The sequence below is a fragment of the Novosphingopyxis iocasae genome, assembly GCF_014334095.1.
In the GTDB taxonomy this organism is placed as follows: Bacteria; Pseudomonadota; Alphaproteobacteria; order Sphingomonadales; family Sphingomonadaceae; genus Novosphingopyxis; species Novosphingopyxis iocasae.
The window spans coordinates 3,051,654-3,109,324 of sequence record NZ_CP060495.1 but is presented as its reverse complement, the minus strand read 5'-3'; the positions used below and the strand labels follow the sequence as shown (position 1 = coordinate 3,109,324).

At 61.0% G+C, this 57,671-nt stretch carries 44 protein-coding genes, 1 pseudogene and 1 riboswitch (2 of these 46 cut by a window edge); of the genes and pseudogenes, 18 read left to right on the top strand and 27 right to left on the bottom strand.

All coding sequences use genetic code 11. The features are described 5' to 3' along the window. From H7X45_RS14800 to zorA, 11 genes are all read right to left on the bottom strand, one after another. Positions 1 to 385 carry the start of a type I restriction endonuclease subunit R gene (locus H7X45_RS14800; RefSeq protein WP_187335505.1) on the bottom strand. Its footprint begins 2,822 nt before the window's first position, so only the first 385 of its 3,207 coding nucleotides appear in the window; the start codon lies at positions 383 to 385; its stop codon lies beyond the left edge, outside the window. Next, entirely contained in the window at positions 385 to 2,148 is a 1,764-nt protein-coding gene (locus H7X45_RS14795) for a GmrSD restriction endonuclease domain-containing protein (RefSeq protein WP_187335504.1), read from the bottom strand. The genes H7X45_RS14800 and H7X45_RS14795 overlap by 1 nt, the downstream gene beginning before the upstream one ends. Before the next feature lie 20 nt (positions 2,149 to 2,168). Continuing rightward, positions 2,169 to 2,561 carry a hypothetical protein gene (locus H7X45_RS14790; protein ID WP_187335503.1) on the bottom strand — a complete coding sequence of 131 codons (393 nt, stop codon included), beginning with the start codon at positions 2,559 to 2,561 and terminating at the stop codon, positions 2,169 to 2,171. Beyond that, complete coding sequence (locus H7X45_RS14785; RefSeq protein WP_187335502.1) at positions 2,558 to 3,856, bottom strand: restriction endonuclease subunit S; 1,299 nt, start codon at positions 3,854 to 3,856, stop codon at positions 2,558 to 2,560. Before H7X45_RS14785 ends, H7X45_RS14790 begins: the two co-directional genes overlap by 4 nt. Then, complete coding sequence (locus H7X45_RS14780) at positions 3,856 to 5,418, bottom strand: class I SAM-dependent DNA methyltransferase (RefSeq protein ID WP_187335501.1); 1,563 nt, start codon at positions 5,416 to 5,418, stop codon at positions 3,856 to 3,858. The genes H7X45_RS14785 and H7X45_RS14780 overlap by 1 nt, the downstream gene beginning before the upstream one ends. A 63-nt stretch (positions 5,419 to 5,481) precedes the next feature. Then, entirely contained in the window at positions 5,482 to 11,439 is a 5,958-nt protein-coding gene (locus H7X45_RS14775) for a DEAD/DEAH box helicase (protein ID WP_187335500.1), read from the bottom strand. Next, positions 11,426 to 14,725 (bottom strand): STY4851/ECs_5259 family protein, encoded by a 3,300-nt coding sequence (locus H7X45_RS14770; protein WP_063511762.1) that lies wholly within the window; start codon positions 14,723 to 14,725, stop codon positions 11,426 to 11,428. The genes H7X45_RS14775 and H7X45_RS14770 overlap by 14 nt, the downstream gene beginning before the upstream one ends. A gap of 110 nt (positions 14,726 to 14,835) precedes the next feature. After that, positions 14,836 to 18,651: a DEAD/DEAH box helicase gene (locus tag H7X45_RS14765; RefSeq protein WP_187335499.1), complete on the bottom strand. Its 3,816-nt coding sequence runs from the start codon at positions 18,649 to 18,651 to the stop codon at positions 14,836 to 14,838. Next, positions 18,645 to 20,051, bottom strand: coding sequence for an EH signature domain-containing protein (locus H7X45_RS14760; protein WP_187335498.1), 1,407 nt, complete (start codon positions 20,049 to 20,051; stop codon positions 18,645 to 18,647). Before H7X45_RS14760 ends, H7X45_RS14765 begins: the two co-directional genes overlap by 7 nt. Next, positions 20,048 to 20,776 (bottom strand): OmpA/MotB family protein, encoded by a 729-nt coding sequence (locus H7X45_RS14755; protein WP_094062440.1) that lies wholly within the window; start codon positions 20,774 to 20,776, stop codon positions 20,048 to 20,050. The genes H7X45_RS14760 and H7X45_RS14755 overlap by 4 nt, the downstream gene beginning before the upstream one ends. Continuing rightward, on the bottom strand, positions 20,776 to 22,701 hold the full coding sequence (zorA, locus tag H7X45_RS14750) for an anti-phage ZorAB system protein ZorA (RefSeq protein ID WP_063512746.1): 1,926 nt from the start codon (positions 22,699 to 22,701) through the stop codon (positions 20,776 to 20,778). Before zorA ends, H7X45_RS14755 begins: the two co-directional genes overlap by 1 nt. 473 nt (positions 22,702 to 23,174) lie before the next feature. Between zorA and H7X45_RS14745 the strand changes: the two genes are divergently transcribed. Beyond that, positions 23,175 to 23,810 (top strand): S24 family peptidase, encoded by a 636-nt coding sequence (locus tag H7X45_RS14745; RefSeq protein WP_063512036.1) that lies wholly within the window; start codon positions 23,175 to 23,177, stop codon positions 23,808 to 23,810. A 10-nt stretch (positions 23,811 to 23,820) separates the two neighbouring features. Here H7X45_RS14745 and H7X45_RS14740 read toward each other — a convergent pair whose 3' ends face one another. The 5 genes from H7X45_RS14740 to H7X45_RS14720 form a co-directional block, all read right to left on the bottom strand. Beyond that, positions 23,821 to 24,729 (bottom strand): HNH endonuclease, encoded by a 909-nt coding sequence (locus H7X45_RS14740; protein WP_063512035.1) that lies wholly within the window; start codon positions 24,727 to 24,729, stop codon positions 23,821 to 23,823. Positions 24,730 to 24,801: 72 nt separating this feature from the next. Continuing rightward, complete coding sequence (mobF, locus tag H7X45_RS14735) at positions 24,802 to 27,726, bottom strand: MobF family relaxase (RefSeq protein ID WP_187335497.1); 2,925 nt, start codon at positions 27,724 to 27,726, stop codon at positions 24,802 to 24,804. Positions 27,727 to 27,785: 59 nt separating this feature from the next. Continuing rightward, positions 27,786 to 30,170 (bottom strand): type IV secretion system DNA-binding domain-containing protein, encoded by a 2,385-nt coding sequence (locus tag H7X45_RS14730; RefSeq protein WP_063512747.1) that lies wholly within the window; start codon positions 30,168 to 30,170, stop codon positions 27,786 to 27,788. Then, on the bottom strand, positions 30,160 to 30,492 hold the full coding sequence (locus tag H7X45_RS14725) for a hypothetical protein (RefSeq protein WP_063511268.1): 333 nt from the start codon (positions 30,490 to 30,492) through the stop codon (positions 30,160 to 30,162). Before H7X45_RS14725 ends, H7X45_RS14730 begins: the two co-directional genes overlap by 11 nt. A gap of 728 nt (positions 30,493 to 31,220) precedes the next feature. Further along, on the bottom strand, positions 31,221 to 31,442 hold the full coding sequence (locus tag H7X45_RS14720; protein WP_187335496.1) for a hypothetical protein: 222 nt from the start codon (positions 31,440 to 31,442) through the stop codon (positions 31,221 to 31,223). 346 nt (positions 31,443 to 31,788) lie between these two features. Here H7X45_RS14720 and H7X45_RS14715 point away from each other — a divergent pair, with 346 nt between their 5' ends. After that, on the top strand, positions 31,789 to 32,055 hold the full coding sequence (locus H7X45_RS14715; protein WP_063511267.1) for a DUF6437 family protein: 267 nt from the start codon (positions 31,789 to 31,791) through the stop codon (positions 32,053 to 32,055). Between the two features lie 67 nt (positions 32,056 to 32,122). Here the strand turns inward: H7X45_RS14715 and H7X45_RS14710 are convergent, their stop codons facing one another. The 5 genes from H7X45_RS14710 to H7X45_RS14690 all read right to left on the bottom strand — a co-directional run bounded on the left by H7X45_RS14710 (position 32,123) and on the right by H7X45_RS14690 (position 35,674). Continuing rightward, positions 32,123 to 32,521 (bottom strand): single-stranded DNA-binding protein, encoded by a 399-nt coding sequence (locus H7X45_RS14710; protein ID WP_063511266.1) that lies wholly within the window; start codon positions 32,519 to 32,521, stop codon positions 32,123 to 32,125. A 271-nt stretch (positions 32,522 to 32,792) separates the two neighbouring features. Continuing rightward, on the bottom strand, positions 32,793 to 33,062 hold the full coding sequence (locus tag H7X45_RS14705; RefSeq protein WP_187337185.1) for a hypothetical protein: 270 nt from the start codon (positions 33,060 to 33,062) through the stop codon (positions 32,793 to 32,795). Positions 33,063 to 33,132: 70 nt separating this feature from the next. Continuing rightward, on the bottom strand, positions 33,133 to 34,068 hold the full coding sequence (locus H7X45_RS14700) for a DUF2493 domain-containing protein (protein ID WP_187335495.1): 936 nt from the start codon (positions 34,066 to 34,068) through the stop codon (positions 33,133 to 33,135). Between the two features lie 224 nt (positions 34,069 to 34,292). After that, a complete protein-coding gene (locus H7X45_RS14695) occupies positions 34,293 to 34,733 on the bottom strand; it encodes a hypothetical protein (RefSeq protein ID WP_063511264.1) in 441 nt (146 codons plus the stop codon). Between the two features lie 11 nt (positions 34,734 to 34,744). Next, positions 34,745 to 35,674 carry an ArdC family protein gene (locus tag H7X45_RS14690; RefSeq protein WP_063511263.1) on the bottom strand — a complete coding sequence of 310 codons (930 nt, stop codon included), beginning with the start codon at positions 35,672 to 35,674 and terminating at the stop codon, positions 34,745 to 34,747. 184 nt (positions 35,675 to 35,858) lie between these two features. On the opposite strand from H7X45_RS14690, the gene cobT reads away from it, so the two are divergent. The 12 genes and pseudogenes from cobT (at position 35,859) to cobD (ending at position 47,110) form a co-directional block, all read left to right on the top strand. Beyond that, positions 35,859 to 36,956, top strand: a complete 1,098-nt coding sequence (gene cobT, locus H7X45_RS14685) for a nicotinate-nucleotide--dimethylbenzimidazole phosphoribosyltransferase (protein WP_246449486.1) — start codon at positions 35,859 to 35,861, stop codon at positions 36,954 to 36,956. Further along, complete coding sequence (cobS, locus tag H7X45_RS14680) at positions 36,953 to 37,705, top strand: adenosylcobinamide-GDP ribazoletransferase (protein WP_063511262.1); 753 nt, start codon at positions 36,953 to 36,955, stop codon at positions 37,703 to 37,705. Before cobT ends, cobS begins: the two co-directional genes overlap by 4 nt. Further along, a complete protein-coding gene (gene cobC, locus H7X45_RS14675) occupies positions 37,696 to 38,229 on the top strand; it encodes an alpha-ribazole phosphatase family protein (RefSeq protein ID WP_063511261.1) in 534 nt (177 codons plus the stop codon). The genes cobS and cobC overlap by 10 nt, the downstream gene beginning before the upstream one ends. Beyond that, positions 38,226 to 38,363, top strand: a pseudogene (locus H7X45_RS15365) (cob(I)yrinic acid a,c-diamide adenosyltransferase); the annotation flags it as partial. The gene cobC and the pseudogene H7X45_RS15365, both read left to right, overlap by 4 nt. Positions 38,364 to 38,422: 59 nt before the next feature. Continuing rightward, positions 38,423 to 38,836: a cob(I)yrinic acid a,c-diamide adenosyltransferase gene (locus H7X45_RS14670; protein ID WP_343061082.1), complete on the top strand. Its 414-nt coding sequence runs from the start codon at positions 38,423 to 38,425 to the stop codon at positions 38,834 to 38,836. A 32-nt stretch (positions 38,837 to 38,868) separates the two neighbouring features. Next, a riboswitch (cobalamin riboswitch) is annotated at positions 38,869 to 39,077 on the top strand. A 162-nt stretch (positions 39,078 to 39,239) separates the two neighbouring features. After that, a complete protein-coding gene (locus H7X45_RS14665; RefSeq protein WP_063511259.1) occupies positions 39,240 to 41,123 on the top strand; it encodes a TonB-dependent receptor plug domain-containing protein in 1,884 nt (627 codons plus the stop codon). Between the two features lie 3 nt (positions 41,124 to 41,126). After that, positions 41,127 to 41,957 carry an ABC transporter substrate-binding protein gene (locus H7X45_RS14660; RefSeq protein ID WP_063511258.1) on the top strand — a complete coding sequence of 277 codons (831 nt, stop codon included), beginning with the start codon at positions 41,127 to 41,129 and terminating at the stop codon, positions 41,955 to 41,957. Further along, the gene (locus tag H7X45_RS14655) at positions 41,954 to 42,931 is read left to right on the top strand and encodes a FecCD family ABC transporter permease (protein WP_063511257.1); all 978 of its coding nucleotides are present in this window, start codon (positions 41,954 to 41,956) and stop codon (positions 42,929 to 42,931) included. Before H7X45_RS14660 ends, H7X45_RS14655 begins: the two co-directional genes overlap by 4 nt. Beyond that, on the top strand, positions 42,928 to 43,701 hold the full coding sequence (locus tag H7X45_RS14650) for an ABC transporter ATP-binding protein (RefSeq protein ID WP_063511256.1): 774 nt from the start codon (positions 42,928 to 42,930) through the stop codon (positions 43,699 to 43,701). Before H7X45_RS14655 ends, H7X45_RS14650 begins: the two co-directional genes overlap by 4 nt. 6 nt (positions 43,702 to 43,707) lie before the next feature. Continuing rightward, a complete protein-coding gene (locus tag H7X45_RS14645) occupies positions 43,708 to 45,168 on the top strand; it encodes a cobyric acid synthase (RefSeq protein WP_187335494.1) in 1,461 nt (486 codons plus the stop codon). Then, positions 45,165 to 46,112, top strand: coding sequence for an adenosylcobinamide-phosphate synthase CbiB (cbiB, locus tag H7X45_RS14640; protein WP_156493975.1), 948 nt, complete (start codon positions 45,165 to 45,167; stop codon positions 46,110 to 46,112). Before H7X45_RS14645 ends, cbiB begins: the two co-directional genes overlap by 4 nt. Then, the gene (cobD, locus tag H7X45_RS14635; RefSeq protein ID WP_151884688.1) at positions 46,109 to 47,110 is read left to right on the top strand and encodes a threonine-phosphate decarboxylase CobD; all 1,002 of its coding nucleotides are present in this window, start codon (positions 46,109 to 46,111) and stop codon (positions 47,108 to 47,110) included. The genes cbiB and cobD overlap by 4 nt, the downstream gene beginning before the upstream one ends. On the opposite strand, the gene cobU is transcribed toward cobD, so the two are convergent. Next, entirely contained in the window at positions 47,100 to 47,606 is a 507-nt protein-coding gene (gene cobU / locus H7X45_RS14630; protein WP_063511967.1) for a bifunctional adenosylcobinamide kinase/adenosylcobinamide-phosphate guanylyltransferase, read from the bottom strand. The genes cobD and cobU overlap by 11 nt on opposite strands. Beyond that, positions 47,603 to 47,797 (bottom strand): DUF1289 domain-containing protein, encoded by a 195-nt coding sequence (locus H7X45_RS14625; RefSeq protein ID WP_082835507.1) that lies wholly within the window; start codon positions 47,795 to 47,797, stop codon positions 47,603 to 47,605. Before H7X45_RS14625 ends, cobU begins: the two co-directional genes overlap by 4 nt. A 62-nt stretch (positions 47,798 to 47,859) precedes the next feature. On the opposite strand from H7X45_RS14625, the gene H7X45_RS14620 reads away from it, so the two are divergent. Further along, positions 47,860 to 48,372 (top strand): hypothetical protein, encoded by a 513-nt coding sequence (locus H7X45_RS14620; RefSeq protein ID WP_063511966.1) that lies wholly within the window; start codon positions 47,860 to 47,862, stop codon positions 48,370 to 48,372. A gap of 221 nt (positions 48,373 to 48,593) precedes the next feature. Here H7X45_RS14620 and H7X45_RS14615 read toward each other — a convergent pair whose 3' ends face one another. From H7X45_RS14615 to H7X45_RS14605, 3 genes are all read right to left on the bottom strand, one after another. Then, on the bottom strand, positions 48,594 to 50,567 hold the full coding sequence (locus tag H7X45_RS14615) for a ParB/RepB/Spo0J family partition protein (RefSeq protein WP_187335493.1): 1,974 nt from the start codon (positions 50,565 to 50,567) through the stop codon (positions 48,594 to 48,596). A gap of 103 nt (positions 50,568 to 50,670) precedes the next feature. Further along, entirely contained in the window at positions 50,671 to 54,918 is a 4,248-nt protein-coding gene (locus H7X45_RS14610) for a strawberry notch family protein (protein ID WP_187335492.1), read from the bottom strand. Between the two features lie 75 nt (positions 54,919 to 54,993). Beyond that, positions 54,994 to 55,908 carry a DUF7146 domain-containing protein gene (locus tag H7X45_RS14605; RefSeq protein WP_214645508.1) on the bottom strand — a complete coding sequence of 305 codons (915 nt, stop codon included), beginning with the start codon at positions 55,906 to 55,908 and terminating at the stop codon, positions 54,994 to 54,996. Between the two features lie 138 nt (positions 55,909 to 56,046). On the opposite strand from H7X45_RS14605, the gene H7X45_RS14600 reads away from it, so the two are divergent. From H7X45_RS14600 to H7X45_RS14590, 3 genes are all read left to right on the top strand, one after another. After that, complete coding sequence (locus tag H7X45_RS14600) at positions 56,047 to 56,631, top strand: lytic transglycosylase domain-containing protein (RefSeq protein ID WP_187335491.1); 585 nt, start codon at positions 56,047 to 56,049, stop codon at positions 56,629 to 56,631. 64 nt (positions 56,632 to 56,695) lie between these two features. Beyond that, a complete protein-coding gene (locus H7X45_RS14595) occupies positions 56,696 to 57,247 on the top strand; it encodes a thermonuclease family protein (RefSeq protein WP_187335490.1) in 552 nt (183 codons plus the stop codon). Beyond that, the gene (locus H7X45_RS14590; RefSeq protein WP_050601784.1) at positions 57,238 to 57,432 is read left to right on the top strand and encodes a DUF6961 family protein; all 195 of its coding nucleotides are present in this window, start codon (positions 57,238 to 57,240) and stop codon (positions 57,430 to 57,432) included. Before H7X45_RS14595 ends, H7X45_RS14590 begins: the two co-directional genes overlap by 10 nt. A gap of 135 nt (positions 57,433 to 57,567) precedes the next feature. Here H7X45_RS14590 and H7X45_RS14585 read toward each other — a convergent pair whose 3' ends face one another. Continuing rightward, positions 57,568 to 57,671, bottom strand: partial view of a tyrosine-type recombinase/integrase gene (locus H7X45_RS14585; RefSeq protein WP_187335489.1) — the end only. The gene runs 1,120 nt beyond the window's last position; the window shows 104 of its 1,224 coding nt (coding positions 1,121-1,224); the start codon falls outside the window, past its right edge; the stop codon is at positions 57,568 to 57,570.

Genomic DNA, 57,671 nt, shown 5'->3' with positions numbered 1-57,671 from the left:
CTGCGAGCCAATCGTTCTCTCCGTCAAAGTCTTCAAACGAAAGGAGCCTAACCCTGTCGCCCCGGACACCCTCGCCATCATGGAATTCGACAGGCACGCCTTCGACGAGCAAACGATGGAGACGCCGGTTCTCCTCAACGAGTGACGGCGTTTCGCTCGCCAGGACACGGCGTAGAGCCTCGTCGCGTGCATCAGACGGCAAAGCCGGATTGAGGCGATCAATCGTCTCGCGCAACCGATCGACCAGGATTGTGTCACCAAACGACGGCCGGATCGGCTTGGCACTGTCAGGCGCTACTTCGATTCCGTAGGCAATTTGCCAGCCGATCTCGCCTAGCCATTCGAGCGCGGCTTCCTCGACATGAGATTCGGCAAGCTTGCCCATCAACCGAGCCTCTCGAAACCTTCGCGAACGATCTGCGCCATGCGCTTGCGCCGCTCACCAAGGAACTCGTCATAGGGCATGGCCTGCCATTCGTCGGGCAATGCATGCAGACGGTGCATCGTCTGCCAATCATTATCGCTAAACCGTGTCTGCAATTCCGGAACGTAGTCCGACGGCGCCTTATCGCTGATGTCGATGTTATCCGGCCATTCCACCAAGGCGTAATTAGCCATTTGATTTCGCGACCGTTGGTCTTCGACCCCTTGCTTCTCCAACCACGCTTTCGGGAAGAGATGGTGGCGTTCGAGCGCTTTCTTGGTCGCTTTCACCGTCGGATCGAGCATGTCTGCCACGGTCTTATGCGAGAACAGCACGGGTGCACCCAGCCTGTTCTGGGCAGCGAAGAACGCAAACAGTTGCGGGTTACGCGCCGAGGAATTGTCAAACTCGGAAGGCAGAGTAATCTGCCAATAATCATTTGTCAGTTCACTCGTAATCTCTCCATCCAACCAGCTCATAAAGGCGTCGCCCTTGCTAATCTCACGAATGCGCGCAAGGTCACCGTCCATGACGGTCTCCGGGGAGCTAGTGTAGCGCCCGGTCAAGGATGCAAAGAAGAACCACCGGCCAATAGCCTTCTGCAGTTGATGTTCGGCTAGTCCGAAACGCACCTTGCCGATGAGGTAGAAGGCATAGCCAAACAGGAGCGCGTTGACCGACGAAACAAGCTCTCCGCTGCGGAAACCCGCTCCCACTAGCGCTTTGAAATACTGGTGCCAGTTGTTGAGGTTCAAGACGTGGGCCTGTGCTTCGGCAAGCACATCGAACTGGTCCTGCCTGCGCTGGGGATCGTATTCGCCGGTGTCCGGATCCTTGCCGCGAAGGACCTGATAGACGCTCTTCAAGCGACCGCGGTTGAATGCGAGAGCCACGGCAACACGCAGAAGTTGGTCGGGGTCTGGCTCGAGAAAATGATTGAACGGTGACGTGTCCGAACCTTTTGCAGGCACGCGAGCTTGCCGGCAGAATGTCTCAAGGTCGGCACGCCCTTTATCCCAGAATACTGAAAGCAAAGTAAGAATGAAATCTGCCTGGTTGAGCTTCACACCCTCGCTGTTGATCCGGACGAAGATGTCAGCGACCTGCTCTTCATCTACCGACTGAGCGATTTCGAGGGCAGTGAATGGATACTTCTGCAGATCGAACAGCCGATCGAGGTTGTGAGCGATATGCTCTTCTTCCTCGTCGCTGAGTTCGGATTTCTCGGCGAGCTTGTCGATGAAACTGTTCACCAGCTTCCGGCTTGAAGCCCCCGACGACCACAACTCGGAGATATTGGGTATCCACTCTGCATCGCGGCGAATGGCAGCGTCGGCAACCTCAAATTTTCCGTCGCGGGGCCGGAATGCGATCTCGATCTGACGGAAGGCATAATTCTCGTCCAGAACCTTCTGCCCTCGAAAAACAGCGTAGAGAGAGGTAAGTCGCTGCTGGCCATCAACAATAAGACGTGCAGGCGCCTCGCGCTGCTTGTCGTCCATGCCGATCTGCTTGGCACCATTGATTGCGGTATTCTCCCAAAACAGCAGATATCCCACAGGAAAGCCGCGATACATTGAATCGAACAGATCGCGGACCTTTGCGTTCTTCCAGACGAACGGACGCTGGATATCCGGCAAGCCGATATCGCCGACGTCGATGAAGTGCAGCAGGCTGGAAAGGTCGTAGTCGACGCGTTTGAAACAGGTCTTTAATTCACTCACGCGCACCCCCCACTACGTAGTCAATAGTTTGCGAACTTGCTCAAATCGCGATCAATCGCAATACTTGGCAAGGATTTACGGACGGCCGTTGCTATGTCGCCCGGATCATTTGCGCCGTCGGCAAGCGCAATTTCCAGCAACTGGCGTTCGGACTTATCGAGTTGGTCGATGTGCCGCGCTATCATCGGATCGACGGTTTGGTCGAATGCCGCTTCCAGCATCGGATGCGGGCCTTCCTGCACCTCTCGGCAATACTCGTCCCAGACGGACTTGAACCGGTAGTCGCCTCCAAAAACGCCGCTTGCGGGCATACGCTGCATAGCGTGGATCACTTTGCGCGCCAGAGCATGGATGCGGGCATCGGAGAACCGCCACGCTGCTTTCCAAAGTGCCGAGTCCAGATCGTCGCTCATGCAGCGGAAAGCTCTTCACTCGCCACATCGCCGACGCGGATTTCGCCGGACATCAGCTTGGGCAGGAGCACGTCGCGGGTTTGGGCTAGCGTGCGGCTCTCCAGTTCGTTCGCGACAATCTTCTCGAAGAACGGTTTTACCATGCTGTCGAATTGCCGGTGCACGTGCTCATCAGCGACGATGACCGGCAACGGGCGGAAGTTCTTCTTACTGATTTCCTGAAATGTAGAGCCGTTTGCGTTTTGAAGGATCAAGTCCATATTCTGCTTCGCCCATAGGAAAGCGAAGAAATTCGAAATGCGTCCTCCGCATAGCATTGCAATATAGCCTTGGTTGACCGCTAGCGGGATCTCGCTGATGGCCAGATACCCAACAGGCGCGCGGGACGATAAAAGCACCGTTCCTCTTGGCAGCAGGCCAGAACTGATCTTGGCAAGACCTGTTGATGTGATGCGGCGGGAAGTTTCGAGCAGAATTGGCGAATTCAGGCCGGAAAGGTCTTTCGGCGTTGTCCAAGCGATGTCGCCATCCCAAAACTCAGTGTTTTTCGTGCTCGGCGTGGAGCCGCCCACCGCATCCACCTCGGTGCCAATTGTCGAGTAGGTCCACCCCTCCGGCACGCCGTCGTCGTCGAGGCGGTTAGGGAAGAGGGACCAGAGGTCCGGCGCGAGATAGGGGGCGTCGCCAGTCATCTTGGCCTTAACCGGGCCGAAATCGACGAACCAGTCGCGGAACAACGCCTGAGCCTGCGCCTCCAGCGTTTCGTTCATTCGCCGGTTCAACTCGATCTTGTCGTCGAGGGCGGAGAGCAATTCAGCAATCGCCTCTTGATCGCGCCTTGGAGGGATCGGCAATCCAAAATTCGGGACATCGGCACAGCGCAGGCTATCGAACACTGCGCCAACATTGAGAAATTTCGCTATCTGCTCCCACCATGGCGGACTTGATGCCAGCCAGCGAAGAAATGCGGGGACGACGCGTTCGCCACTCGCGCGCAATAATACGAGGTTCTGACCCAGCGCAAACGGAGTGCTATCGCGGACAGGCGCGATTACACCGGGGTTTGTTCGCCGAGAAAGCACGATGTCGTGCATCTGCGGCTTTGCTTTGACCGTCCATTTGGCGAAATCAGCATCGGATATTTTCCGAGCATCGTCAAAGTCCAACCGGCCATCCTTCATCTGGGGGATCCCGATGTAGGGATAGCCACTTTCGACGGCAGCAGGTGTAGCATGAACGCAATCTATCAGCGTGACCCCTGCCTCTCGGAGGGTCAAAATTTCCCAGTCCGCCATCAGTGTGAGACCGAGGCTAGCTTGGTTCGGATAAGGTCTGTCAGCCGATCCGCTTCATCAAACTGCCCCTCGAGTGTCGCCTGCAACTCCGCGAACTTCTCAGCGAACGGCACCCCGTCATCCTCGACATCTTCCGCGCCGACATAGCGTCCCGGCGTTAGCACATAGCCGTGCTTCGCTACCACTTCGTGGCTTGCCGAAAAGGCAAAGCCTGGCACGTCCTCGTAATCCTTACCTTCACGCCACGCATGATAGGTATCGGTGATCCGCGCAATATCCTCGTCCGAGAACTCGCGCCTTGTGCGATCGACCAAGTGCCCGAGTTTGCGGGCGTCGATGAACAGTATTTCTCCACGCCGATCGCGCAACTTGGTATCGCCGATCAGCCCGTTCGACTTGTCCTTGGCCAGGAACCACAGGCACACCGGTATCTGCGTCGAATAGAATAGTTGGCCCGGCATAGCGATCATGCAGTCGATCACGTCTCCTTCGATCATGGCTTTTCGAATTTCGCCTTCACCGCTTTGCGTGGACGACATGGAGCCGTTGGCGAGCACCACGCCCGCCGTGCCTGCCGGCGCAAGGTGATGAAGGATGTGCTGCAGCCAGGCATAATTCGCATTGCCAGCAGGCGGTGTGCCGAATTTCCAGCGAACATCTTCCTTCAGCCGGTTGCCTCCCCAATCCGACACATTGAATGGCGGATTGGCGAGGATATAATCGACCCGCAGATCGGGCAGTTCGTCGCGGTGAAAGCTGCCATCGCTGTTCCACCGAATGTCGGCGTCGATTCCGCGTACGGCCAAATTCATCATACACAGCCGCCAGGTCGTATGGTTTGATTCCTGACCGTAAACGGCGATGTCTCCGATGCGCCCGCCGTGGTTCTCGACGAACTTTTCGGACTGCACGAACATGCCACCCGACCCACAACAGGGATCGTAGACCCGTCCATCGTGCGGCTGCAGCATCTCGACCATCGTGCGCACAACCGAGCGCGGCGTGTAGAACTCACCGCCACGCTTGCCCTCAGCGCCGGCAAATTCGCCAAGGAAGTATTCGTAGACACGTCCGAGGATATCTCGGCTCTGACCATCGTCAGATTTGAAGCCAATCCCCGAGATGAGATCGATGAGCTCTCCGAGCATTACCGGATTGAGAGCGGGACGCGCATAATCTTTCGGCAAGACCCCTTTGAGCGAGGGGTTGACCTTCTCGATTTCGAGCATGGCCTCATCAATGAGTTTGCCTATCGTCGGCTGCTTGGCGTTGGCTTGCAGGTGGCTCCAGCGTGCCGGCTTGGGTACCCAGAACACATTGTCGGCGCGGTATTCGTCTTCGTCCTCGACGCCTTCAGGATAGTCCTTTTCGAGCTCAGAGCGCTTCGCCATGAAGCCATCAGAGATATGCTTCAGGAAGATGAGCCCCAGAACGACGTGCTTGTAGTCGGAAGGCTCCATGTTGGCGCGGATCTTGTCCGCAGCTTTGAATAGCTCGGCCTCGAAACCCAGATCGCCACCCTTTGCACTGGCCTTCGTTTTTTTGGTGCCGCCCTTACTCATTTCCGATCATCCGAATTCCACACTCCAAGAATATCAAACGCAGCAAGGCTGCGAGCCGGCGCATCAAACCTTCTTAACAGCAAAATAGCTTTCCCCAACGCCGGCGACCGCAGTCGATGCGCGCAAGAGCTCACTTGCCTGCGCCACAGGTGCCGAACGAAAGTCATGCCGCGGCGGGCTGCCGGCTATGCGCCAGTATCCAAAACCCTGGTCGAGCAGCACGAGCACCTTCTGACCATCGGCGTATTCAAGCTCGAGCTTGCGGCCATGGTCCGAGTTTTCCGTGACCCGCAGATCGACATCGAGGCCAAATTTTTCGCCCAATAGCTCGGCTACTTCCGCTCGGTCATCCTCATAAGTCCAATCGTGTTTGATCTGATAAGGACTACGATCATTCTTTAGTGGCTGAACCAGGATATCGACTTCAACCGAGCGATCCGCCTTCAAGTCAGTGGATAGAGCTTCGCACGTCCGCAGGAAGAGGAGCATGGTCAGCGGAGAGTTCAGATAGCGGTCGGCGTAGGTGATCCGCACAAGACTGCCAGGCCTCCAAACACCAGCCGCTTCCATCTGCTGTTTCAGTTTCGAGCCAAAGCGTTTGCCAAATTGGCCAACCGGGCATTGCCCGAAACCTTGCATCAGCTCGACCTGATCACCAGCCGCAACCTGTCGCTCAAGATCATCCGGGTTGATCGGGCTGTAGGCGGTGGGGCCGCTGAGAGTACCGGCAACGACAGCATGCGTATCACCCAGACCCCATCGCTCCCCCGGCTGCGCCGCGTTCGCATCGCGTGAGAAGAACCCTGTGGTACGATCAGACGAGATCAATTCGGCTAGGCGTTTGCTCTCGAAGGGTGCGTCTTCTCCTTTGCCCAGGGCCAAAGAGAATTCGAAACGCACCGAGGCATCGCGCAAAAAGCGCCGTTCGACCTCTTCGAGCTTATCAAAGGAACTTGGATCAAGCACGAGCGTCACCGGAACGCCGCGGGCCGAGGCGGCAGAAAAGAAGGAGCGCATCTTGGTCGAAGTCAGCTCTGCAAGATCGAACACGGTGGGCAACAGGACCGAAATGCTGTCTCCGCTTCGCGCTCTCAAAAGGAGTGTGTTTGCCGCGTCATTGATTGCCCTGGCATCGGGGACCGCACGATCTTCCTGCGGCAGTTCAGCATTTGTCTCAAGAAATGCCTGAACCGCGAGGAGAGCAGACCGCCGGTCGAGACGACCCTGCTGCTTGTATAGGTCGGCAGCCAGAACGCAGGCCGAACACCCCATCTCGCATTCCTTGGGGCAATCGAGGACACGGGCCGCTCGTTCGAAGACATGATAGATGTCATCGAGAAGTTTCGGCGCGTATCCGGCACCTCCAGATGCCTCATCGAAGATGTAGACGGACGGCACTCTGCGACCGAGCTTGCCGTCTCGAGCTGCCACGGAAATTCCAAGCTCGCGCGGCTCGATGCCAAGCCAGCGCGCAAGACTCTCGCGCACGGCTGCGCCAAGCGCCCAGGCCGCGCCGTCACTTTCCAGCCCAGGCAACTGGAGCTCTACGACATCGGTTAGAACTTCATGGCCCAGCGCAAGAGCGCTCGTGATCGCATAACCTTCGTCATTGCCCGGACAGCGGTCTATCGCCTTTCGGTCCCTCGGCGTGAGCGGCCGATGGTCTTTGAGAGCGTCTGTCCCGGCATCCCCGGCCCGTCCACACTCCAGGCAAATCTCGTAACCCTGGTCCTTGGGTCCACGCGAATGATGGTAGATGTAGCCTTCATGCGAAGCACGGATCCGGCCGGTTTCAGGCTGCAGCATGGGTTGCCACAGGGCATCACCGACACTGACCTTCGGGGACTTGGGTTCGATGTAGACAGCCTGATCGGTGTCGGCATGCGGCTGAGCATTCCAGTCAACTCGGAATCCGGCCGGTTCAAGAAACTGCTCAATGGTAATGCTTCGTTCGCCGCAATGGGCACACTGGTCAGGCATCTGGTGGTCGCTGCCCGCCCCGCCACAATGATCGCACCACCAGGCCCAACGAAGGTTCTGGGGCTCACGTTGGCCACTGTCGATCGGGCTAAGCCAGTTGAGGGTGACCCCGGCCGATTTCCAAACCAGCCCGTCAACCACGACCTCTGCCCCTGGAGCATACTCACGAATGGCGATATCGGCGTTGCGGGTCGGGCATTCATAGCGCCGATCACGTGCGCCTTCCTCTTCCGATCGGTTGCGCTCCTGCGCCTTCTGCGTCTCGGCACACAGGGTATCGAACGGGACAACTGATGTCGGAAAGCCGCTGCCAGGGATAAGAGAGCGATTGGCGAGCTCCTTCAAGAGGAACTCCTTGCACAATCGCCGCGCCTGAAACTCGATCGCCTTTTTTGCCAGCCCTTCGAGCGCGTCCGAGTCTTCCTTTAGTCGCTGCCATGTACGACGGAAGTTCGCAGCTTCCTGCCCAAACATCTCCGCCGTATGCCCCCGAATTTCGCTGTCGTATTCGAGACCTGTTCCCCTGAGGAGCCGCAGCAGACCCTCTTCGGTTGCGGATGCCGTTGTTGGTAGATCGAGCCATTCGCAAAAGGCATCCACGGGAGCGAGACCTTCGAAAGGGCGAAGGTCAGCGCGACAGCCGAAGAAATCTCCGGTCTTGGTCCGGGCAAACTCCCCCTCAACTTCGCGAAACCATTGAGCGAGAAGATAGGCGTTCGCGTGACGTTGCGCGATCCGATCTGAATCAAGCGAAACGCGCGGCGATGCGAGCTTGCGGCGCAAATAGCCCGCAGGATCGGCAAACGTCTCAAGATCGAGCGGTGTATTGCGGGCAATTGTGAGACTTGTCGAAAAGCCCTGTCCGCGGCGCCCCGCACGACCGGCCCGCTGATTGTAGTTGGCGATCGAGGGTGGAACATTGGTCATCAGCACTGCTTCGATCGAACCGATGTCGACACCCATTTCCATGGTGGTCGAGCAGGCGAGCAGGTTGATATCGCCTTCCTTGAACTGCTCCTCGAACTCCCGCAGTCGGTGCGGGGGCTGCTGGGCACTGTGTTCCTCGGCCCGCAGATAAGGCGTGGCGAGCGCGGCCTGATCGTGCCAGTTCATCCAGATGCCACCCTCGCGAAGGGCCGCGACTTCTTCGTTCGTCTGGAGCCAGGCTGCGATTTCCTTTTGGCCATCCACCGCAAGAGGCCTTGTCCTTGGGAGACGCGGAAACTCAATTTCACGCGCCGGCTTATTGGCGAACATCTTTCCAGCACTGACCAGATTGGGTGACCTGCCAAAGACCAGGCGGGGCAGGACACGCCGGGTCAAGGGGCATTGCCAAGTCTTGCCAACTGCTTCGACCTCGGCGGATTTTTCCAACCGCAGGCTGAATGTCCCACCAACACCCGACAGAAGAGGAGCGAGCTGATTCCAGGCAACATGCATGACCTGATTGATTTCATGGCGGTCGCGCTGAGACGTAAGGTCAAGGTTCAGGGCTGACGCCAAGAGAAGAATGGAGTCGGGCTGACGTCCTTTGGAATTGACCAATGGCCAGGAGACATCACGCTTGGCGCCAGGGGGCTGGTCGGGCCCGATCACATTGCGAGGCCGCGCGCGCCCAGGCATCCAACGCGCATCACCATCGTCCACTTCAAGGGCAAACTGGCCGCGAAGATAGTCGACCATATAGTAGAGGAAGCCCCGCCAATCTTCGATCGAATAGCCCTTCTGGCCAACAAGGTCGGGTAATTTATCGGGACCGATCCGCTCGATGTCCGGGAAGCGGAGCCGAGCCAGGCCAAGCGTCTCCATCGCATTGGCGTTGCGCGGACGGCGGGCAAGCTCGCGCAACAGCATAAAGCGGGCCAGGGCTTCCTTGTTATCGTGAAACCGTTCGCTGCGATCGAGGTCCCAGACCTTGGCCATCATGCCAATCGCCGGCTCAGAAGCGAGCCCGGATACGAGGTCCTTCCAGGATATTCCGGTTGCCGCGCCACCCGCGAGCTCCGCGTCAATCTTGGCGATATCATCCTTGAACGCAGGCATGTCTGCCACGAGGTTCGCTAGAGCAGCTTTCTTTTTAAGCAGCTCTTCCCTGCGCTCTTCGGTCAGGTCGGTACCCTGGGCAGCCTTCTGAACGGCATGATAGATAAAGCCGCGGACAAAGGCCCGCTCTCCGTTGGTTTCAATATTGGCGGCAAAGCGAGCTGTTCCTTGCCTGCTGTCCGAAAAGCTGATCAGCTGACGGCCATCGAACGGCAGGGCGTGCTCCGCCTGGTGTGGCGACACACCCTCAAGGAGGATCGGTGCCGCATTCTGGGTGAGGAATGGTGTACCAAAGCGAAATGGAAAGACGGCCGGTCGCCCGCGCCGCTTGTTTCCGAGACAGGCCGGGCAACGTCCTTCGTCGAGCTGGGTCAGATGAAAATGCCCCGCCTCGCCAGTGAACTCGCCACTGGATACATCGAAAGCGGTCGCCGTCGCTTCGGATTTCGGGTTGATGGCAATCAGCCGTGGATGGCCGATCCCCTCATGCTCATCTTCTTCATCGTCATCATCATGATCACGATCACGATAGCTATCTTCGCGAAACTCATCGGCATCATGATCACTCCGCCGCGGTACGATCCTGTCACCCATGTCATCGGCCGGGAGGAAGGGCTCACCACAATCGAGGCAGTTCTGAATTTCGAACACCATCGACTGGCAATGGGGGCATTGGTCCCGATGGTCGAAGAGCACAGCGCCAAATGGCCAATCCTTGGGTCGCATCTCGCCCGGGCAGTCGACATTGATGCAGGTCCAGAGCCCGGCAATTGCCCGCGTGAAGCTGTGCGCTCGCATCGGCAGGACAGGCTTCGCTTCGCTGGCATTATGGGCGGAAAGATCGAGCAGAATCCTTTCGGCGTCCGGCGAGAGCGCCTTAAGCGATGCCAGTGTCTGGGGCTCGCCTTCCAGCCTCTCGGCAACCGACGATGCTGCCGGATCATCGGACGCTGTCAGGACTTTCGAGAGATCGACCGGCTGAGGCTTTCCCACAACGACATGCGCCCGCTCAAGCGGAACGCCGGCAATGTCGGCAAGGAATCTCTGCAGGTCTTCGCGGGCTTTCTGGTCGTCAGCAGAGCCGATGGTGGCCGACGTCGCAACGAACCGGACCTGATCCGGCGTCACATCGAACGCATTCATTACCCGGCGAAGCAGGAGCGAGAGCTCCGCCGCTGCCGAGCCGATGTAACTGTGCGCCTCGTCGATAACGATCCAGCGCAGCTTGCCTTTTGATGCGTCGAGGATCGGACGATCCTCGCGCCGGATCGTCATGTATTCGAGCATCGTCTGGTTGGTAACAAGGATCGGCGGTGGGTTGGCTCGCAGGGTTTCGCGATAAAGCACCTGATGCGGTATCTCGTGCTCGGCCTTGTCGCGATTGGACTTCCGAGCCGTTCCCATCAATCCGTTGTAGAGGGCAAAGCGGACATCGCCGCGCAGCGGCTTGGTCCAGGCTGTAAGACGCTTCTCCTGGCTCGCGATAAGAGCGTTCAGAGGGTAGAGCATAAGCGCCCGAACCCCTGTCAGAGGACCTTGCTCTGTGGACTCCCGGACCAGATCATCGAGCATCGGAACCAGGAAGCATTCGGTCTTGCCCGACCCTGTGCCGCTCGAAACCAGAACCGATTGCGGCTCTTGCGTGCTGAGCAGTTCCCACGTCGCCAGCTGGTGCGCGTAAGCGGGGTAATCGAAGCGTAGATCAGTATCCGACGTTTGGGTGATCGCGTCGATTGTGTGCTGATGCAGCAGCGCTTGAAGTTGGTCGGGATTTTTTCCTGACGATACATAGCCGGGAGCAGCCTGAAAAAGCTGTTCGGAAAGGAGGCTACCGTTTGCTGGATCCGTACCGGCAAGAGTGCTCCGGAGAAAAGCGTTGAGCCCTTCGTGCCGGATGCCTGCGCGCGAGACGACCGCTTCGGCGAGGCCAGTCCTCAGCCGCTGGTGCACCTCCATCGGCGACAATCGGGATGTAGGGAAGGGATCACTGGCGGCCATTCTTGAGCTCCGAAAGGGCATAGCCAAAGGCTTTGGCAAAGTAGTCAGGGTGACGTCGTTCGACGTCCTTGATGGTGAGGACTTGCTCCTTCTCGAGAGAAGCACGTCCGGTGGCGGACAGAGCAGCGGCGAAAGGAGCATCGAAGACCCGCATCAGCGCTTCGACGAAGTTCTCTCTTGGCAGTAGCTCGCTGTAAGCAGGCCGAAAAGGGTTGAAGCCGCCGGCATCCATATTGATGCCCTCGCTTGTATGGCTCGTGAAGTGGTTGCGAAGCTCTTCCCAGCTCAACGGCGAGAAGTCCCGGCAAATAAGGGGCGCAAGCTGCGGCGCACGCGCCGCGATTTCGTTCTGACGTTCCGTGATGTTTGCCAACGCCCACTGAGGGTCATCGAGCCGGCTGACCAGATAATTGCCTTGAGCCTGAAAGGCAGCGTCCCAGGCCTTGATCGGCAAAAGAGACCAGCTTGAGCATAGGCCATCAAACAGCTCGAGGATCGTCGAGAGGTGTTGCTCCTCGCAGCGATAAAGAAGAAGCGGCGCAAGCGGACCGGCAATCTCAAACTTGCTGAAGATTTCGAACGTCTGCGGAGGCAAGCCATTGAGCGACAGCGCCAAATTCATGACTGCACGAATGGTCTGGGTCGCTTCAGGCGACATGGGCTCAGCAGCGAGTTCCTCCGCCAGCCTCACGAGGTCCTCGCGCGCTTGTAAAAGAGGCTGTGCCATTGCCCGGCCGAGCCGGTGTTGCGGAACGTCGTGAACCGGATCGCCGTCGATAAACTTTGGCCTCGTGAGGACGCGAGCACCTTCGCGCAGATAGACGAGCCATGGACCGCGCAATCGTGGCAGTTGGATCAATTGCCCTCCGAGGCCGCCAAGCAATCCGTCAAACGGACCGAAATCCACCTCTTTCTCGGGAGCACCAAGAAAGCGGCCGCCAACGCGGACATCCTCGCCGACAATGGCCGTCTTTGGACGCAGCCCTCCCGAAGGTTCCCACTCGAGAGAATTGCCGAATTCCGTGACGTACCAGTTGTCATTGCTGCCGTTGTGGAAGTCGAGCCGGACCTGGGCATCGATGCCGAGCGGCCGCATCAACGCGGCAATATCGTTCCGCAGAGCCGACAGCCCCAGTTCGACATCGACCTTCCAACTCGCCTCAAGCGACGCTTCAGCGTGATGGGCAACTTCGCCCATCAGCATCGCACGGCCCGGTGCACGGGCAACGGTGTCACGAAGATCGGCAAGGCCTAGGACAGCATCGCGCCTGAGAAGTTCACCATCCCAGGTGGTCAGCCATTCTTTCGATCGCAATGGCACATTGAGTTCGAAGGTGGAGCCATGGTCGGGGGTGAGGCGCAAGCCGAGCAGCGCGCGACGGGGCGGATCAATACGCACCCGCCAGCGATGGTCCGCAATCGGCGTTTCATCGCTGAGCACCGCTTCTCCGGTCCAACCTTCCAAAAGGATTTCCGAATGAGCCGCATTGATCCGCTGGCTGAGTGCGAATTCAACCGGCAGAACCAGTGCACTCGTCCGGTCCCGAACATGCTTGGTCGTTCCATCGAGCCAGGCGAACTCGCAGTGTCCAGGGCCCGCGTTGACAAGATCATCGCGCCAGGCGCTTTCCCCTGCAAACCGCCAGCCGACCTCTCCCCGCGTTGCAGTGCGCCGGGAAACCCCGTCTTCGACCTCTGCATGCAGCGGATGTTTGATCAACCGTTCGCCGCCGGGTGCCTGCACACCGGTCGCCTCTTGGGCGACTATGGTCAGGCGATCCTTACGATCTGCACTCTGCCCCGTCCGCACCAGAAATGCGTCGCCATTGGGCTTCTCGGCGATGATCTGGCCTGCACAGCGGTAGAGCGAACGACCAGGTGCAAAGGCAAAGTCCTCGGCTTCGATCTCTGTATTGCTGTCCTTGCCGCGAAGCATCCAATCCTGCGGAACATCGACAAAGACTGGTTCAGCGCGATAACCGCCCGACCCCTGACCGATAAGGGAAAACGCGCCTAGCTCCGTGTCTCCGGTCCGCCGCTCGAATATCCGAAGTCCATCCCCAACCGCTTTGCCGCCCGGCAGTAAAAAGCTTTGAGCGAGTCTTTCGCCGCGCGCATGGAATTCGGCGGTGACGGAGAGGTCCAAGGGGAAATCGATCGCAGCTTCGCTGCGCATAGCGCGCGCGATCCAGCAATTGCCTGATTCAACCTCCAGGTAAGCCAGCCGACTGGAGATACGGTCCGCCAAGGCACCCGAGGGCTGAAGAAACACCCGGACATATTCACCTGCGGACAGCACACGATCCTTGTCGTCCCAGCGACCTTCGAGATGGAAATCCAGACTTTCGCGCCATTCACCGTCCTGCGAACGCATCAACCGTCCGACCCGGATGCTCCCTGTTCCGGTCAGCTTTCTGGCTTCAAGGAGCGTATCGATGAGGCCCGCAGCAGCCCCGTCGAGCGTCATGGGCAGTTCATCGCGCCAGTCTTCGTAAGCGTGGTCCAGCCGGGCGGAATAGGGTCGACCGTCAGCTGGCACTTCCTTGTCGATGAATGCACGAAGCTCGACGATCTTGAGGGCAAGTTCCGCGCAGATTGCGTGCATTTCCGGGCTGCGCCAGATTGAGGGAAGCAAATATTCGTTGCGTTCGCAGATCGAGACAGCGGTAGCGATGTCCTGAATGTCTGCCCCGAGCAGCTCACCGACTGCCCGCTCTAGGAAGCGACGCGGCCAGCTCGCACCGCCTGCGATTGCTGCTGCAGGAAAGCCCCCATGCCGCGCGAGATTGGAGAGACGCTGGTTTCCGTGCGCCGTGATAAGAGGTTCAACGCCCCAGGCATCGAAACCGCGGTCTGCAAGTGCCCGCCATTCCGATTGTGGGAGTTGGAGCTTCAAAACCGCTTCGATATCGGCCCAGCGCTGCATGCCGCCCTGGTAGGAGCGCCGAAACCAGTCTGCCGCCCACATGACGAAAGCTGGAGCTAGCGACGGACGCAGCAAATCCGATGCGAGATTGGCAGCAAGCTTCGCTTCAATCAGCTGAAAAATTCCTGGTGCGAGCTTGTAGCGGTAAAGCGGGAGGCCAGTCGGTCGAGGTAAACCAAGATCCCCGCAAGTCTTGCCCAAAGGATGCGGTCCGCTATCTGCTGCCCTGGCCAGCTGGATCGCGCGGATCATCAAGATACGCGAACCGCCGCTAGCGTGAATGTCATCGGCAATCTTGCGCAGCCGAACCGGGTCGTTTTGCGCCGCGTCGATTTCAGATTTGAAATCGCGTCCTTCCATCCCCGCACTCACCCCCGGCACCTCTCGCAATCACGGATGCCAGACAACACCCTCACTTACCTCAACATCTCTGAACGTTACTTCATAATCAATGATGAAGCTCAGGTTTCTCAGTGCATTGCCCGAGAGGTAGAAATCGAGCCCTCGTAAAAAGCATTCACGACGCAAGACCAACGCGCGTTCATGACGCCGTCGATACCCCGTCCAAGATCCCAGATGACGGTATCGCCATTCTCCAGTTTAGCTCTCACGAAACGATCGTGCAGGTCGCCGCCCGACCGCCGTGACTTTTGTGCGAGGTGGAGGGGAACCGAGGCCAGCATACGGTTCCACCGATCTTCAAGGTCCGGGCGCTGGTCACGCGTGTTTTCAGGGTCACGAGTCTGCACGGAATCGGCGTCGAATGTCACGATTTGCACGGCCGCGATTTCCGAAGCGAGCTGTTCAAAGCGACCGATGAAATTGATGAGGCGCCCGCGAGCCTGCTCGTCAGCGCAACAATAGGGGTCCTGGATTTCGAGCCGTTCAATTCGTGCGTCGCGCGCGTACTGCTCGAAAATCGTCCAGTCGCGTTGTCCATATTGTTCAAACACGACCCGCTGAACGAAGGGAGCGCGCGCTTCAGCCGCCTCGACGGGAGTTCGCACGGAGAGAATGGGGCGCCGGTTCTTGCTCTCGGCATTGCTCGATGCTGTCTCGCCAGGATCAGAGTGAGGCTGCGTGCGCGCCGCTTCTTCTAATTCTGGTTCTGCCGCGTGCTCCGTAACCGGATCAAGGTTTGCGGAACTCGCTGTGTGGTCGCTCGCGGGTCCGGGGGAGCGAGCACTCTCCTCGTCTCCCGTCGGCTCTTCGATTTCCGGCTGTGCGACTGGTGGGGCAGGCGGTTCTGCTTGTCGAATACTGGCGCTGTAATCGGTGTCCTGAATATCCACGTCCGTCTGCCCGGCTGCGGCATACGCACTACTTCGATCAAGGTTCTCTGCAGAGCGCCCGTCGAGCACATCGGAAAGCAGGTCCTCTACATCGCGATCGCTCTCCGGCGGCATGAGCAGACCGCGGCTCAGCGAACGCTTCCGCTCCATGAGGGCGTCGAGACGCTGGTCGAAGCTTGAAGGTCCGATTGCTTCGTCCGGATGGACAGCCATCGGGATGTGAATGGTCACTGGCCTGGTCTGACCGATCCGGTAGGCGCGATCCGTCGCCTGATCTTCAACGGCAGGATTCCACCAGCGAGACAGATGGATGACATTGTTTGCGGCGGTGATCGTGAGCCCCACGCCGCCAGCCTTGGGAGACAGGATGAGAACGTCGAATGAAGCCGGCGAACTCTGAAAGGCAGTCACCATCTCCTGGCGCTTATGGCCCGCAACCTTCCCGCTGATACACATCGGGCGGCGCTCGAGCGCAAAACGCTCCTGAATTGCCATCGCGAGGAAGGCCTGCATCTCGAGATCTTCGCAGAATAGCAGAGCCTTTTCGCCACGCTGCTTGACCTCCTCAAGGATTTCGAAGGTCTTCTTCAGCCGTGCAGATTGCCCGATGTACTCGTCGATGTTCGAAATTCCGCGCGGCGGTGACGGGTGGAGCGATGTACCGCGCAGCATATGCAGCACTTTGAGCATCGCACCCTGTTCGCCGCTTTCCCGTAGCGCTCGCGCTCTGGCCAACACGAGGTCGTAGGCCTGCGCTTGCGCGGCCGGCATCTCGACCGGATATTTGCGGGCCTTCTTCTCCGGCAGCCCGGTCAGGATTTCGTCCTTCATCCGACGCAGCATGAAAGGCGGAAGTTCTTTGTCGCGCTCGATCAGACGGTGCTGGAGATCGCCAAGGCGCTCGAGATCGTTCGCCGGGAAACTGCTCTCGAATTCCCGACTCGAGCCAAGGAAACCGGGATAGACCGTATCGGCAATCGACCACAGGTCCTGCAGCCGGTTCTCGACCGGTGTGCCCGTCATAGCGATCTGGATTGTGCCGTTCAGCGCCTTGGCGGCGCGGGTCATCTGGCTGGCAGGATTCTTGAGCTTCTGGATTTCATCGTAGACGATTGCAGCGAACGGAATGCGCGCGAAGCTCATGTGATAATCGCGCATTGTTTCGTAGGTCGTCAGGACGATTCCGGCGTCATTCCATTCGGATACGTCGAGACGCGATGTTCCCCCTCGAATGTCGCTCCCAGCCTCGAGACGGAAATTGCGCAGGTTTGCGCCGAACGCCTCGACAACAGGCCCCATGAGCTCTGCTTCGATGTGCTGCGAAAGCTCGGCTTGCCAATTCCGCAGAAGACCTGTGGGCGCGACAATCAAAACGGGTTTCTGGTGAGGCGTTTTGCTGCGCAGCCAGAGCAGGAACATGAGCGCCTGGAAGGTCTTTCCGAGCCCCATATCGTCGGCGAGCAAGACGCCCGGCATTCGGCGCTCCCAGGCCTCGGCAAACCAGGCGAACGCCTGCACTTGGTGAGGCTTGGGTTCCGATCTCAGTCCCTTGGGGAGCTCGGGAACATCGAAATCCCGCACTTCAGCGTCGGGACGAGGCAGCCGCGCATAGTCCAGCTGCTCGAAATTCTCTCCGACCTGAAGGAAGAAGATATCGACGCTCTCGCGTTCGGTTCTGTCCGAGGCGCGTCCCTCGACCTCATCAGCGATCTCACGTTCAAGGTCTGCAATTGCTCGCGCGGCCTGCAGGGTTGCAGGCGTCGCGGGGATGCTTTCGTCGCGCCAGGCGATCGTTTCCTTGCCTGCGTCAATCGCTGTCTCGACTTCGCTTGCGATCGTTTCAGCTTCACCTGGAGCCAACTCGACATGACGCGCGTCGGGCGGATCCCCGATCCGCAATCCAAACCCTTCGGGCAGCCAGCTGTTCGGCTTGGGTTTGATCCAGGGTAGGACCGGCTTTTGCCAGACCTCGATCCCGCTGACCCGCTCGGAAAACTGCTGTGTCTCGATGAAGAGGCGATCAGCGGCCTCGTCATCGTCTGCCGCGTCTAGCTTGAGCTCTTCACGCAGGACACGTTGCGGCGAACGCAGAAATTCGCGTTTTTCCTGGGAGGTGCCCACCTGCTTTGCGCGCACGATGTCGAGGGCTTTGCCCAGCATCGGGTCGAGGAAAAGGAGCGTTCCGTCGGAAAGCAGATAGCTTCGCCGCCCGCCGTCCTGACCCCGGAACCGGCGCTGAAAATGCTGATTGTCCTGCGGGGTAAGCAGCGACGCTTCTTCTTCGTCGACCAGGTCACCCTCAGCGCTCTCGCTTACGTTTCTCGAGAAGAGGACGGGGTCGAAGTCGAAACGTCCATGGTCGGTCTTTGCGTTGAGTGAAAAATTGGCGGCATAGGCAATCCGGACACGCTCGAGAAAGCCATCCGCCTCGATGCCGGTGCCGATGTCGTCTCCGAGCGTCGAACGAAGCTCGGCAAAGGCTGCGCGGCGCTGATCAGGATCATCAGCCGCGTTGACTGCAAGTGCGGCCTGGAAGGCCGAGTAGATCGGCTCGGGAATTCGTCCGACACGCCCGCCTTCTCGCAGACGCGCGCCCGCGATGTCGGCTCGAACTGGCAGGCCACCGCGGCGGACCCACTTCGTATCGACTTTGATTGTTCCTTCAGCGAGCGAACCTCCCGAGTTGAGCTGAAGGGTCATCGACGTGGCCGGCGGAAGGCCGAGGGCGAAGGCGTCGGCCTCATCAAGCCGTGCAACGATCTGCGGTGGAAGGATAATGCCCCCCGCCTCTTCGCTGATCTGACTATCATCATCGAGAGCTCGAGCCAGCGCCAGAGCGGCCTGCCCAGCTTCGGGGGCTACTCTAGGCCACTCCGAGACCGGCACAATTTCGCTTGATGCTCGCCGGAAAAGCCCGCCTAGCTGTTCGCGGAGAAGCGCAATCGTCTCACCGCCGCCCTCGTTCTGTGTGGCAATGAACTTGGTCGTTACCATCGATCATTCCAGTTGCGGCCCCGGCCTCTCCCGAAACGGGGATGCGCGATTGATGTCCGGCGATGGATGATACCGGCGAACTTGCCTTCCCACCCAGGACTCGCAGGGACATGAGACTCATACTCGAAATCCGACCGTCCGTTGGTGGTTCGCAGCTTCCCGCCGTCGTAGACCTTTGCGTAGAGTTTCGGAGCTCCGGGATCGGTGTCACTCCAGAAGCGGCAGGATCCGTTATCGCTCCACTCTGATATGCGCAGGTCGCCTATCTGCATGATGATGGATGAAGACGAGGCAGGACCGCCCCGGATGATGCCATATTCAGGGCGTTCACCACTTTGACGAATGAGATCCTCGATCCTGTTGCGCGCCCGGATGCCCAAAGCGGGCCAGGCATCGCTGACGAGACCTTCATCGAGGTAGGCCATCCAGAATTTCTCGCGCTGTGCCCACTGATCAGGCCGATCCGTGGTCTTTGCGATGGCACGGAAGAACTCGCGCATGGCGACTTCGGTAAGCCAGCGCTTGAACACCTGAGTGACCTCGTGCGCACGTTCTTCACCGATCGACTCGGCGAGCGATCGCACGATCCTGTCCCACCGGGTACGCTGGAGACGCGGATCACCCACCTGATCGAGCAGAAACTCGGAAATTGCCTTGCGATGCTCGGGTTCGGGTTTGGTCCTAATCCAGGGCTCTAGCAGGGCGCGGACAACCAGTTCCAACTGTCCTGCCTGCGCTTCTGTATCAAACATACGCAAGATACTGCGCTGCGGGCCGACTGCTTCGGCAGGCTGAAGCTCTGCGGTTGCTTTGCAGGTCTCGGCGAAAGTTGCCTGACCAAACCCGCTCGCTGCAAGGTTTGCACCAAGGCCCGTCTCACGCATCAAAAAGGAAATGCCGTCTGCATCGCGCGTGACAAAATCGCGTGCCACTTTCGCTGGTCCTATCTGCGGCTTGAACAGATCCCACCGTGCGCCGCGCTCGTTCCACGCCCAGTCATGCCGACCGGCAGCGCGGGAGGCAGCTTCTGCTAGCATCGGCATGATCGAGCGGCCCGTCGGGAAATAGGTAAGGTAGCCATCTATCACGGCCTGATCGGAACTGCGCCGATGATCGACATCGGCCCGTTCGAGCGCCGCCACGCCCAGCTCATCGAATTCCGGGTCACACCATGCGCCGCGCAGGACCCTGTTGAGCTGAAACCGCGGTAACCCGTTTGCGCCGGTATCGGCCGCTCCTCGCAGGAAGGGCTTAAGCTCAACGACGGGCTCTGCTTCCCCCACACATGCATCGAGCTTTGCCAATTGCCGCTGTAATTCGGGCTGTGTCGTCGGAGGTTTCGCCAGTCCAGCCGATGCCAGGGCCTCCATTCTCGCGATTGCAGACCGCAGCGAACTCATTGCTCCTGCCTCAAAATGTCGCGGTCGAGGCCAGCGCTTGGCGTCGTCATCAGGAAGCGCAAGTCGATCCGACGATTGCGATTCTTGGCTTCTTCGGAATCTCCACGATCGACGGGACGGTCGGGACCGTAGCCGCTCAGACTTAGGATCGGTGCCGAGCCGTCCTCTCCCGCCGGTCTATTGAGAAAACCGCGCAGGGCCGGTTGGTTGCGCTGGAGCATGGTGAAGGTCGTCTCTGCCCGGCGCACCGAAAGTCCATAATTGTTCATGCCACCAGACATCACGTCGGAGTCCGTGTGCCCCTCGACAAAGACAGCATCGATCAAATGCGGCGAGCGTTCGCCTTCGCAAAGATCGGAGGCGGTATAACACGGCAAGACCTCGACCATGGCGCTGGCAACTTTGCTGATGGCGGCCTGCCCCCTCTCCGTCAGTTCCCATTGGCCTTTGTCGAACAGGACATCGTCGGGGAGCCTCAGAACTCCGGTCTTTGTGTCGATTTCTACCTGGAGCCCTCGGTCTTTCAAGGACTGCTGCAGATCGTTGAGGATCTCGGCGCGGGTCCTGTTTGCGCCGGTCAGCTCTTCGGTCTTGGTCTGCAGATTGAGGGCAAAGTAGGCCAACAGGATGATGAAAATAAGAAGCAGGCCGACCATCATGTCCGTCATGGACATGAAATAGCTTTCGCCCTCTTCAGGCGGCTTCCGGCGAACCACGCCTTCCATTATTCAGCGGCTTCCCTGTTCTGGTTTGCAAGAATGCCGGCAAGTTCCTCAACCGTATCCCGCAGGGTCGTGAGGGGTTCGAGTGCGCCGGCGAGCTGCGCCACACCATCGCCCAGAGCCTTATCGATCTGGCCGACACGTTCGTTGAGGTTCGACGCATGGTTGCCGGCAGCATCCGAGATCTTCTCGATTGCGTCACCAAGAGCGCGGTCCACATCCTCGAAGCGAGCACGATATTCCGACCATGCAGAGGAGGCCGCACTCGCGGTTTCGCTTAGCGCTGCCGCAAGCTGCCGCATTTCGTCACGAGCGCTCTCGGATGACTGCGCATTTCGGGAAACGATGGTCTCAACCGATTTGACTGCTTCGGCTATTGAGACTGCCGACTGGCGTACAGGCGCGGTTGCCGCCTCAACGTCGTTGGCAACCGTTCCGAACGCCGTCGCCAGATCGCTCGAGCGAGCGGCGACTTGCTCGATCGCTCGCGCGTGATCTCCAATAGCACTTTGTGCGGTCGAGAGACGGTCCGCAGACGTAGAAATGGCATCGCCCGCGTCTTTCATGCTGCCTACCAGCGGGCCGCCGGTCTGGTTGAACCGTTCGACGAACTCGGAAAATGATTTTTCCATTGCCTCCTGGCCGATCCGGGCCGCGTCATTCGCCGCGCGTGCCGAGGCTTCACCCATCTGGCTGGCCGCCGAGGCGAGGCCGGATTTCATATCGTCGAGCGTATTGCCAAGATTGCTCAGCAACTCGTCCATCCGCTGTCTGGCAAGCTCGCTTGCCTGCTCGTTTTCTTCGCGCATGCGGTCCGCTACGACGCCGAAATTGCGGTTGAGCTCGCCAAATGCTGACCGCATCTCTTCTGAAGCCTGGCCAAAGCGCCTGACAGCTTCCTCGATCTGGCGGTCAGCTTCGCCGGTCTGTTTTTCGATACGTTCGGACATCGTGGCCATCGAGACGGTCATTGCGCCAATGGCATCTGCGAGGCCCGCCATCTCTGCACCGGCACTTGAAGCGATCGCGTCGCGGACGGCTTCACCCCCGCCACCGCTGATCTTGTCGATGCCCTGTTGGATCGACCCCAGGTGCGTGATCATGGGCGCCATCTGCTTTTCCAAGGCTCCGTCGAGGGCGGCAGCAAGCTGTTCGGAAAAGGTGCGGAGTGCCGGAGTCTGCTCTTTGAGCTGTGCCAGCTGATCGCTCGCGATCCGTTGCGGCGGCAGATAGGCCATTCCATGCTCGAGTTTGTCACACAGCATGGACAGCCCATCATTGATACGCTTGCCGAAGCGGTAGTCGTAAGAGCGAAGCACGATGGAAGCCAAGATGCCCCCCACAGAGGCCCAGAACTTCGCTCCCGCTACCTTCATGAGATCATTGAGCCGCTCCTGCATCGCATCGACACCGCCGCTGAAGTCGAGTGTCGAGAGAGCTGCGATGATCCCCAGGAAGGTGATCAACAGGCCGATGGCGATGAAAATATTCGCAAACCAGTTCAGCCCGCGATGACGGTCGCCAAGATTGACGAAGAAGTGTTCAGGACGAGCGGAGTTCTGGAGAACATCGGCCGAGGGATCGACGATCGTTTCGCGATATTCCTCCCAGGTTCTGCGCAGCGGAAGCGCCTCAGCGTCATTCGCCTCCATCATCTGGGCGTCGATATCATTGAAGCGGCGCGCGAATTCGAGGCGCGCCTGATCGACATCGGCGGTGCTGCCGCCGGTTATCTCGTCGAGCAGGCGAACGCGGGCGTCGATCGCATCAGCAAGAGGGGCATGATATTGCCGCTTGTAACGGTACGCGATTGCGAATGCTGTTCCGATCAGTACGATCGCCAGAAATGCCGCCATCGCATCGCCGATGAGCGGGATTTCCGTGAAGAAGTAGATCAGCCCATGGCCAAGCCATTCGGTAATTTCCATGCAGCCCCCAGAAGCCCGTAAAGGTAACGGGCTCCTGCGAACCGGTGCGGAAGCAGGCCAAGCTTGCGAAATGCAACCGGACGGAGAAACCCTGAATGAGCCAGACGGTATCGGACCGCAGAGCTCGCGCCAAGGCAGGTTGCGACAAACCCATGAGAATTTCGTGAATTTCGAAGAACTATTGAAGCGGATTTCTTGTTTTCAGGTAGTACTCCACCTTCTCGATAGTCCTTCTACGCGGCCTGCGACCAGCTCGTAGGTCAAGCACGAAGCGCGGATCGCCAACCGCCCGACGACCGAACCGTGTCGCCGACATGTGCGATTCCTTCAAATGACGCTCAATGCGATCCAGCAATTTCATGGCCTTCCTCGACTCACTCAGCACTTGTGTTCCTGTTTTGTTCTTAGTAGGAAGGTTCCATCGAGTCTAGGAGATTTCCTTCTCTCCTCAGACCGTCAGAAGGAACGACACGATGGAACATGTCAGAGAGGAGCTTGATCGCCTGATCCAGCAGCGACGGCTCGGATATTCCTCGATCTCGCGGATGATCGGACGAAACTCGTCCTATATTCAGCAGTTCATCAAGCGCGGCTCGCCGCGCAAGCTTGACGATGATGACCGGCGCACGCTTGCCAGCTTCTTCGGGGTCGACGAGCAAGTGCTTGGCGGACCGCCCGCGCCCATGCGTGACGGGTTGATCGAGATTCCCGTGCTCAATGTCGATGCGTCGGCGGGCTTCGGAGCGATTGCCGAAAGCGAGACCGCCCATACCCGCTTCGGTTTCGACGAACGCTGGCTTGGCCGGTTGACCCGGGCAAAGAGTGCCAGCCTTTCGATTATCCACGTCCTGGGCGACTCCATGGAGCCGACACTCAGCGATGGCGACGAGGTGCTGGTCGATGCATCGGACCAGGGCTCGCGGCTACGCGACGGTATTTACGTCCTGCGCGCCGACGATGCGCTGGTGGTCAAGCGCGTGACGCTCAAGCCCGGTGGCCGCAAGATCACCATCAGCAGCGATAATTCGGCCTATCCCAGCTGGGACGATGTCGACCGGTCCGAGATCCAGGTGGTCGGTCGTGTCATCTGGTTCGGACGCGCGGTCTAATCCGACCTGATCAGAACCCGGCAAAACGGGCGCGATGCTTGGCCACAAAATCCGGACGGGGGTGATCCCTCGGATCGACCGGAAGCCTGATCTTCTGTCCTGAAGGCGGGAAGAGCTTCAACAGGTCGGACGGCACCTTGTTGTGCGATACGAGCAGGCAAAGGTTGTCGTCGAAGGTGATGAGATGCCGGTCGAATAGCCAATGGGCCGTAGCCGAGAGCGCCACGCCGTTGCGTACGACGTCGGGTCCGCCATCGGCGACGGACCAGATATGGGCCGCCTGCGCCTCCGCTTTCCCGCCACCATTGATGATCCGCAATCCCGTGACGGCGCAGGTACTGTCATAAGCGTCGAGCACCTGATTGCGGAAATTGGCGGCACGTATTTTCTTGTTCACCAGGATCTGCTCGATCCGGCGTTCGCCAAAATCATCGGCCAGCAGCGCGGCGGTCGCATCGTCGATATGTCGCTCGTCGAGCTCGAGCCTGAACCGGTTGTCCGGGTCGAGCGCCTCGCTCAACCCCTGATTGACGATGGCGACGAAATCATCGCCATCGAGCGTCCTTACCGATTTGCCGCGCAGCGTCCTCCCGGCATCGCCAGGACGGGCCATGTCGCGAAGGAAGCGCTCGGCGAAGCGTCCGTCCTTGTCGCGGTAGGACACCGCATCATCGAAGGGTGGATAGTCCCTGACGCGCGCATAGTAATGGGTTGGATCAGCCACATCGGGATCGATCCGCTCAACGAAAGCGGTCGCGATGTAGGCCATCCGACCGCCCGATACGCGGGTTTCGCGATAAAGTATCCAGTCGTTCTCGAGCTGGCGGGCCTGAGGAAGATACTGCGAGGGGAAATGATACCGCTCGGTGATGAGGTCGTCGTAGCGTGAATTGCCGCTGATCTCGAAAACACCTTTCACCGGCAACGCTCCACAATTCATTCGCACAGGCATCGTGCCTGGTAACGCTGAAATCGTCCAGACTGCCGGTGATCAAATGCCGATTTCGAAAGGCTTTACCCTTTCCTTGGTGAGTTCGGGCTTGTCACTTGCGGGCGAAGCGCTGCCAACATCCCTGTCTTGTGAAAGGCCCTTGGCCGCTGCCGCCTTGAGCCTTTGCGTTACTTCAAGGGCCGAAGCTTTCTCGCCGCTGTTGGACTTGATGGCCCGGCCGAGTTTCTCGGCATTGTCTGCAATCAGCGTAAGGCCGTCCCTAAGCCGGGTGACCGTGACCAGGAAGGTCTGCCGATTGGCGAGATTGCGTTCGCGGCTGTCCATCACCGCGATCCCGCGATCAGAGGTCAGTCCCTGCGCCATATGCGCATTGAGGGCATAGGCGAGGTCCATGCGTTTGAGCATGGGGTCGCCGCGGCTCAGGCGGAGCTCCTTGCCCGCTGATGTCTCCACCAAGACGCCCTTTGTGTCGATGGCCACGATCCTCGCCTGGCCGGCGTTGAACAGCCCGCGCTTGTGGTCGTTGTCTGTCCAACGGATCTTGTCACCCTCAATGATGGACAGCGATTTGCGTTCGAAGAGCGACAGCCGGCTATCGTCTGCGCTTGGGCGCAAGCGCGCGGGATTGAACTTGCGAAGCCGCCCCTTCCTGTCCTCAAGCACGAGCTGCTTGGCCGCATGGTCGATGGTTTTGACGGTGTAGTCGCCTTTGGAGAGTTTCTGGGTGCTGTCGCGCGAGCGAAAGTTGAGAACCATGCCCGGTTGGTATGTGCGAAGGTATCGGAGCTCCTCGTGTGTCACATTCACCCGAGAATGAACGGTCAGCCGGCCCGATCGCGGTCCGAGCTCGCCATTGGCCTTGAGTCCGCGCTGGACAGCCTCGTTGACCGCAGACCGTAAAACCCGGCCCGACGCGTAGATCGACGTCCGATCCCGATCCGCCGGGCTGAGCGAAAGCCACTTTTCGGCAGCAACAATCGCACCGTCCCCGCGAGCCTCGATTGTCGAAGGAGCAAGTGCCCGGAGCGCATCGTCGATGCGTCCCTCCTGCGCGGCGGCCTGAGCTCGCCGCAGGCCGGGATCGCGGCCGCGCAAATTCACATCCATGTTGGCGCGCGCGATCCCGGCCTGCTGGACGAGGTCGAAGGGCTTACCGGCGTCGACGGCGCCCAGCTGTCGCTTGTCGCCGACGAGAACCAGGCGATGGACTTCGGCTAGGTTTGCCAGCCGTACCAGCTTGGCCTTGTCCTCGTTCGACACCATCGAGGCCTCGTCGAGCACCAGGACATGGTCTCCGAGCGCGCTCCGAGCCTCGCCAAGCAGGGAGGCATTTCCCGGCTCGTGCAGAAGCCTGCCCCATTGCACGAGAAAGCGGGCAATGGTCATCGAACGGATGCCGGTGTCGCGCTCGAGCATCTGGACGAGCGTGTTCTGCACCGCGAGCCCCAGCACTTGCTTTCCTTCCTCGCGGAGCAGCTGGGCAACTGGCTTCATCACGCTGCTTTTGCCCGCCCCGGCTATGCCCTGGATCGCTACGATCCTGTCACGCGATGAGAGCACAAGGCCCGCCGCATCCTCCTGCCCTTCGTTGAGCGAAATTCCATGGTTGAGTGCGGCCACAGCCTGAACCCGCTGCGCGGCGTCCGGTCGATCCAGAATGGGCAACACCGCACCTCGTCCCTGGTCGACATTCGCGAGAATGGTGCTTTCAAGGTCCAGCGCCTCCCGGCTCGCCAGCCAGCCTTTGTGTTCGCCTTTGCCGGTCTCGAGTGCGCCGCTTCTGACCAATGCATTCACACGGGTTTCGACGTGGTCTACCGTTGTCGGCAGCCCAAAATCGAGCGCCGCCTTCAGCAATCCTTCGCGCGGGAAGGCTGCCTCGCGTTGCGAGAGATGACGCACCGCAGAGGCCACGGCCTGTGCGGCCGCGATGGTCGGTGCATCTTGCTTGAGAACATGAGCAGGGATTAGCGGATCAGCTGGATCGCCTTTGATCCGCTGCGCGAACTCTCTCAGCTTCGCAATTCCACGCTGAAGAAGGCTTCCTTCTTTCGTGCTGGGAATGTCCGTCGTTGCAGCCCGCATCTGCGACGCATCGATCAAACCGGCAAGGTCAATTCCGACTTCCTGGGCTTTCTGCCGCCATGCATCGAGAAGGCCGTCCCGGTCCCTGACAGGCGCCTTACTCTTTCTTGTATCGAGCACAGCGATGTCGCGGGCTTTCGGGGTGTTCTCACCCAGCTGGCGTACCGCGTCGAGGACTTCTTCGCGCCGCGTTGAAAAGGCCATGACCTGCTCGCGGGCAATGCCCGCTGCTTCGAAGTTACCATGCTTTCCAACCGGCCCAGCCTCGTAGCCCATTTTCTCGACCGCCAAGCGAAAACGCGCCATGGTCATCGAGTTGAGCAGCGTGTTGAACGACCAAAGCTTGTCGTTGCGAAGCGCGCGCCACTTCCCGTCGTTGCCTTGCGTGACATTCGCCACGACCGCGTGAAAATGCAGGTTCGGCTCCTGGTTGCGATTGGTGTCGTGCTGGAAAAGACCGATCGTGAGGTTATCTGTCGCGACTTTCCCGTAGCCAGCCTGACTGCCCATCCGGGTCTGCGCCGCGTTCTTTTCTGCCCAGCGCAAGGTCTCGGTGACGGCCTCGCGATAAGCATCGATAATCCGCTGGTCGCCGCCCACCAGCGCGAGCAGCGACCAGCTTTTCGGGAGTGAGAATGTGAGGTCGGTTCCAGGCCTGTGGGCCTGGCCCGCGTTGCCGACCTGGATACCTCCGGGAAGTTCTCCCCGCAGCAAGGCATCGAACTGCTCGGCATTGACGCGGCCCTCAAGACCAAGACGTTCTGCTCCCTTCCCGACCCAGGTTCCGGAACGATCGGCATCGGCGCCGGTGTAGTAATTGTCTGCCGCGAAATAGCTCGCGGCAGCCGAAGGCGAACGCACATTGGCGACGGAAAGCATCCAGTCTAATCCTCGTCGGGTTCCCCTCGCGGCCAGGTAATTCCTTCCCCATTTGCCTTTCACATATCGGGTTCGAACTCGCCGAAGTCCTTTTCCGGAGGATCTGCGACCGCACCTTCACGCAGGTCTTTTTCGACCGGCGTGAGCGACTGACGCCTGTTGGCCGCCGCACGGCCTCGTTGCGTCGAACCGCCCTTTCCAGCTGCATCATCGCCGGCGGTTCCTGGTTCGCACGGATGCTGTTCGGCACCCACTGCTCGCGCATCCTCACCGGTTTGCACGGCAGCGAGAGGTAGCGTTGGCCCCGCATCGAGGGGAGCATCGGAGCGGGTTGCCGCACCGAGATCATCAGCAGCGTGCCCCGCGTTCAGCTTTTCAAGCTCCGGATGAGCATCGGAACGGGTTTCGGCACCGAGATCACCAGCAGCGCGCCCTGCATTCAGCTTTTCAAGCGGCACAGGCTCCTGCCGATCTTGCGGTTCATCGGCGACACGGCGCTGCCCCTCGAGGTCGAATTTGAGCTGCTTTGAATCGACAGGCTTACCGGCACCGTCATCATTCGAAGCGGGATGCTCGTCATTCGGTTTCGAACCCGGGTTCGCTTGGGGCGTCGCTGCCGCAGGACCCTGGCCAGGCTTTATGAGCGGTTTCTCGCGGGCGATGAAACCTTCGGCAATACGACCACGCGTGCGCGGAATGAGCGAGACCGGCGCAGCGGGGAATCCGTCGGGAAACTTGATGTAGGCCGACAGCCGCGGAAGGTTCATAAACTGGTCGGGCAGAAGCAACGGCTCGATCTGCCGCCTGGGCGTCAGGCTGACTGCGTCGCGCGCATTGTTGTACCCGTAGCTGTAGCCCTCTTCCATGTCGCGCACCTGCCGGTGACCGATGAAATCGGAGCACCAGGTCGCTGTCTCTCGATCAGCCGTCGCTAGGATGAGCTTGGTGCGCGCAAGCGAGGACAGTGTCATGGCCATGTTCTCGCCGTAGACTTCCTTGAGCTTGGCAAACGCATGCACCCCGGTGACGATCGCACCGCCGAAGTTGCGCGCGGTTTGCAGCCCCTTTTCGAGCGCCGGTAGTCGGTGAAGGGCGCCGAGTTCGTCGATCAGGAACCACATCCGCAGGTCCTGCGTGCGCTCGAGCGTCATCAGCGTATTCATCGCCGTGTCGAGCCACAGCGTCAGCAACTGAGAGGAGATACTCATGTCGACATAGCGGGCAGAGAGGAACAGAATCGAGCCCGCCTGGCAGTCGCCCTTGACCCAGTCGCGGACCGAAAAGCGTGGTCCGGACGAGGGCAAAAGCTTGAGCACTTTTGCATTCGCATTGAAAACCGCGCGGATCGATTCCGCCATGCGGGCCGCTTCCGGGGCGGTCAGCGGATCGGCCATGGTGCCGCGCATCAGCTTATGCACTTCGGACAGGTCAGCGGTCATCAGCCGCCGCGCCAAAGCCTCGTTGGTTGCCGTGCCGTTACGGGCAAGGTGAAGACACATCTCGACGAACAGCATGCGTGCCGCGAGCACCCAGAACTGTTCTGAACCACCCCCGTCATGGGGCACGAGCGCTTCAGCGGCAGCATTAAACTCGGCTTCTGTCGTGCAGTCGTTGAACACGCTCCACAGCGGACACCGAACATCGATAGGATTGAGAATGATGTCGCGCGCGGGATCGTAGAAGGCCTCAATGAAAGCCCCTGTAAGGTCGAAAATGACCGCGCGCTGGCCGCGTTCACGTGCTTCGGCAACGAGTTCGGTGAGCGCCACGGTCTTGCCGGTTCCGGTCGTGCCAATGAGCATGGCGTGGCTCTGCTCGAGCCGCCACGGCCAGCTCACGCCGGCGAGATGTGCGGGCTGGTAGTGGCCCGCTTCGGCGAGCGCCGACGAGCTCGCAAGCCGCCACTTCCAGCCGAACTTGCGTCCCAGTTCCTCGGCCCGGAATGCCTTGTTGTGACGCTCGATTTCTTCTTCGAGTTCGTTGAGCGAAACAAGCATTGCGCCGCGCTCGTGCTTGCGCGCCTTCGACCGCCCGCCAAAGCGCTCGGCGAACCACCAGAAGAACACGAAGGCCGGGATCAACAGTACCGCCGAGACCAGCAAACCCTGCTTCACTGCCGAACGAAATGCCTCGACGGCCTCGCGCATCGGCGGGAACTCGCGAACGATGCCAAACGGGAGGCCGACCCTTTCGCCGTCAAGCAATTCAAGGTTGACCAGCTTGGCCGGATCGAACTCCATGAAGGCATAGAGACTGGCGTAGATATGCATCCAGACCAGGTAGATCTGGTGATCGCTTAGAGCCGACCGCACTTCCCAATAGCAGGTGCCGACGGCAACCAGGCCGGTGACAATTAAAGGGCCCTTCAGGCCGGCTGCAAACATGAAACCGAAGTGGCCGAGCAGCTGGCTCCCGCGGGTGAAGTTCAGGAGATTATGCTTCATGGGAATGGCCTCCCATGTTTGCGTTGACGGGGAGGCCAAGACGCTCGAGGCGTCGCCGGTACGCTTCGTGGGTACGGTCGCGCAAACTCGCGTCAGAATGGCTGGCTAAAAGCGCATCGAGCGCTACCGAAATGAAGATGGCCTGGCGCGCGGGATCGAGCCCAGCGGGCCGGTCCTTCGCCTCGTTATCGCGCTGCCACGCTGCGACGATGAGGTCACGAATAAAGACGCTGACACTGACGCCATGGTCCGCGGCACACTGGCGAACCCAGTTACCAACGGAGAGAGATACGAATGTCTGAAGCCGATCTTGTCGGGTCATGAAGCAGGTTCCTTGTCGGGCCGACGGAACCTGGCTCACCTTGCGGAAGGTGCCGATGAGAATAAATCGTGAACAACTCGCAGTCAATCGAAAGATTCAGACATTATTTCAGTGCGATAGAGAGATGTGAGTTGTCAGCGGATCAGCGCAACGCCGCTCTACTCGCAGACGGGTTGATTCCGCCCAAACTATATTCTTCAGCAATAACAGAGAGATAAATCCCGAAATCGCGGGGTAGGGTGTGCTCCTTTGTTCCCAAGAGCGCGAGGTGGTCCAGGCAATGAGGGGGATTGATCAAGGACGACCTTTCCCGATCTCCATGTTGGAGCGCGAGCAACTAGGCCTGGCACCTGATCGCATGCAGATAGAAAGCAGTTCAACGCCTCCAGCCAAGGACAGCACCTGCGAAAGAGGCAGCGGCCAAGGGCGCGTGGGAAGCAAGGCAAGCGGGGCATGTCGCTTGCTCAGCTTCCCGCCGCCCGACCCGGTGCCGCTTCGCAAGTGCACGCGGGGCCCAGGAGCAAATCAGGCCGCGCCCTCAGGAGCGCATCGCCAGATGCGCGGGACAGAGCGCGTCCACAGCCCCGCTCCACTTATCGGGCGCCGTCGCATCGCGGTGGGCGACCGTCAGAGCAACCGACCGAACCGGTTTCTTGTGCTTGATTGGACTACTCGGCGAACAAGAAAAAAGGCAGGAACCGTTCCCGGTTCCCGCCCTGTCGGTAGTCTCAGAATTCGTCGAGCATGCCGCCGTGGACCGTGTGGACCACCCGCGCTGCGAGATGTGCTGGCAACATGTTGTAGTCACCCTCGTCGAGGGCAAAGTACCCGAGCTCGTCATCCTCGATAACGTGCTGATCGAAGAAGCTGTGCAACGCTCTCTTCTCGGCTGTTTCCAGAGCCTCGAAATAGCTCCGTGACGGAAGGGCGCAATGCATCGAATAAGTCATGATAATCCTCCTGATTTCTGTCGTGAGACGACAGGAGGTGCGCGCGATGGTCTTGTGGGTCCCGGGTCAGGGATCGCCCAGATGGGCGACCGCGATAGCGGCGGTGGGGGTAACGATTTTGTTCGCTGCCGGATGCAATCCGGTGGCGGGCAAAATGGTGGGGCCCCGCCGTCCTTGAGGCGGGAGGCGCAAGGCCATCATGCTGGGAGAACCGTGAGCAAGAACCCACCACCTCCGTCCCAATATCGAACGCCTGCTGGGTGCGAATTGCCTTTCCTACACCCCGATGACGCGGGCATGGAAACAACCGGGGAGCAGATCCGAGGGGGACAAAAGGACAAGTAACATGCCCCGAAACAGGAGCGCGATTGCAGCCCTGCAAAAGCTCGAAGCAGACCGCGAGGCGCTCGACGCCAAGCAACGCGAACTTGAAGTGCAAGCGGCCAGAGAACTCGGTGAAATCATCCTGGGAAGCGGCCTCGAAAGCTTCTCGAAGAAGGGTCTGAGGAAGGTTGCCGAAGAACTCGGGAAACTCGGTGAGAATGCCGCGATCGAGAAGCTGACTGGGCGCGGTGCAACCCGTGCTTCGAATGCAGCGCCGCAAACCCAGTAGCCACAGAAGAAGAGGCCCTGCCGCTTGCGGCAGAGCCTCTTCGTAAAAGGGACGACCGGCATCGATGTCAGTCGATATCGGGAGCGTCGGTGTTGTCGTTGTCGTCGCCCGAACCACTGCCGCGGGAGAGGAAATCGACCTTGTCGGCGAGGATCTCGGTGCCGTAGCGCGTGACCCCGTCCTTGTCCTCCCACTGGGTGTAGTGGATGCGGCCCTGGACGCTGACCAGCTGGCCTTTGGAACAGTATTGGCCGACGGTCTTGGCGAGGCCGTTGAAGCAGGTCACCCGGTGGAACTCGCTTTCCTTGGCGGTGTAGCCGTTCTCGTCCTTGTAGGTTTTGCCATCCTTGTCGCGTGCGGGGCGATCGGTGACGACGGTAATCCCGGTGACATTGGTGCCGCCCTTGGTCTCGCGGGTATCGGGATCGCGGGCGATGCGGCCGGTGAGGATTGCGATATTGGTCATGATGTAAGTTCCTTCAGTTCCTCAAACCGGAGACCATCTCCGGTTTGCGAACATCCAGAAGAAGCAGGGCATGGGAGGACTGCACCGCAGGCCTGAAAGGCCGAAGGGAAACCTGTTCATGACGGGTGGTGCGGGCAGGCGCGCGAAGCGCGACAACACGGCCGGAAAGGAACGGGTTGCCGTCCTCAGCTGACCTGATTCAGGACTGTTCGCGAAAAAAGCCGGATGGGTATCGGGTGCGGGTCTGCAGGCTCACGTGACCCTGCCTTAATCAGGCTGCTCCATCGCCTTCCGATGCCGCCAGCAGATCCATGAAGTTGCGGGCTGCTTCCCGGTCTTCCTCGTTCTCGAACGCCACATCGAGATCGGGGGCAGACCCGAACATGTGCAGGAACGACCACAGTGCAAAGCGCTTGCCCCGGTCCTCCTCGAGCCCGAGATCGACCCGGCAGTGTTCGATGCCGGCTGCAAAGGTGTCGGGAGCAACCCCGGAGAGGTCGGTGGTGGCAAAGTAGCGCTGCAGCAGATCGTCAAGTTGCATGACCAGTCCATAGTCGGGTCGGCGCCGAATGCACATCCAGGCATTGCAGATATAGATGATCAAGGCCCCCTCAGGACCCGGGAGAGGCGCCCAAGGGGCCGCGACGATCGACCACGGTGATCCGGCGCGTCTTGGCATCGATCACCAGCCGTTCGGTCACGCCATTGCCCGGAAAGGCGACGACATAACGCGGATTGAGGGAAAGCATCTGCTCGTTGCGCTTGAACCCGGCGCGGGCACCAAGCCGACGATCGAGCGAATAAGTTAGTTGCTGGACTTCGCGGCGTTCAGCCCAACTCGCGGCAAGGCGATCGGCACCCTTGCCGTCGCCGCCATGGACCAGGAAGAGATCGGGAACCACATCGCGAACCTTGTCCAGCGTCGCCCAGATATTGTCGGCATAAACGCGCGCATCCTCAGCGCTCTCGAAGCTCTGGCGCCCACCTGCGAAGAGGACCGGGGTACCTTCCGGGATCAGGGCATGACGCCGGTTCTCGGCGCGTGCGCGAAGGAAATCGCGGGCATCGATTACGGCCGAAGTGAGATTGCGCGAATGGCTCGCGCGCGACCCGGAAACGGGCTTCCACGAGGAACCGGTCTCGTCGCGGTAAAGTGCTGCCGCAGCCTCCCGCATCTGCTCAAACGCCAGCATGCTGGCTTCGGCCGCCTGCGCGCGCTCGACCTGCTCTTCGAGATTGCTCGAATGCACTTCGGAGCCATCGGCTGATGCGAGCAGGACCCGGATCTCGTCGCTGGCCCGGTCAAGCTGAGCAGACTTCCGGCTGGCTGCGCGGTGAAATAGATTGACCACGCCCCAGGCGATATCCTCGGCATCGACTTCCAGGGCAGTATCGGAGAACATCGCGAAAAGGTCGGACCATACGGCGCCGAGCGTCTGATCGATCGCGTCCTCGCAGGGAAAGTCGGTCGCGTTGAAGGGAGCCGGCTTGATGCTGAGGCCCGAAAGGTCAAGGCCGCTCAACTGGTCGATGAAGCTGTCGTACATGGGGTGTCTCCTGATCAGATCGCGCGGACAAGAAAAGGAGGCACCATTGCCTCGGTCCTGTCCGCCGGAGCCCGATCAGGGCCGGGACAAGGGGCGCGACGCACCGCGCAGCGGGAAACCTGCGGCCCTAGGCTGGCGCGGGTAACACGGGCCGACGGGCCGCAGGTTGCGGCGCACCCCGACCGGCCCAAGGGCCTCTGCCGGCGGACAGGGATGAGGCAGGATCAGGACCCGGTGGCGCAAGCGGATCGGGAGCGCTTGAAGATCGCTTCGCCATTCGAGAACCGCCCGACCAGGCGCAACTCACCAAACAGGTCGATGAACCGTCCCGAGACCTGGCCAAGCCAGTGCTGTGCTCTCGCCGTTCGTGGGTTGTAGAAATCGGCCTCCCAGTACCAGGCATCGTCGCGCTCGGCGAGCCAGATTGCGGCGAGCCCGCAATAGGTCGATATGCCGCAATCGGCGAAGGCATTTCGCAGGAGGATACGGTCCTCGCGGCCGCGCCATCCCTCGAAGCGCTCGAAAGAAGGGAAGGCCGCTTTCGCGGCATCGATGACCTCGTCGACGAGGCACTCGTAGACCCAGTCGGCGTCGTCGTCTTCGCCGTCATCGAGAATGCGAAAGGCAACCACGGAGCCGGTCGGATAGCTGACGGAACGTCCCATCTCACTGCTCCTTAGGCCGCATCGGCGAGATCGACATCGGCCTCGCCTTCCAGGGATTGGTGACCACCCAGTTCGAGGAGCAGGGTAGCCGCTTCCTCGGCTTTTGCCGCAGCCGTCAGGATCGCGCGCTCATCCGATTTGAGGATCTTGAGCCAGGACGCGATGTAGCTGGCGTGATGGTCGAGGTGGGTGACCGGAAGACCCAGTTCGGCTCCAAGGATTGCCGACGAAAGTTCGGCGATCAGTTCTTCGGCGGCATAGGCCTCGCTGCCGAAGCGATTCTTGAGATCGCGATCGAGCCGCGAGGAATGCCCCGTCCAGTGCGACAGCTCGTGTGCGAGCGTTGCATAGTAGTGGTCATAGGCTTCGAACAGTTCGGCTGGCGGCATGGTGACACGGTCACGCAGCGGCTCGTAATAGGCCTGCGCACCATAATGGCGCAGGTCTGCGCCAATATGGGCAAAGAAGGCATCGAGCCGGTCTTCGCGTCCTTTGGGCTCGAGCGCGGCAACCAGCGGTTTGGGATGGTAGAATGCAGGGAGGCCATCGCACTGGTCGGCATTGAAGACAGCATAGGCCTTGAGCACGCGCCGGTTCTCGGTGTCGGCTTCGCCTTCGGCGGTCTCGACCTCCTTCGTGTAGCTCTTGTAGAAGATCGCGATGGTCGATTTTTCGCCCTTGCGGACCTGTCCGCCGAGCTTCTGGCACTGGCGATAGGTCATCCAGTAGGGCGAGGCGTAGCCACAGCCGTCGGCCACCATCCACAACCAGAAGGTGTTCATGCCGCGATAGGGCGTCCCGCAGGAGCGCAAGGGCCGCGAGACGGGCACACCGCGCCACGGCTTGACCCATGGCTTGGTGCCTTGCTCGAGCTTTTCGATGATGGCGGCGGTGATGCGCTGGGCTGGCGAAACTGAAGCAGTGCGGCGGGATCTGGTCATGGGAGTTCTCCTGATCGCCGGGACGGACATGTCCCGGTTCAGGAAAAGCAAAAGCTCCCTCCCCTCTCGTCTAATGATGACGGCTTTGCGCCCTAATTTCGGTCATTAGCATGGTTCGCCTCGCGACTTGAAAGCTGCCGTTTGCTCAACACGCGACTGTGGCGACACTGCTCGGGCTCGCAAAATGGCCCTGCCCTTGCCAATGGACCTCGACAAGCGCTCGATGCGTATGGCTTTGTCATGCCGTTCCAAAGTCGTTCTGTATTCGCTAAACGCGCATCGTATGACCCGAGCCGACTTACAGCGCCTGATCGATGACAAGACTAAGCCGATAGGGTCATTGGGAAGGCTCGAGAGCCTTGCAGTTCAGGCTGCTGCGATCCTTGGCGCCATGACTCCGTCGAATGCTTCGGCATCGTTGACCATTTTCGCAGCTGATCATGGGATTGCCGCACAGCGTGTGTCCGCGTTCCCGCAGGAGGTTACCGGCCAAATGGTCGCCAACTTCCTTGCAGGCGGAGCCGCTGCGAATGTCATCGCAGCGCAATTCGACATACCGGTGACCGTCGTTGACTGCGGGATCGCGCATCCGCCGCGCCGACGTGATGGGCTTATCGATCTGTCGTTGGGAGGGGGAACGGCCGACAGTTCGACAGGGCCTGCGATGTCGCCTGAGACGGCTAGGAAGGCGATTGCGCAAGGGCGACATTTCGCATGCGGTATTGAAAGCAAGATCGTCTGTTTCGGCGAGATGGGCATCGCGAACACTTCCGCTGCAGCCCTGCTTGCGCACAAACTGAGCGGCATTTCCGTGGCCGAACTCGTCGGGCGAGGGACGGGCCTCGACGATACCGCTCTCTCCCACAAGCAAGATGTTCTCGAACGCGCAGCTGCGCGGACTGGAGCGCTTGCGCCGATTGAAGCGCTGGCCGACCTCGGCGGCTTCGAGATCGGCACGATGGCGGGTGCAATGGTTGGCGCCGGGACATCGAATAAACTTGTGGTGGTCGATGGCTTTATCGCGACCGCTGCCGCCGCGCTTGCGCGGGCGATCGAGCCAGACTGTGAACGGGCCTTTGTCTATGCGCATCGCTCGGCAGAACACGGCCATCGGACGCTGCTCGACTGGCTAGAAGCCGAACCACTGCTCGACCTCGACATGCGGCTGGGCGAAGGGACCGGCGCGTTGTTGGCCGTGCCGATTATTCACGCCGCGCTCTCGCTTTTCGGCATGGCAAGCTTTTCTCAGGCAGGGGTGTCCGGCGCTCCCCCGATTTCATGAAGCGTCCATTCGCCGCCGCTTTGGCCGCGTGGGTGTTCCTAACCCGACTTCCTTTGCCCGCGGTGCAGCTCAACGAGAGCGATTTCGAGGCCGCGCCCGGCTTCTATCCGCTGGTCGGCGTGTTGATCGGCGTAATCGGCGCTGCCGCTTTCGCGCTCGGCTGGGCGATCGGCGGGGCCTTCATCGCAGCGATCTTCGGCACTGCGGCTACCTTGCTGGCAACCGGTGCATTTCACGAGGATGGCCTGGCGGACCTGTTTGATGGGCAAGGCGCGACAACGTCTGAGCGGATGATGGAGATCATGCGCGACAGCCGGCTCGGCACATTCGGAGCCGCAGCGCTGTTCATAGTTCTGCTGCTCAAGATCGCGGCACTGGCGCAACTCCCTTTCATGGTCGCACTCACCGCCCTGCCCGTGGCGCACGGAGCCTCGCGCCTGTCGGCAGTCATCGTGATCGCGACAAGTCGTTACGCACGTGCCGAGGGGATCGCCAAGCCGGTTGCGAAGGGGATCGGAGCAGCGCCGCTGGTGGTGGCAACGCTCACGGGAATTGCTGCGGTTGCTGTCGGCGCGATCATCCTTGGGCTTGGCGCAGCGCTGTGCGGCGTGGCCGGCCTAGCCATCGGCCATGCTGCGACACGGCTGCTCTTCGACCGCAAGCTGGGCGGATATACCGGCGATTGCCTCGGCGCGGTGCAGCAGATCAGCGAAGTCGGCTTCTATCTTGCCGTGCTGGCATGGCTCTGATCCTGCTCCGCCATGGCAAGCCGCAGATCGAAGCGGGCGTTTGCTACGGTCAGTCGGACGTGCCCGCCAAAGCCGTTGACCAGAAAGACCTTCATGCACTGGTGGCCGCATTGCCCAGCCGCTTTGCACGGATCGACAGCAGCCCACTGATCCGATGCACTGCGGTGGCGGAGCAGTTGTCCGCGCATTTCGACCTTCCCGTCCACGCCGACCCGAGACTGATGGAGATCGATTTCGGGAACTGGGAAATGCAGGCGTGGGACGATATTCCTCGTCACGAGATCGATGAGTGGGCAGAAGATATCGAAGGCGCTCGCCCGCACGGAGGGGAGAGTGTCGCGCAAATGGCTGAGCGGGTTCGCACATATCTGCTCGATTCCGCGAGGATCGAGGGACATATCCTTGCCATCACGCATCTCGGCGTCGTCCGTTGCGTCGCCGCGGCTCTCGGCCGACCTAACCCATTTGAACTCGAACTCGGCTTCGGCCAGTTCCTCACCGTTGAACCAAGAGGGGGCGTATGAGCGAGACCGACAGCGATACACACAAGGAGAAGATGAAGGAACTGCAGGCCGCGCAAGCGAAGCGGCGCCGGGAGCTCAAGGATCCAGAACGCGGCCTCGTGCTGGTCCACACCGGCGTTGGGAAGGGCAAGTCGAGCTCGGCCTTCGGGGTCATCGCCCGCGCGCTGGGCTGGGCTGGGGACAGAAGGTTGCCGTGGTGCAATTCATCAAGGGCAAGTGGAAGACGGGCGAGAAGAAGTTTTTCTCGCGCTTCCCGGATTTGGTGGACTGGCACGTCATGGGCGACGGTTTCACATGGGATACGCAGGACAGGGATCGCGATATCGAAGCCGCGGAAACGGCATTGGCCAAGGCCGGTGAGTTGATCGCGAGCGGCGACTACGCCTTGGTCGTGCTCGACGAAATCAATATCGCGTTGCGCTACGAATACCTGACGCCCGCGGCAGTGATCGAGGCGCTGGAACGCAGGGGTGATACCCGGATCATCCTTACCGGGCGGGACGCTAAGCCCGAACTGATCGATTATGCCGACACCGTCACCGAGATGGCCGAAATCAAGCACGCCTACCACGCCGGTATCCGCGCGCAGCAGGGCATCGACTTCTAGCAGGCAAGGATTGACAGCAACGGACGAGGCGAGCATTGGCCGCGTCAGACGGTGCTGCAGGTGCGAAATCGCCTGGAGCTAAGAGGGAAGCCGGTGCGATACCGGCGCTGTGCCCGCAACTGTGAGCCGGGAGCCCCGAACCAACATGTCACTGGCCAAACCCCGTAGCGGGTGCCGCCGGGAAGACGGTTCGAAGGCGTTGATCGGCAAGCCAGGAGACCTGCCGTCGCGTCGTTCGTCCGGGGCCGGGTCCAGCCCAGTGGGACAGGAAAGTTCTTTTCCGAAGTAACGACAGCCAGGCCGGTTACCGGCGCTGCGGCTCTCGGCGAGCGGCAGCGGGCCATCTGTCGAGTTGACCATGCGGGCACCGGAGCCTCCGCGTGGGCTGGCTTTGGATTTTGCAATGAAAACCGCACTCTATCTGTCCGTCGCGGCATCGGCCGTGGCGCTGTGTTCGACCGGAGCATTCGCCCAGTCGGTCGATCGCCCCGAAGACGAGGAACTGGGCTCCGAAACGATCGTCGTCACCGCCAATCGCACCGAACGGGCGATCAGCCAGGTAGGTGAATCGGTCACCGTCGTCGAGGAAAAGGAAATAGTGAACCGTCAGCCGAGCGATGTGCTCGATGTGCTGCGCACCGTCCCCGGCGTCACCTTCAACCGTAATGGCGGCATCGGCACTAATGCTGGCGTCTCCATCCGCGGGGCCGAAAGCGACCAGACCGTTGTGCTGATCGACGGCGTGAAGCTGAACGATCCGGCGTCGCCCGGCGGCGGGTTCAATTTCGGACCGCTGCTGCTGGGCAATATCGCCCGGGTGGAAGTGGTGCGCGGTTCGCAGAGCGTGCTCTACGGCAGCCAGGCGATCGGCGGTGTCGTGAACCTAATCACGCGCGAACCGACCGAGGAACTCGGCATGTTTGCCCGTGCCGAATATGGCGCTCGCGATACGACGGAACTGACCGGCAATGTTTCGGGTCGGTTCGGCCCGGTCGCGGCCAGCATCGGGGCAAGCTATCTGCATACCGACGGCATCTCTGCCTTCAGCGAAGCGCGGGGCGGGGCCGAGAGGGACGGTTTCGAAAGCCTTGGCGTCAATGGCAAGATCGACATAGCCCTGAGCGAAAACCTCTCCATCGATCTGCGCGGCTTCTACGCCGACGGCGAAGTGGGCATCGATGGCTTCCCGGCTCCCGACTACGTCTTCGCGGATGTCGATGAAGTTTCCTATCGCAACGATTTCGTTGGTTATGCGGGGCTGAATGCCGACTTCCTCGACGGTCGTTTCCGCAATCGGCTGGGCTTCGCCTACACCAATATCGATCGCCGCAACTTCAACTTCGATACCGATACCGAGACGTTCGACGCCAATGGCGAGAATCGTCGCTACGAGTATCAGGGCGTGTTCGACGCCGCCGAGTTTGTCGAACTGGTCTTCGGGGCCGAGCGCGAGGAATCCGATTTTCGCAGCGGCACCGATGAAGCCGACGTCTGGATCAACAGCGTCTACGGACAGGTCAACCTGAGCCCCGTGACAGGTCTCTCGTTGACCGGGGGCGTGCGCTACGACGATCACGAGACCTTCGGCGATGCAACGACTTTCGCGGCCAGCGGCGCCTACACTCCCAATAGCGGCGATACCGTGGTGCGGGCCAGCTATGGCGAAGGCTTCAAGGCCCCATCGCTCTATCAGATCTATAGCACCTACGGGAATCCGGCCCTTCTGCCGGAGGAATCGGAAAGCTGGGATGTCGGCATAACGCACAGCTTCCTCGATCGGCGTGCGCAGATCGGTGTCACCTATTTCGAGAGGGATTCGACCAATCTGATCGGCTTCGTCTCGACCGCGACACCGCCTTTCGGCTTCTACGACAACACCGAACTCGCATCGGCGAAAGGCTGGGAGTTCGGACTCGCGGTCCGTCCGGTCGACGGCTTCGATGTCGCGCTGAACTACACCAATATCGATGCGATCGACGAGACCACCGGCAACAAACTTGCCCGGCGTGCCGAAGACAAGGCCGACTTGGTGGTCGATTACCGGATGAATAACGGCATCGGCATCGGAGCCACCGTTCTCGTTGTCGGGGACAGCTTCGACAATGCAAGCAACACACGGCAACTGGACGGCTATGTGGTGGCCGACCTTCGGGCCAGCTACGGTGTCACCGAGCAGCTGGAGATCTTCGGACGGGTCGAGAACCTGTTCGATGAGGAATACGAGACCGTTTATCGTTACGGCCAGCCCGGTCGCGCGGTATTCGGCGGCGTGCGCTTCCGGATGTAGTCGATGGTGCGGGGGATCCTCTCGGCGCTGGTGTGCCTCTCGCTCTGTGCCTGTTCGCAGGTGCCCGAGCGGGGCACCGATGCGCCGCGACGGATCGTCAGCCTCGATTATTGCGCCGACCAATATGTGCTGAAATTCGCCGATCGCGAAGATATCCTCGCGCTGTCGCCCGATGCGGGGAAACGCTTTTCCTACATGCGCGCGGCGGCCGACGGTATCCCCACGGTGCGTCCGCGCACGGCGGATGTCCTCGCGCTACAGCCCGATCTGGTGGTGCGGACATATGGCGGCGGGCACGACATTGCGGACTTCATGAAAGAGCCGGGCGTGCCGGTCGTGCAGATCGGCTTCCCCCAATCGATTGACGAAGTGCGGGGCGAAGTGCTGCGCGTGGGGACCGAACTCGGCAAGCCCGAGGAGGCGGCGGAACTCGTCGCCGAGATGGATCGGCGCCTCTGGGCGCTCGCCGAAAGGCCCCGGCCTCGTCGCGAAGTTCTCTACATGACCCCCGCCGGTGTGACCGCTGGCGAGGGGACACTGGTGCACGAACTGTTCGTGGCGGCCGGCCTCGAGAATTTCCTGGATCGCCCCGGCTGGAATCCCCTTCCGCTCGAACGCCTCGCCTACGAGCGCCCCGACCTGATCGCGGCGGCGTTTTTCGAGAGCGCGACCAACCACGTCGACAACTGGAGCGCGGCGCGCCATCCGGTGGCGCAGGCGCAGCTGCGCGAACTGCCGGTCGTCCCGTTAGAAGGAGCATGGACGGCTTGCGGTGGGTGGTTCCTGCTAGACGCAGTCGAAGCGCTGGCGACATCGGGGGAGAACACGCGATGAATCGGGTGGTGTTCATCCTGCTGGCAGGTCTGGCGGGTGCGTTGGTTCTTTCCGTCGCGCTGGGTTCGGTGCCCTTGCCGCTCGACCGCGTGCTGGCTGCTCTCGCATTTCAATCGAGTCAGGGTGACGAGCTGGTGGTCTGGCAAATCCGCCTGCCTCGTGCGCTCGCTGCCGCGTTCGTCGGCGCGGCGCTGGGGATAAGCGGGGCGGCTCTTCAGGGCCTGCTGCGCAATCCGCTGGCAGAGCCTGGCATCCTCGGCGTTTCGGCTACCGCCGCGCTCTTCGCGACTTTCGTGCTTTATTTCGGTCTCGCGACTGCCGGTCCACTCGTCTTGCCATTGGCTGCGGTCGCGGGGGCGCTGATCGCCACCCTGCTGGTGGCGCTGGCCGCGATCCGCACCCGCTCCGTGGTCACGCTGATCCTGATTGGCGTCGGCCTTTCGAGTTTCTCGGCGGCGATCATGGCGCTGCTGATGAATCTCGCGCCCAACCCGTTCAGCCTTGCCGACATGGTCAACTGGATGCTCGGCACGGTGGACAATCGGAGCTTCGACGACCTGATCTTCGCGCTGCCCTTCATGGCGATCGGGGTGGTGGTGCTTCTTGCATCGCGCCGAGGCCTGTCCGCGCTCGCCTTGGGAGACGAGGCGGCCGAAGGAATGGGACTGGACCTCAGGCGGCAACGGCTGGCGGTCATCATCGGCGCCGGCCTGGCGACAGGTGCCGCTGTGGCGCTTGCTGGTGCGATCGGCTTTGTCGGGATCGTCGCGCCGCATCTGGTGCGGCCTTTCCTGCGTTACGATCCGGCACGGCTGCTGGTGCCATCGGCTATGCTCGGCGCTCTGATCCTTATGCTGGCGGACATCGGCGTGCGGGTTCTGCCGACCGATAGCGAGCTCAAGCTGGGCGTGGTCGCGTCACTGCTCGGTGCACCGGTATTCATCTGGATCGCTGCGCGACGGAGGCTGGCATGAGCATTCTGCAAGCGAGCGGTCTGAGCTACGCGGTGGACGGCAAGCCGCTGGTCGTCGATGCTGGCTTTTCGCTGGAACCAGGGGAACTCACCGCGCTGATCGGCCCCAACGGGTCAGGCAAGACGACTCTGCTGCGCCTCGCGCTCGGCCTTCTCCAAGCAGAAGCCGGTTCGGCGTCGATCGATGGCGAGCCGGTCGCTCGGCTTTCGCCGGTCGAGCGGGCGCGCAAGATCGCCTACCTGCCGCAGGCCCGACCGCTGGTCTGGCCGCAACCGGTTCGCGACGTCGTTTCGCTCGGGCGGTTCGCCTATGGCGCAGCTTTGGGGCGGCTGTCAGCGGGCGATGAGGCGGCGGTTTCTCAGGCGATCGGGGCCTGCCAGCTGGACGGTTTCGAAGAGCGGGCAGCCGATACCCTATCGGGCGGTGAATTGGCCCGTGTGCATCTCGCGCGTGCGCTCGCTGCCGAGACTCCGCTGGTCATTGCCGACGAGCCGGTCGCCGCGCTCGATCCGCGTTACCAGCACCAGACCATGCGGTTGTTTGCCTCGATGGCGCAGGGCGGGCACGGAGTGCTTACGGTCGTCCATGATCTCGATCTCGCGCTGCGTTACGCCACCCGCGTGCTGTGGTTGGATGAGGGGCGGATTGTAGCGGATGGGACGCCAGAAGAGACCTATACCAATGAGCGTCTGAGGCGAGTGTTCGGGATCGAGGCAGAGATTATCCGGAATGGCGCACGGATCCGGCTCGACATCTTGGGCCCCGTGTAACGCAGGATGACCGGTCGCGCGATCATGCTGCAGGGCACCGGCTCGGACGTTGGCAAATCGCTGCTGGTTGCGGGGCTTTGCCGGATCGCTCAGCGACGCGGGATCGACGCGGCACCCTTCAAGCCGCAGAATATGTCGAACAATGCTGCCGCCTGTCCGGGTGGAGGCGAAATCGGTCGAGCGCAGGCGCTCCAGGCTCGCGCTGCGGGGCTGCAGCCGTCGACCGACATGAACCCCTTGCTCCTCAAGCCCGAAGGCGACCGGCGCGCGCAGGTCGTCCTGAACGGCAAGGCGCTGCGCAGTGAAGAAGCAGCAGCGTATATGGCAAATCGGGGAAGTCTGCTTCCCATCGTGATCGAGGCATTCGATCGGCTGAGATCGGCGCACGATCTCGTTATCGTCGAGGGCGCGGGCAGCCCGGCGGAGGTAAACCTGCGCAAGGGCGACATCGCCAATATGGGCTTTGCGCGCGCGACCGATGTTCCCGTAGTGCTCGTTGGTGACATCGATCGCGGCGGGATTATCGCATCGCTCGTCGGCACCCGAGCCGTAATCGACACCGAGGATGCCGAGATGATCGCAGGCTTCGCCATCAACCGCTTCCGAGGCGACCAGGCCCTGTTCGAAGATGGCGTGCGTTTCATCGAAGACCGCACCGGCTGGCGTAATTTCGGCATCGTGCCGTGGCTGGCCTGTGCTGCGCGGCTGCCCGCTGAAGACGCTGTGGTGCTGGGACAGGCGAAACCGAAAGACGGGGCCATTTTGATTGCCGTGCCAATGCTTTCGCGGATCAGCAATTTCGACGATCTCGATCCGCTTCGTGCCGAGCCGGATGTAGAGGTCCGCTTCATTCCTACCGGCCAGCCCATTCCGCGCGAGGCCGGTGCAGTCATCCTCGCAGGCACCAAATCGACCTTGGCCGACTTGGCAATGCTGCGGAACGAGGGGTGGGACTACGACATCATCGCCGCCTGGCGCACAGGCGCGCACATCGTCGGCCTGTGCGGTGGCTTCCAGATGCTGGGCAATCGGATCGAGGATGCCGACGCCGCGGATGGATTGGCAGGGACTGCGGATGGTCTGGGCCTGTTCGACATGACGACGGTGATGACCCGCAAGAAAGTGGTCCGCCCCATCAGCGGGACTACAATTGCCGATGATGACGCGGTGACAGGTTACGAGATTCATACCGGTCTTTCGCAGGGGCCTGCGCTGGAGAAGCCCTTCTCTCGCTTGGAAGACGGCGTCCTTGATGGCGCGGTCGCAGCGGGCGGACGTCTGATCGGCACCTATCTTCACGGTGTGTTTGCAAGCGACGCATTCCGTTCGCGCTGGCTTGAGAAATTGCGTAGCGGCCGGAGCAGCACGCTCAATTACGAAGATGGTGTCGACACAGCGCTGGACGAACTAGCCGAAGGGCTCGAGGAGGCCCTCGACGTTGACGCTTTGCTGGCGCTTGCGCGGTGACCGCGGCATGGATCATGGTGGCAGGGCTCGCGATCGAAGCCGTGGTCGGCTGGCCCGAAGCGGTGGACAAGCGGATCGGGCATCCTGTCCGCTGGTTCGGCTGGCTGGTCGAGCGGACAGAGCGTCTGGGCAATCGCCAATCACGGAGCAGATCGGCGCGGATCGCGACGGGCGGTCTTGTTACTCTGTTTCTAGTGGCGCTTGCGGGCTTGATCGGTCTGGCCATCCAGCTGCTTCTGCCAGCCGGATGGCTAGGCCTTGCCCTGATTGCCCTCGTCGCCTCCAGCCTGATCGCTGCGCGCTCACTGCGCGAACACGTTGCGGCGGTCGCCGAGGCGTTCGACACTACAGGGATCGAGGCTGCGCGGCATTCGCTCAGCCGCATCGTTGGACGTGCGACCGCTGAGCTGGATGAGCCCGCCATCGCCCGTGCCGCCATCGAGAGCTTGGCAGAGAACACTTCGGATGGCGTCACTGCACCCTTGTTCTGGGGTGCGCTTTTCGGCCTGCCGGGTCTGTTTGCCTACAAGGCAATCAACACGCTCGATTCGATGATCGGCCATCGCAATGCGCGCTACGAAGCTTTCGGTAAGATTGCCGCCCGGCTCGACGATCTCGCCAACCTGATCCCTGCACGCCTGACGGGTATTCTTTTCGCGCTATGTGCCGGTTCGGGCCGGGCTATACTAGTCATGTTTCGGGACGCCGGCAGGCACCGTTCTCCCAATGCAGGGTGGCCGGAGTCCGCGATGGCGGGCGCGCTCGGCATCAGACTGTCGGGGCCGCGGACTTATGGCGAAACGACGAGCAACGACCCTTGGCTCAATTCGGGAGCAAGAGACCCATCAGGAGCCGATATCCGCCGCGCCTTGGCTCTTTATCGGTGGGTAGTCATCGCCATGGCGATCATCCTGGCGCTCCTGGGCTGGATCAACGTGTCATGACCGATCTCGACCTCGTGTCAGGCCATGGCGGACGGATCGACGCGATGGCACGCGCGTTTCCCGGCGCGCCACTGCCATGGATCGACCTGTCGACCGGCATCAATCCGTATCCTTATCCGTTGCCCCCGATCGCACCCGATGCATGGGAGCGCTTACCGGGCGAGGTGGCCCGCGCATTCTGCGAAAGCACCATGGCGGAGTCGTTCCGATGCGATCCGTCTTTTTGCCGCGCGGTCGCCGGGACGGAAGTCGTCATCCGCCAGCTGCCGTCGATCCTGCGTGCTCAAAGAGTCGCCGTGCGCGCTCGAAGCTATGCCGATCATGCGGAAAGCTGGCGACTGGCGGGGGCGAAGGTGGTCACGCATTCCGATCCCTTGGCATTGGCCGGGGAGGCTGATGTCGTAGTAATCGTGAACCCCAACAACCCTGATGGGCATCGTTGGTCTATCGAAGCCATCGAGACAGCGCGCGCTACACTCGCCCATCGCGGTGGCTGGCTGATCGTCGACGAGGCCTATGCCGACCTCAATCCCTCGCTAAGTGCGGCTCCGTTTGCGGGACGCAAGGGGCTCATCCTCTTGCGATCCTTCGGCAAGTTTTTCGGGCTTGCGGGTGTGCGGTTGGGTGCCGTGCTCGCTACGCAGGAGATCTTGAGCAGCATCGAAGATCGCCTCGGCGGATGGGATGTGTCGGGCCCCGCGCTGGATATCGGTGCGGCAGCCTATGCTGATCATGACTGGCAGGCCGCTACGCGCGGACACCTTGCCGTGCGAATGCAGGAGATGCACGCCCTTTTCGCGACCTCGGCGTTGGAAGACCGTGGCGGAACCGATCTTTTCCGGTTCGTCCGTGGATCTGACGCAAATGCGCTCTGGCGGCGACTTGCTGAGCAAGGCATCGCCGTGCGCCGGTTCGTCGGGGAAGCGCATCACCTCCGCATCGGCTTGCCCGCCGACAAAATCGCGTTTTCACGGCTTGCACGAGCGCTCAACCCATGAGACGAAGGGGGAGCCCAGCGACCACGAGTTCGACCGTGTCGGAAATCTCGGCCAGCCGCTGGTTCAGCCGTCCCTGTTCGTCGCGGAAATCGCGGCCTAGTCGATTTTCCGGGACAATGCCCGAGCCGACCTCGTTACTGACCAGCACGACATTTGCATTAGCCCGCGCAATACTCTCCACCAGCGCGTCGGCTTCCCTTCCGATGTCGAGTTCGGCCAGCATCACATTCGAGAGCCACAAGGTGCAGCAATCGACGAGCACCGTGCCTGCGTTGACCGATGTAATCGCACGAGCGAGTTCGATCGGTGCCTCGATTGTGTGCCAGAAATCAGCACGTTCTTCACGGTGCTGACGGATTCGCTCGGTCATTTCATCGTCATACGCCTGCGCGGTGGCGATGAACTTGTGCGGCCCCCGCATGCGGCCGCATATCGAAAGAGCGTGGCGGCTCTTGCCCGATCGAGCACCGCCGAGGATCAAATGAACCAAGCTCATAGAGTGAAGCCCTCGACTCTTCGCTTCTCAGCAGCCTGGATTACGGCTCGCCTTTGGTCAGGCGACATTTCGGACCACTCTGCAATCTCATCGAGCGTTCGGCCACAGCCCGTGCAGACATTTCCATTTGCCGACAATCGACATATCTTCTGGCATGGCGATTGCGGGTCATCAATGGTCGTTGCAGACATGAGAATGGCTCTAACTCGTGCTGGCGGGGCTGGCAAAGTGCACGGACCTTTGCGGTAAGCGAATGATGAAGCGACTTGTCAGCTACGAAAACCTTCTCTCCTGCATCACGCGAGATGAGAGCCATCATGTTGCCACGCTTGACTGGAAGGCGTTTCTGCACCTCTCTCCTATTCTCTGGCTGCGGCGTAGGGAAGCACGTGCGGCGCTGCGGAAATACCTGAGCGGGCTTCAGGGCGCCAAATGGGAAGTCGATACCGTTCGTTTTCCAATCGGAAGTCAGATCGACGAACAGGCACTGAACTCGATCACAGGCGATATCGCTGGCGCTCTAGACGCGATTGCAACGAAGGCCATGACACCGAAAGAGATCTGCCAGGCGCTCAACATTACGAAGCAGGAAAGATTGCGGTGGACCAAGGATGGTCGCCTCAAGACATCCGGGGTCGTGAGCTTCAGGAGGGCCAACACCGTAAGCATCTCGACTTACTCTGCACACGCGATTCACGAATTGATGAAAGACCATAGCGTAATTGAAGGTTGGCGACAGAAAGACCTCGATAGTCGAAAATCCTAGCCTCGAAGCTACAGCCATTGTGGTTCACAGGGGTGTAGTTTGGTCAAAAACCGTGACCGACAGGGATGACGCAGATTTGCACTACAACGCGGTCGGCCGCTTTCACATGTAAGCCAAACAAAACGGACCGACGGCTAGCGGCCCAAATTCTGACATGAAAAAGGCGGTCCATCCCAATTGGGACGGACCGCCCACCGAGCGACCTCGACCTGTCAGGAGGGTCAGGCAGCCTGCTCGGCAATTTCGTCTGTCGCATCGTCGCTGACTGCCTCGTCGACTTCGACACCAATCGGCGCGACCTCCTGAGCAGCAGTGAACAGCATGATCGCAGGAACCCAGGCTTGCGCCCGCTCCTTGACCTCGGCCTCGCCGATGAAGTTGCCTGAGAAGATGCGCTCGGCTGCGCTCGCAAGCCCAGCCTTCTTCGAAGCAGCGTATCGGCTGACCAGCTCCGGACCACCCGCAGCATCGAGCGCTTCGAGCGTGCGAGCCTTGGCCACGCGGTCGAAATAGTTTGCCGCGGTGGGACGCCACCAATGCGCGGTTTCGATTTCCAGAAGTGCCCCGAGCGCTTCGTGCATGGGCACCGAACGATCGCCTTCGCAGGCTAGGCTGGCGACGAGCGTGCGCGAGACGACATGACCAAGCCAGGCCGAACGCGCCTCATCGGAAAGCGACCGGAACCTGGCAAACCGCTCGACGTCGGTCTCGCCCGAGCGCCAGCTTTCGTCGAGCGAACCAGCGAACTCGGCCAGAGCAGCGCTCGCCGGTGCATCCTTGGCCTCAAACCCGGCAACCGGTCCAGACGCGATGGAGCCGACAAGCGTCGATGCCTTTCTGGCGCGCCAGTCGTGCCCATCGGCATCCGCGAGCGTGAAGACCATGAAGTCGAGCGCCAGTGCCGGATCGTTAGCGAGATGGACCGCCAGGATATCGCGGCGCTGCATTGCGAGTTCGTCGAGCAGGCGCTGCGAAAGCGAGCTGCCCTTGGGTTTAACCGCTCCGCTTTCTTCGACTGCCTCCACCACACCTTCGTCAGCGATGACTTCGGTCTCGGTGTAGAACTGCGGGACCAAGGTCGGCTCGCCATTGCGCGAGAGGATAAGGAAGGCACCGGCCTCGGGTTTCAGCTCGTCGGCGAGCACGGGCGGCCGGTCATTGAGCGCGCGCATGGCGCGGTCGATGACGACGAGTTCCTGTTCGGCCTTGGCGACCTCGTCCTCGTGGCTGTCCTCGTCTTCGAGCACGGCGGCGACGCGGTCGTAGTCGGCCTCGAGCTCGCCAAGTTCCTTCGCTTCCTGTTCCGTCATCGGCGCAGGCTCGCAAGGCAGACGGCTCAGACCTTCGACAAGGTCGTGACTGACATAGGTGCCCAGCGTCGGCCGAACCCAGGCAAGGCCATATTCGAGCGCAGCCTTTTTTGCCGCCTCTTCCATGGCCTTGTGCGCGAGGTCCTCGAGCAGCGCGACATCGATCCAGCTCTCGCTGGCGTCATCGTCGAAGAGTTCGCGTTCGATCCGGCCACCCGCACCGATGTACGCATCGCGTCCGACCAAAACAGCTCGCGGATCAGAACCGCGCACCGTGGCATCGAGCACCATGCGGCGGATTGTATCGGGCGTGATCTGGTACCAGGCATCCTGCAGCTCGGCATAGACATGCGCCTGGCGCTCGACGTCGGAGATCGCGCCGTAGGCCTTGGCCATGTCGAGCGTGATCGTGCCTTCGGCGAGCGCTTCGAAGACGCAGGGTGCCAGACTTGCCAAACGCAGGCGCCCTTCGACGAACCGGACGGTGAGGCCGAAGCGTCGCGCCACGTCTTCGGTGGTAGCTCCTGCTTCGATGATGGAGGCGAAGGCCTGCGCCTCGTCGGCCGGGTTCATTGCGAGTCGCTGGAAGTTCTCGGCAAGGCTGGCTTCGCGCACTTCGCTTTCCTCGCCTTCGATGACGAGGCAGGTGACTTCGTGCGTGTCAGGCAAGGTGCCCTCTTCGGCCAGCGCCTGCAGCGCGGCGAGCCGGCGACCGCCAGCCTCGACCTCGAACTTGCCGCGCTTTCCTTTGCGCACGACGAGGTTCTGCAGCAGGCCGCGCGCGGCAATGTCTGCCCGCAGCTGGAGGTCGGCCAGCACGTCGCTCGACTTGCGAACGTTACGCGGGCTCGGGACGAGCTTCTTCAAGGGAATCGACTGGATCATGGGTGTTCTCCTGATGGAATGAAGGCGCCAGTGAGGATCACTTGGCCCACAAGCCCAAAGGGCTCCCTCCACTCTCATTCCGAGATTGGGGTCTCCCGAGGGATCAGGCGGCTAGCGCAGGGAGGACGGACGAGGCTCTCGACACCGGCACGAACAGCCGCGTGCGGTAGCGGATGATCTCGGTGAAGCAGCCCTTGCCCTTGTACCAGTCGAGCCGATCGGGCGAAAATCCGGTCAGTTCAAGGCGCTGTTCGCCGCCAACCAGCGCACGCTTCACTGTGAGTGGATCGTGGCTTGCGAGGCCCAACGGTTTGCCGCTGGCGAGGACGAGGTCGCCGATCTGATCGGGTGCCGGTCCGACAACCCCGGAAAGGCCAAAGGTCTCGGCAATTGCGGCGAGATCGACATTGAGCACTTCGCGGCCGATGATCGACTGACCGTCCTCGGCAACGAGCCGGGTAACGCGGACATGATCGCCGGGCAGGCGCTTCCAGACCGGAAGCAGAAGTCCGGTGGCGAGATGGACGCGCTCGGTCACCGGTGAAGCGGCGGCCTCCTCTTCCTCGGCCCGCCAGGTGCTGGTGAACGCGGTGACGCCAATTTCCTCCCAGTGGCTCTCACCAAGTGCTTCAAGCGTCCAGTTCGCGGAATTGAGCGGACGCAGAAGGCGTCGGCGTTCGACCACGGCCCCGTCGTCGGCGATGAGGCGCCGGGCTGGAACAGACAGCGCGACCTTGCCCGAGCGCGCATTGCGCAAGGGGATCGCGTGCGCGCTGCCGATCTCGTGCATCCGCACCAGGCGCTGCAACCGCAGAGGCCGAAGGTACCTTACCACCTCGAGCGAGACGAGGCGGGTCTCCGCTCCGGTCACGGGGTCGGTGCGCAGGAGCTCATCGGCGAGGACCGTGAAGCGATCGACCCTGATGGTTTCCAGTCCCTGGTCGAGCGTTCCGGCCTCGCGCGCGGCTTCGATCCGCGCTTCCACCAGCCCGAGATACTCGTCGAATATGGCGTTCTGCAGCGCGATCGGCAGCGCGAGGATGCGGTTGAGCCAGCGCTGGATCGTGGGGAGATTGTCGGTCAGCCCGCCATCGGGATTTTCAAGCCGGAGGCCGGTGCGCTCCACGAAGTTGCCGAAGCTCGTGGCCTCGAGCTTGCCGTCATAGAGCAGCTGGAACCAGCGGCTGAGCGCGTCGCGTGCATAGTCGCTTTCGAGATTGTCTGCCGGATCGAACAGGTTCTGTCCGCCGGTCTGGCGCTGACCTCGCGTGAGCGCGCCCAATGCATCGAGCCTGCGGGCAATGGTCGAGATGAAGCGGCGCTCGCCCTTCACATCGGTGGTGACCGGGCGGAACAGCGGGGCCGAGGCCTGGTTGGTGCGGTTGGTGCGGCCGAGCCCCTGGATGGCGTTGTCAGCGCGCCAGCCCGGCTCGAGCAGGAAATGAACCCGGCGCTGCTGGTTCCTGGCGCCCAAATCAGCATGGTAGGAACGCCCAGTCCCGCCCGCATCCGAAAAGACCAGGATGCGCTTGGTTCCTTCCATGAAGCCTTGCGCTTCTGCCACGTTGGCGCTTGGGCTTCGCCGTTCGAGGCGCTGCTGGCCATCGCGCCCCAGGACAAGCCTGCGGGTTCGGCCTGTGACCTCGGCTACGGCTTCGGTTCCAAAGTGCTCAATGATCGCATCGAGCGCTGTGGCGATCGGCGGCAGCGCGCAGAGTTGCTCGATCAGTGCATCGCGTGCTGCCACGGCGCGCGGGCAGAAAACGGGATTGCCCTCCCCGTCGCTCATCGCCTCGGAGCGAAGATTGCCATCCTCGTCGGCGAAGACCTGCATCAGGCGCACCGGGAAGCTCTTCGCAAGATAGTCGATGACGTATTCACGCGGCGAGAGATCGATATCGAGCGCTTCGCGTTCCTCGTCGGAGAGGTCGGCGAGGCGCCGGTCGAGCATAGCCTCGGCGGTCGAGACCAGCTGCACGACAACCGAATGGTCTTCGCCAAGCGCCGCTTCCATCGCGGGGATCAGGCTCGGCAGTTTCATGGAGAGCAGGAGTTGGGCAAAGAAGCGCTGCTTGGTGCCTTCGAAGATCGACAGCGCCGCAGCCTTGGCGTTGCGGTTGAGCGTATCGCCGCTGTCCTCGTCGACCACGCGGGTCGCTTCGAGCGCCGCCTCGAGATTGCGGTGAATGATCGCCCAGGCCTCGGCATAGGCATCGTAGATCCGCACCTGTGCTTCGCTCAGGTTATGTTCGAGGATTTCGTACTCGACCCCGGCGAAGGACAGCGCACGGGCGAGATAGAGGCCCTGCGCCTTGAGGTCGCGGGCGACGAGTTCCATCGCCGCGACGCCGCCAGCGCGGATCTCGGTCATGAACGCCTCGTGGGTCGGGAAAGCAGTCTCGGGTCCCCAGAGACCAAGCCGGGATGTGTAGCCAAGGTTGGCGATATCCGAAGCGCCAGTGGCAGACGCGTAGAGCACCCGGGCGCGCGGCAGATGGTTCTGCAGCCTGAGGCCCGCCATGCCCTGTTCGGAGCCCCTGACCTTGCCGCGGTTTGAAGAGCCACCGAGTGCATTGGCCATGGCGTGAGCCTCGTCGAAGGCAATCACGCCGTCGAAACTCTCACCCGCCCAGGCAAGGAGCTGGTCTAGCCGCGTGTCCTCGGCGCGGCCCGAGCGCAGCGTCGGATAGGTGACGAAGAGAATGCCTTCGGACATCGTTACGGGGTGACCGAGCTTCCAACGCGAGAGCGGCTGGATATCGAGCGGCAGGCCGCCAAGCGCCTCCCAGTCGCGGCGCGCATCTTCAAGCAACGCCTCGTTCTTGGTGATCCAGACATGGCGGCGCTCGCCTGTGAGCCACCGATCCATGATAACCGCTGCGATCTGCCGTCCCTTACCCGCTCCGGTCCCGTCGCCAAGGAAGAAGCCCTGTCGGTAGGCGTGCCCATCTTCGGACAGTTCCAGCGAGGTGCCCTCCTGGCTGACACTGAACTGACCCGGAAGATCGCGCGCGAACGCCTGGGCAGCGTAGACCAGTGTCTCGCATTGCGCTTCGGAGAGCAGGCCACCGGCCTGCCAACCTGCGGGGAGACGCGGGGTGACTTCAGGCTTCGGTGCCGCGACCGAACCCATGGCGACCGATTCCACGAGCGGGGTGGGATGAACCGGCGCGTCTTCGAACGCGATGCGGCTGGGCCGGTAAGGCAGGTAGATGCCTGTCTGTTCAGGCACCGGCGCAGGTTCGGTTAGGACCGAATAGGTCAGGTCGATCACATTCGTTGTGGCTCTTTGTGTCGCTTCAAAAGGCGCCACCGGCCGGATCGGCGTTCGTTGGGTCGAAGTCTTGCCAAGGAGACGCACTGGCTTGCCGACTGGCAGACGATGGAGGCTGGCGGAGGTCTGCGTTCGTGGCGGGAGCGCAGTGATGAGCTCGTGGAGCTCGATCAGGTCAGCAGTAGCTCCGGTGATCGGGGGCGAGGACGCGGTCGGCGTCTTGTCGATCACGACCAAGCGAACGGCAATTCCCGTGCCCGTCCGGCGAAACATCTGCTGCAGCCGGACATCGAGGAGCAGCGACGCTTCGTCCTGTGCCTTGGCGAAAGTGGAAGCATTGAAGCCGTCAGGCATGATGGCGACAATCCTCGCGCCACTGGCAGCGGCCCGGATTGCACCGCGTAGGTGACGCATAGCGGTCTCACCGTCCTTGCCGCGTTCCAGGCTGTGAGCGAACGGCGGGTTCGTCAGCACGGCAGACGGAACATGGCCGCGAAGCAAGTCGGCGATCAGTTCCCCGTCATGCGCAGTGATGGTGGCCGTGGGGAAGACGTGGGCCAGACCGTCTCGTCTTGCCGGATCGATCTCGTTGAGAAGCAGCGAAGCGTTCTGGAGGCAACCCCAGAGAGCAAGGGCACCATTGCCTGCGGACGGTTCGAGGAGCGTGTCTTGCGCGCAGACAGCTGCGGCCTTCGCCATCAGCCAGGCCAGCATTGGCGGGGTCGAGAACTGCTGGAGCTCGACCTGTGCTTCGCTGCGAACGTGCCGCGGCGGCAAGGCTGCTTCGAGCAAGTCGAACCGCGCTTCGGCTTCGTGTACATTCGTCGCCAGATCGATCCGTGAGGACTCTCGAAGCCAGAGTAGTGCGGCGATCTCGACCGCGCTGTTGTAGTCGTCGATCGTCCAGGCACCTCCCCAGTCCAGAACACCGGTCTCTTCGGCGAACAGCCCGGAAATGTCGGTACGGGTAAGATGACGTCCCGAAGCAAGAAGCGCGGCAACTCGGGTGCCAATGGCATAGGCCATGGGCATGGACGGCAACTGCTCGCCGGCGGGAAACAGGTCAGATTGAAACATGGCAATTCGTCCTCCTGATGGGGGCATCGGGACACGCCCTCTGCCGGATCAGGAATTCGAGAAGCTCTCTCTCCTCTACCGCGCCGCTTTGCGGCGCAGCCATGCTGTAAGTTCATCGTTCCAGTCGGTGTCGCGTGAGGATGGTTTGCCAACGTGGATCGTCCGCCCATCGCGGGCATAAGCGGCCAGGCCACGCGACGCGGCCAGCTCGCCGCCAGCATCGTGATCGACGAAGAGGTGAAGTTCGGTGACGCTCTCGGGCACGCTGACGAGGCCAAAGCGCTCATTGCCCAATGTCGCCCAGGCGGGGATGCCGGTAAGAGCATAGGCCGACATCGCGCTCTCGACCCCCTCGGCAAGGCCAAGCTTGCCGGAAACTGGAGCGAAGAGACGAACAGCAGCTTCACCGAGCGCGCCGAGCGCGCGTTTCGGCTTTTCGAAAGCGGCCTTGCCTGAAGCCTCGGTAGACAGGAACGTGCGGTGGATGGCGATCGGGCCCTCGTCGAGGCTGACTGCCGCGATCATGGCGGGCAGAAAGCGGGCCCGTCCTTTCGGGCCAAGCGGCGTTCGTGGATGGAAGCGGAGCGCCGGAGATGCGGCGAGGATGCCGCGGCTTTCAAGATATGCCTTTGCCGGACTGGCACGCAGTGGCTGTGCATCGCGCCAGATCCTCAGCGCTACCGCCGAGGGTTTGCGGGTGCTGGTCGATTCGGGTTCGTTGGTGGTCGCAGAACCTGAAAAAAGCGCCGGTGCCTCGAAACCTTCACGCGCCAGAGCAGCCAGCACGCTCTGCTGATCGCATCCCGCGAAACAGTGGAAGAGGATGGCCTGTCGGCCGAGCGACACACCGAGTGACGGCGTGCGGTCATCATGCGCGGGGCAACAGGCCATGCCCTTTGTGCCGGACCATTTGCCCCCACGCGATTCGCAAATGCGACGGGCGGTCTCGGCAAGCGACCGGTTGGGATGAGTTTGGACAGACAGGGACATGCGAGCTCCTCAGCATGCAAAGTGGCCCCCTCATCAGCGCTCCTCTCCTCTCCCAAAGGCAGGCGTTCGCCGCTTTCCTACAGGCATATGTTCTATCTATGTTCTCTTGTGATTCGAATCAATGGAGCACCACTCGAGATGACCTCCCTCAATCGTCTGACTGCGATAGCGGTCGCATGTCTGGAGATGATCGCGACCTCCTCACAGCAGGTCCGCGCCCAAGATTTCACTTTGTTCGAGCACGCGATCGTTCCACCGAAGACGGACCAGCAGCCGGCAAGGCAATATCTACCTGCAATCTACCAGACAGGGCCAGCAGACGTATCCTACCGGGAAGGCCTGTATATGGCGGCAATAGCCGAGGCCGAGCGCCGTTACGGGCTTCCGACCAATCTGCTTCGTGCTCTCATCTGGGCTGAGTCCCGCTTCAATCCGATGGCTGTTAGTCCAGCCGGTGCTGCCGGGCTGGCTCAGCTTATGCCGGCCACGGCGCGAGAACTGGGCGTCCGTAATCGTCATGACCCTCTTGCATCGATCGACGGTGGCGCCCGGTATCTTCGCGATATGTTGGACCGGTTCGACGCGGTCCACCTGGCCTTGGCTGCTTACAATGCTGGCCCAGGTGCCGTCTCCCGATCACGCGGCATTCCCAACAATGGTGAAACGCCGCAATATGTCCGGACTGTGTTGGGACGTTGGCAAGCAATTGGTACGTACAATTGACGAAACTACCTGATTTCCGGCTATTGTGTGAAATCATGTGCCGGAATGAAGACGGACAACGCCAGTGAATGAGACCCCCGGTGAGCCGTTCGACTTTCGCAAGGCGTTGAAGGCACAGAAACGCCGGAAGCTGAGAAAGGAGATCGCGTTGGGTTTGGGAGCATTCGCGATCGTATTTGCTGGAGGGATGCTGGCACTCAACTGGCCAGTCCATGATGCCAGCCTTGCTAACGACGATCAGCAGCCTCAGGCTTTATTCCAGCAAGCAAGCTCCCCACAATTCGACATCTGCGGATCGATCCGGCGCACATGTGTCGTGGATGGAGATACTTTCTGGCTTGATGGCGTGAAGATCCGGATTGCCGACATCGACACTCCCGAGATCAGCGAGCCTCGTTGCGACTATGAATACCAGCTCGGCATGCGCGCGACGCACCGCCTTGTCGAATTGCTGAATGGCGGGCCCTTTGAACTGAGGACCATCGGTAGCAGAGACGAGGATCAGTACGGTCGCAAATTGCGGGTTGTAACGCGCGGCGGCCGCTCGCTTGGCGATCAGCTGGTCAGCGAAGGCCTGGCGCGAACCTGGACCGGGAGACGTGAACCATGGTGCTGAACCGCGATCAGGAATTGTGGGCCGTCGCGCTCTGGGTCGAAAAGAACCATGGCGAAGAGGGAATCGCGTATATCGCGCAGCAAATCCAGCGGCTATCCAACGAAGGGGACGAGGCTGGCATAGCAACGTGGAAGACTGTTGCTGAACGGTTCGATCAGCTTAGCTGCCAAAGCTCTACGAACTGAGGCTCGGCACGATGCGGGGGTGGCTTAAGGTCTGGGGCATCAGAATTGAGTTCGCCTTGCTCGCGTCAGTGTCCCTGATAGGGCTGGTCCTGAGCCTTCAATCCTGCACTGGCTGAGAAGAAATTCGATCTCCGATCAACCCTTCGCAAACTTCCCTATGATGACCTTTCCTCCAGTCCGGAGCTCATCGAGGTAGTCGCTCCACCATTGAGCCATCCGCACGCGCTCGTCCCAATGCT

Coding starts and splice junctions, on each gene's coding strand:
- H7X45_RS14790 (WP_187335503.1), bottom strand. CDS start 2,561: ATGAGCGACGATCTGGACTCGGCACTTTGGAAAGCAGCGTGGCGGTTC.
- H7X45_RS14785 (WP_187335502.1), bottom strand. CDS start 3,856: ATGGCGGACTGGGAAATTTTGACCCTCCGAGAGGCAGGGGTCACGCTG.
- H7X45_RS14780 (WP_187335501.1), bottom strand. CDS start 5,418: ATGAGTAAGGGCGGCACCAAAAAAACGAAGGCCAGTGCAAAGGGTGGC.
- H7X45_RS14775 (WP_187335500.1), bottom strand. CDS start 11,439: ATGGCCGCCAGTGATCCCTTCCCTACATCCCGATTGTCGCCGATGGAG.
- H7X45_RS14770 (WP_063511762.1), bottom strand. CDS start 14,725: ATGGAAGGACGCGATTTCAAATCTGAAATCGACGCGGCGCAAAACGAC.
- H7X45_RS14765 (WP_187335499.1), bottom strand. CDS start 18,651: ATGGTAACGACCAAGTTCATTGCCACACAGAACGAGGGCGGCGGTGAG.
- H7X45_RS14760 (WP_187335498.1), bottom strand. CDS start 20,051: ATGAGTTCGCTGCGGTCTGCAATCGCGAGAATGGAGGCCCTGGCATCG.
- H7X45_RS14755 (WP_094062440.1), bottom strand. CDS start 20,776: ATGGAAGGCGTGGTTCGCCGGAAGCCGCCTGAAGAGGGCGAAAGCTAT.
- zorA (WP_063512746.1), bottom strand. CDS start 22,701: ATGGAAATTACCGAATGGCTTGGCCATGGGCTGATCTACTTCTTCACG.
- H7X45_RS14745 (WP_063512036.1), top strand. CDS start 23,175: ATGGAACATGTCAGAGAGGAGCTTGATCGCCTGATCCAGCAGCGACGG.
- mobF (WP_187335497.1), bottom strand. CDS start 27,726: ATGCTTTCCGTCGCCAATGTGCGTTCGCCTTCGGCTGCCGCGAGCTAT.
- H7X45_RS14730 (WP_063512747.1), bottom strand. CDS start 30,170: ATGAAGCATAATCTCCTGAACTTCACCCGCGGGAGCCAGCTGCTCGGC.
- H7X45_RS14725 (WP_063511268.1), bottom strand. CDS start 30,492: ATGACCCGACAAGATCGGCTTCAGACATTCGTATCTCTCTCCGTTGGT.
- H7X45_RS14720 (WP_187335496.1), bottom strand. CDS start 31,442: ATGACTTATTCGATGCATTGCGCCCTTCCGTCACGGAGCTATTTCGAG.
- H7X45_RS14715 (WP_063511267.1), top strand. CDS start 31,789: ATGCCCCGAAACAGGAGCGCGATTGCAGCCCTGCAAAAGCTCGAAGCA.
- H7X45_RS14710 (WP_063511266.1), bottom strand. CDS start 32,521: ATGACCAATATCGCAATCCTCACCGGCCGCATCGCCCGCGATCCCGAT.
- H7X45_RS14705 (WP_187337185.1), bottom strand. CDS start 33,062: ATGCAACTTGACGATCTGCTGCAGCGCTACTTTGCCACCACCGACCTC.
- H7X45_RS14700 (WP_187335495.1), bottom strand. CDS start 34,068: ATGTACGACAGCTTCATCGACCAGTTGAGCGGCCTTGACCTTTCGGGC.
- H7X45_RS14695 (WP_063511264.1), bottom strand. CDS start 34,733: ATGGGACGTTCCGTCAGCTATCCGACCGGCTCCGTGGTTGCCTTTCGC.
- H7X45_RS14690 (WP_063511263.1), bottom strand. CDS start 35,674: ATGACCAGATCCCGCCGCACTGCTTCAGTTTCGCCAGCCCAGCGCATC.
- cobT (WP_246449486.1), top strand. CDS start 35,859: ATGGCCCTGCCCTTGCCAATGGACCTCGACAAGCGCTCGATGCGTATG.
- cobS (WP_063511262.1), top strand. CDS start 36,953: ATGAAGCGTCCATTCGCCGCCGCTTTGGCCGCGTGGGTGTTCCTAACC.
- cobC (WP_063511261.1), top strand. CDS start 37,696: ATGGCTCTGATCCTGCTCCGCCATGGCAAGCCGCAGATCGAAGCGGGC.
- H7X45_RS14665 (WP_063511259.1), top strand. CDS start 39,240: ATGAAAACCGCACTCTATCTGTCCGTCGCGGCATCGGCCGTGGCGCTG.
- H7X45_RS14660 (WP_063511258.1), top strand. CDS start 41,127: ATGGTGCGGGGGATCCTCTCGGCGCTGGTGTGCCTCTCGCTCTGTGCC.
- H7X45_RS14655 (WP_063511257.1), top strand. CDS start 41,954: ATGAATCGGGTGGTGTTCATCCTGCTGGCAGGTCTGGCGGGTGCGTTG.
- H7X45_RS14650 (WP_063511256.1), top strand. CDS start 42,928: ATGAGCATTCTGCAAGCGAGCGGTCTGAGCTACGCGGTGGACGGCAAG.
- H7X45_RS14645 (WP_187335494.1), top strand. CDS start 43,708: ATGACCGGTCGCGCGATCATGCTGCAGGGCACCGGCTCGGACGTTGGC.
- cobD (WP_151884688.1), top strand. CDS start 46,109: ATGACCGATCTCGACCTCGTGTCAGGCCATGGCGGACGGATCGACGCG.
- cobU (WP_063511967.1), bottom strand. CDS start 47,606: ATGAGCTTGGTTCATTTGATCCTCGGCGGTGCTCGATCGGGCAAGAGC.
- H7X45_RS14625 (WP_082835507.1), bottom strand. CDS start 47,797: ATGTCTGCAACGACCATTGATGACCCGCAATCGCCATGCCAGAAGATA.
- H7X45_RS14620 (WP_063511966.1), top strand. CDS start 47,860: ATGATGAAGCGACTTGTCAGCTACGAAAACCTTCTCTCCTGCATCACG.
- H7X45_RS14615 (WP_187335493.1), bottom strand. CDS start 50,567: ATGATCCAGTCGATTCCCTTGAAGAAGCTCGTCCCGAGCCCGCGTAAC.
- H7X45_RS14610 (WP_187335492.1), bottom strand. CDS start 54,918: ATGTTTCAATCTGACCTGTTTCCCGCCGGCGAGCAGTTGCCGTCCATG.
- H7X45_RS14605 (WP_214645508.1), bottom strand. CDS start 55,908: ATGTCCCTGTCTGTCCAAACTCATCCCAACCGGTCGCTTGCCGAGACC.
- H7X45_RS14600 (WP_187335491.1), top strand. CDS start 56,047: ATGACCTCCCTCAATCGTCTGACTGCGATAGCGGTCGCATGTCTGGAG.
- H7X45_RS14590 (WP_050601784.1), top strand. CDS start 57,238: ATGGTGCTGAACCGCGATCAGGAATTGTGGGCCGTCGCGCTCTGGGTC.